Source organism: Paenibacillus sp. FW104-T2 (assembly GCF_058789975.1).
On the sequence record NZ_JBYTCE010000014.1, the window covers coordinates 115,343 to 173,013 of the forward strand.

Consider the following 57,671-nt stretch of genomic DNA (forward strand, 5'->3'; position numbering starts at 1 on the left):
TTTCGAAAATATTATCGTAACTGCCGTCATAGGCAAAGGTCAGGTTTGATACGTTTATCATTGACATAAGGGATCATCCTTTTCATTTATATTCCGATGCTAAATAAATGAGGTTATGATCATGACATGATTCCCTTATTGTATCCACTCTCGGATGAATCCAAGCAAAAAAGAAACTCAAAGCCAGGTAAAACGATGCGTGGATAGATAAAGCTCCGAATTCCGATTCATGTTTTGGTGAACCATGCCAATGTTCATATCCAGTGACAGGTTCACATAAACATCTACAACCTCTAATTCAGTCATAACTCTATCCCCCTTTAAAATCGTATGGTTTCAACTTTCAGATACAGAAAACTTAACATGGATGGGATTCGTGGGTCAAGGATGATGGTACGGCGCTCCCAGAAGGATCCTTGCGCATCAAAGGGAGCCAGTTCTTATCCGGGTCTGGACAAGCCCTCGCTCCCTTTAGAATGGATTGCTATTCGATAACACGGCAATCCGCCATGACTTCTGGTTTATAACGAATACTGTCTGTCTCTGTAATTTTGCGAATGACTCTGCAGGGGACACCTGCTGCGAAGGAGTCTGCTGGAATGTCCTGGGTCACTACACTTCCGGCACCGATAACACAACGGTCTCCGATGGTAACTCCGCCGCATACGGTTACATTAGCAGATAGCCATACATCGTTTCCGATCGTTACGGGTTTGGCGTAACATAAAGTCTTCGGGTCACCGTTCTGATCTAGCATTTGCCGGCGTTCAGAAGCGATAAACGGGTGAATGGGAGTAACAATAGTTACATTAGGACCAAAACTGGTATAGTCTCCAATGGTAACCTTGGCATCGTCCTGAATGGTTAGATTGTAGTTCGCAAAGAAATGATGACCGATCTCTGTGTGAACACCATAATGAAAGAATACAGGCCCTTGAATGAAGCAGGATTCCCCTTTGCGACCAAGAATCTGTGTCAGAATCGCTTCACGTTCCTCTGCCTGATCCTCGAACATCTGGCTGTATTGATGGCTTAAGTTGTGCGAACGAAGTTTAATGGCTTTTAGTTCCGGGTGGCTGGGACTGAATAAAATCCCGTTCAATATTCGTTCTTCCTCCGTCATGTGATCAACTCCCATTCAATTCACGTTTTTTTGAAGGTCCATACAGTCTTGGATTGTCAGGAGAACACCGTTCTCCTCGTTGGATTTTGTAATAAAACGCGCTGCTTTTTTGGTGTTTTCACAAGCATTGCTGACCGCAAAGCTGTATTTGGCAATACTCATAAGCTCTACATCATTCTCTCCGTCCCCAAAGGACATCGTTTCTTCATAAGTGACGCCGAGCAGCTCCTGCAATTTTTTAACCGTCTCTCCTTTATGCGTATGCAGGGCCGTGATATCAAGCCACTTGGGTTCTGAATCCACAATATAGATTTGGCCGCCAAGTGTCTTCTCTACATGTTTCCTTAGGGCACTACTCCGTTCATTGATATCGTATACTGTTATTTTGATAAAGCGGCTGTCGATCTCCTGGAAAGAGTCAATCTTCTTAACCTGTTCGTATGAGCTTTTAACCACGTTGTACATCTCCTCTTGGATGGAAGAATGAACATATGCTGCATCGCTTGCACATACAATGAGGGTCAGGTCTGGGGCAAAACGTTGTATCGATTCAATGCTTTGTAAAGCAAGTTCTCGTTCAATGCTGAATTCTTTTACGATCGCCCCATCTTTCTTAATTCTTGCTGCACTATCTCCAAGTACCCATATCCCCTTGCCATGTTCTCCAAATAATTTTTCTACCCGTTCACACTGTTTTCCTGTGCATGCCACAAAGGTCATTCCTTGTTTCTGCATTTTTAAATGCACTTTATTGAATAATTCAATATCGAACAATCCCTTGTTGTTCAGGAATGTTCCATCTAAGTCAGTTACTACAAGTTTAATCATTTAGCAATCCCCTCTTTGTTTAAGGCTAATTCATAATACTTTTCATACCATCTTTATAATGTATGTTTATAAAGAGGACAGAAAAATAAGATAATCATGTTCTCACGGTAATCGGTATGCAATTAAACTACATAACAAGCGTATTCCATGTAACTGGTTTCATGTCAACGCTCTTTATTTAGGATTGTACTCCTTTACTCAAACCAATCATCGACGGAGCGCATCGGTTTCACTTCCATAGACTGTTTCGACAATGCTAAACACGCATAGGCTGCCGCCCAGATGATAACAGCTAAAATAACATATGCCATGTTCTCACCTCCCAACATTCTGAGATCTTAGAAGTATGCGATTCACGGTTTCCGCGCTAAATAACATCAATATGAGCAGCACAAGCACTACAACCGGAAATGAATCTGTACTGGTCTTCGCTGCAAGAAACCCAAATAGCGGAGGAAGCAGAGTTGTACCGCTATAAGCGACAGCCATCTGGTATCCCATTAACTTGACGGAGTTTTCTCTCCCGAAGCGAGCCGGCGTTTCATGCAAAAGTCCAGGATAGATTGGCGCTAGACCAAGCCCGATTAAAATAAAGCCTGCTACCAAAAACGATGAAGAAAGCGGAAGCAGTAAAAGGAGTCCTCCGAGGATCGTAGTCCATTGCCCATAGCGAATTAAAAACCGGTTATGCACTCTTAACGAGATAAAACCTGTAATGAACCTGCCCAACGTAATACCTCCGTAATAAATGGAAATCCAGCCCGCTGCCATCTCTGCTGAGATGTTTTTCGTTCCAACCAAGTAACTGGCTCCCCATAATCCGACTGTGGTTTCAACCCCGCAATATAACAGAAAAGCGAGCAATGAGGGCTTAACGCCTCTTAATTTCAAGACGTTCCCCGGAATCCGTATTTCCGATTTTGTCTCGCTATCGGTCATAGTTGTTGGTGCCGTCTCACGCAGTGCAGCCACTCTTTTCCATAACGGTAGCGTGATAAGCAGTACGATAACCAGTACAAGCTGGATGACACCAACTGCAGCATAACCGCCTCTCCAAAAGTTCTGATACGCTATATAACCAGCCATGATGATTGGGCCCATGGTAGCACCAACGCCCCAGAAGCAATGCAGCCAGTTCATATGATGCGCTTGGTAATTTGCAGCGACATAATGATTCAACGCTGCATCCACGGCTCCTGCGCCCAGGCCAAGTGGAATGGCCAAGATCATAAACCATATCATTGAAGGTGCCATGGAAAATCCAATCAACGAAATTGCGGTTAGCAAACAGCTGAACAACGTAATGTTACCTGTGCCCATTTTCTGAATCATTTTCCCACTTGCCAGACTGGAGACGATGGTGCCTGCGGCAATAATCATGGAAATGAGACCTGCTGAGCCTACGGAGGAACCTATTTCCGGCCATATGACCGGCCATGCAGATCCAAGTAGTGAATCCGGAAGTCCCAGACTTATAAAAGCCAGATAGATTACGGTGAGAAACCAGGTTGCCATCTTTGTAACTCCTCTCTTGATGTAGTTGATCATCCTGATTAATAAATATACTTTATAAAGTGTTTAAGTTAAATATGCGGGATATGGTGTTCCTTTGTCAATACTCATCCTATGAGCAAAATCAGATATAATTATCACTTTGAGCTAAATCAGGAAAACTGTAACACTTAGTCGAAACTTTACGGAATGTTCCATAGGTAAACTAAACAAGTCGAGTATATTATCCAAATATCCATGCACCTCAGCCCAAAGTTTGAGATCTCATAAGCATGAAAAAAGCAGTCCAGGATGAAATATCATCACTAGACTGCTTCGAATAACTGAAGACAGGAATGAAGCTGCTTGGCTTAAGCCCCTTCTTCCTCAACCAACATTTCAAGCTTAATTACATTTACCCGTGAAATCCGCTTATGCTCCGTCTCCTGAATGACGAATACATATCCTCCATATTCAACCGATTGACCGACTTCAGGCGGAATGGTCTCCACTCTGGAGTACAGCCAGCCACCAATCGTGTCATAGTCGCTCCGATCCATATCCAGTTCAAATCGCTCACTGACTTCTTCAATCAGCATCATGCCATCAATGGAGTATTCCATCTCATCCACTTTTTCAATGGCAGGACGCTCCTGATCGAACTCATCCTGAATCTCGCCCACGATCTCTTCCATAATATCCTCCAGCGTTACCATTCCGGAAGTTCCGCCGTATTCATCAATCAGAATGGCAATCTGTGTCTTGCTGCGCTGCATACGCTTCAGTAGATCACTGATTGGCGTCGAATCTGGAACAGCAAGAATTGGTCGGATTACAGAAATGGTATCTGTGAGCTGGGACCGCATCAGATCTTTAATATGAATAAAGCCGATAATGTGGTCCTTGTCACCGTTGTAAACCGGATAGCGGGTTCGCATGCTTTCACTGGCGATTTCCAGATTTTCTAGCATGGACTGATTGGCGTTCAGACAGATCATTTCCGTCCGCGGAATCATAATTTCACGGGCAGTTGTTGCCGTAAAATCAAATATATTATCAACAAGCGCCAATTCAGTATTGTCAATTAAACCGCTCTTATTGCTTTCTTTCATCAGAATGCGTATTTCATCTTCACTATGTGCCGAGTCATGCTCCGAAGCAGGTGCCATTCGAAACAATCTCAGCAGGCTGTTCGCCATACCATTCAAAGCCCAGATAAAGGGATACATCAATTTGTAAAAGAACGTAAGCAGTACCGCAGACCATAACGTGACCGTCTCCGATTTGCGGATTGCCATCGTCTTGGGAGCAAGTTCCCCGAGTACAATATGCAAAATCGTAATAATTACAAATGCAATCACAATCGAAATTCCGTGTACATATACCGGGCCGAGTCCAAACGCGGTAAACATGGGCTCAAGCAAGTGTGCAATGGCAGGCTCTCCGAGCCAGCCGAGTCCCAGTGAAGCCAGCGTTATGCCCAATTGGCATGCAGACAGATAGGCATCCAGGTTACGTACAATATTAGAAGCATAGATGGCTCTTTTGTTGCCTGCTTCCACCAAAGCCTCAATTCGGCTGCCGCGAACTTTTACCATCGCGAATTCTGCAGAGACAAAAAAACCGTTCATCAAAACAAGCAAAGCAATTAAAAATAAATTTAATATACTCGGTAAGGGGTCACTCAAATTGTCATCCTATTCGCCGTCATTCTTCGGCAAATAGGTCCACCTCCTTCGAAAATGTAGGATATTAGCCATTCTGCCGCTCATTTGCAGGTTCAACTTCCCAATGCTTCCACCTCCTTCTGGATTGTGTCGAATAAAAGGATATGCTTCTTTTATTATATAACTCTAAACTACACAGTCAATCCGTGTCCTATGACAACGAAATGATGCTAACCAGCAAATTACTTTACAAAGGTAGCGAATACGCCGTCTTATTTACATTTGCTAACTAAGTATATTGAACAGATGCCAAACGGTTTTATTGTTTATATCTTGTGCTCGGTGGGTGTCACAATTGAATTCCAAATCAAATGTAAAACGTAAAAAGAGTATTCCCGTTGATATCCAAATTCAGGAATACTCTTTGATGGTAATTCGAGTTAAGGGACATAATTTTATGTGCTTATTTTGACAGGGAAACGGGACTCCGTATCCCATCGCCACTGCGGTTCTTCGCCTTGTGCGTTCCACAAACCTCCAATCCACATTTCGTCTCTTCGTAATTCCGCATAGTCTGCTTCTTCAGCGAGTACCTGGATGCCGAGCTCAGTCAGAGACAAGACTGCATTACGGAAATGTTCATCGTGCCGGGTGAAATCAGGGAACGTATCTGCTCCGCTAATCTGTAGTAGGGCATAGGGCTCCAAGGTCATTCTTCTCAGATGTGCCCAATATTCCAAGTCTCCTATCCCCAACACATGCAGCCGTTCACTCACATGTTTAAATAATGGAAATGGATGATCAATCCCTTGACTCACAGCTTCCAGAGTCGCTTGTTCAATTGCACCCAGACCATTCGACTGTGAAGGCAGGCGGGTCAAGTGAGCTTCAAATGCAGCATGCGCAAATGGGAGAACCGTACTGTTTTGTTTTAAATAATCCATGTGATCCTGAATATCGGAAGAGGTGTACGCTAGCCAGAACTGACTTCCCGCCTTAATCTCCTCCGTCCCCATGACATGCCACGTACCAGACAAACGTCCGATCTGTCCGGGGGTAAGCTGGCCCAGTCCCCGAAAGTTCTCTATTTCCGGATAAGCATCAATACATAATAGATTCAGCTTGGTATCCCCAAGCGATTGATCATTAAAAACATGCAGCAGATAAGATAACATCGCTTGATCATAGAGATCATATTCAAACCAGAGTACAATCTCCTTGTACTGATGAAACGCATGCAGCTTTCGCTCCAGTTCCGCAATTTGCAGATATTCTGTCTGGGGAATCCCTAATTGCTGTTCCAGATAGGCAGCGCGCTTGCTTCTCTCCAACTCGTTCCCCATATCTTGGACGACAGGACCAAAGGTGTAAAGTTCCCGCCAGACCATAACCTCTCCTTCGATCCCGCTTTGCCGCAAACGATCTGCAGCATGATCCCCATTGGTAATATGCAGCATGCCTTTGCCCCCTTCATAAAGTTCATTAAATACGGTTATAACGTCCGCCACAGGTAATCTACGCCTCAGCTTCGCCCTGGCATCGAACAGCCTTTTCTTCAATGCCGGAACAGATACGCTAAGGAAATCGGAAATTTCCTTAAGCGAATATCCCTGAAAATAGAACATGTCCACGACATGCTGCATGGATAACGGCAGACTGGATATGGAATCGCGAAGAATCCGATACCGTTCCTTTTGCAAAACAAGCTGTTCAGGGTTGTCCCTCTCTTCGCTCGAATCGATGTTGTACATTAACTCCTGTTCAGGGGAAGTGCTGTGCTGCTTGCGCCTTAACCAACGGTAGCACTGCCGTTCAACAATCACTTTGAACCATCCTGGAAAGGCTTCGGCTGTCTCCAGCTTCGACAGATTAGCAAATGCTTCTGTGAACGCCTCCTGTACAATATCTTCAGCCCAGAAAGCATCCTCCAGTTTGTTATAAGCTACAGCAAGCGCCATTCCGCGGAACTGTTTCATTAATTGCTCATAAGCCTCAGGCTCGCCCCGGATGGCTCCCTCAATCCACTCGTTCAATGATGTAAACTCCTCTCTGCGAGCGTCTTGCTCAGCCTGTATATGTATAAGTGCCATGATTGCGAGTAAAGGTTACTATAATCTCCATTATAACGAAAAAAGACTGTCCCACTTGTGGATTTAATTCCACATGCGGGACAGCCTGGTTAAACATTTTGTATGGAGACCCCCCTGTTACAACGAATTAGAATCTGCTTGGAGCTTGAGGAAAGTTTCCGATAACGCCTGGATATTGGTACAACAATGGCTCATCAAACGTAGCATAATCGAAGTTAACCATTAACAGCATAATACGTCTTCCTGTTTTTGGATCGCTGATAATGATATGGTCCCGTCCAGCAGCTTCAATGACTCCTTGAAAAATGCGGGCATTCCATTCCTTGTTACCTTCATATGTCATGTAGAACGTTCCAAATTTACCGAGGTTCAGGCGCAGGATATTTTCGATGTATGATTGTTCAAACTGCGGGGCAGTTGTCGTTACAACTCCACCTGTTGGTGTCATTGGACTGCCGCTGGATACAAGCGGTGGTACGCTTGTAGAGCTTGGAGAAACCATGCTTGGTGAAACCATACTTGGTGAAACCATGCCTGGTGTTGGTGACATCGAAGGCGCGCCGTTACCGATTTTATAGGATGTTCCTTGAACTTGCGAGTTGGCTTGTTGACCCATTGCCTGTGTTGTTGGTTGATATGGTTGATTAATCATTGTAATTCCTCCTAAAATTTAATAAACTTCCGGACAATCTTCACCTGTCGGACTGAAAAAACAGTGCGCTTTGAAACGGCCCGTATTTTGCTGGTTATACCACGTTGCAGGACAGTCGCCTACAGGTCTGAAAAACCACAGGGCATTGCTGGCTGGCCAAATCCGTTCTCCATTGATTACACGTTGTGCCAAACGAATCTCGGATTGTCTTGCCCGCTGATAGAAGTAGCCTTTTTGCGTCGATTCGAACCCACCGGGATTTTGAAATACCATGCGGTTAATATCACGAATATCCCCAAAATCCAGACAGTCAACCAGTACCCGGTTCACACCCACATTACCTACAAGCAGCATGCCCTGTACGCCGTCACCTTCAGCCTCTGCCCTCATAAGCCTTGCCAGCAGCCTGACGTCTTCTGAGTTGGCTTTAATAACAGCCATAGTCTGTTTCCTCCCTTGCTTCAGCTCTCTTCATCACCGTACATCGTATTGTGCAGGAGCCTATTCGGTGACACGAATCCAACTTTTTTCCACAAAAAAATCCCGGAACCTCACCCCATGTGAAGTCCCGAGAACAAACATTTCCTATATAACCAGCCCAATTTAAGGCTTGGCATTAATCCAGTAATCGTACGCATGTACCATGTTACCTTGGTAGGCTTCATAAGCCTTCAGCAGTTCAGGCAGCTTCGCAAGCTGCTGTTCCATCTCGGCAGCACCTTTTTCGTAAAATGAGATATGTGCGCCTTCGTGATTCTCTTTCATTTCTACCGAAATCAGCAGCGGTTTACCTAAACGGTCGGCGATTTCCATCTCCTGACTGACCACTGCCGCAATGCCATTGGACCCTTCAGCGTTGTTACGGAAAGCCATGAGAGAGACATGATCCAATGTGCGGATCATAAATTCACTAACAGACATGTCCTGTCCTGGCAAAGGGGAGCTATCCAGCCACACGGCCAGATCGGCACTGGTCTCCAAACTGCTGTCCTTCTTCGTTTCTTCCTGGAAAAAGGAGATATTGGAAGCCCATTCTGTCAAAAGTGCATCGCGGTCGGAATTCCATTCCGGCAGAGTGTAGGGCTCGATATCCAGATGAATGCCTTTGAATCGTTCTTCGGGTTCAACTTCGGCATTATAATTTTTCACATAATTGATCAGTCGCTCGATCCGTGGTCTGTTCTCGGATCTACCCCAGATGGGATGGCCGCCCATGGCGTGAATTTCAATCCCTTGTGCCTGGGCTCGTTTAACAAAACTGCGGTAACTTGAATAAGGCTGGTCCAGATCAAGCCGGACATATAGGAAGTTAATATGCTGTGCTGCGGCGAATTCAAGAATATGCTGACCGCCATCATCCGTTACCTGCGAGGCCTCCCAGATGTACGTTCCGCGAATCTCAGGCTGTAAGGTTGGCTGCTCTGGGGCAATCCCTCCATCCGGTTCAAGCTGTCCCCAATACACGATATCATGTACGGCAGAACCGGCATATGAAGCATGATTACGTAAGGATTCCGCAACCTCTGCTAGGACACTCTCCAGCTGCGCTGCTCCCTTTCCGGCAAAAGTCGTAAATTCCTCACCAGGCATCGGCTTCGTATTCACCCCAACGGTGACTGAAGCACCGCTGGCATCAGCCCAATTCATTTCCTGTTCAATGAGTTGAATAATACCGTTATTCCCTTGTGCGTTATCGCGGTAAGCTAGTAAAGTAACATGATTAAACTGTTCCATGAACCAGCGTGATAACGGCAGGTTATCTGTATCATCTGTTGTTTTTGTACCCGCGATCGTATAAGAATCCAGCCAAAATGGCAGATCCACATTAATGTCGATGGCACCATTCGCTTCGACCTGTTCAAGCAACAATGTCATATTCGCTACCCATGACTGAACCAAAGACTCTGAATCGTCTTTCCATGCAGGCAAAACGTAAGGTTTGACATCCAGATGGATGGCATCAAATCGTTCTTCTGCAGCAGCTCCCTGATTATAGTCAGAAACCCACGCAGCCAAACGGAGCATTGGTGCCTCACGGTCACGAACAGCCCAGGACGGGTCCCCTCCTAGTGCTTCAACAGCAATACCCGCTTTACTGGCTTTGGATATGAATGTGCGATATACCTCATCGGATATATTCATATCCACGTTGACATAGAGTCTGTTGATCTTATGTTTAGCTGCGTTAGCCAGCAGCTCGTCTCCTCCATCATCTTGGACAGACTTGGCCTGCCATACCCAGGCTGCCCGTATGTCGCCCGTGTCTGCCTTCACAGGCGAAGCCATTCCTGTCATTATGATCCCTCCAATCAGCAGTAATAGGCCAAAGATCTTCCGGGATGAATTCCCGAACATATACTCCCTCCATTCTTGTTCTGTTGTAAAATCACATTCATTATAGCAACCGATTTCTGAATTTCAAATAAGCCCAAGTGCTTAACTTGGGCTTACGGATGCTAGAGGATTCAATTTGTACAACAGACCGAGGGAATCCCGGTTCTAGTCCTCATATATCATTTTTCGAGTCATGCCCCCATCAATCATCAGATTGGTCCCAGTGACAAAGGTATTGCTTGGATCCGACAAATATAAACATGCGCGGGAGATATCCGAAGGGACGCCTACGCGTCCTGCAGGATGCTGTTCATGATCTTCCGGCTTCAATTCGTCCACATTGCCTGTCTCAATCCATCCCGGACTGATACAATTGACCCGAATACCGTCCTTGCCAAGTGAGACCGCCATCGCATGTGTCAGGGCTACAATGGCTCCTTTGGACGCTGCATAGGCCTCTGTCTCAGGTTCAGACATAAACGCACGTGTCGATGCCATATTGACGATAGCGCCTCCATGTTCATTTTGTTTCATATGTTTGGCCGCTTCACGACTCGCGAGAAAGCAGCTTCTTACATTCGTATTAAGCACATCGTCCCATTCCTCCAAGGTCAGCTCGTAGGGAGACTTCCACCTGGCTACGCCTGCATTGTTCACCAGGATGTTGATTTGTTTAAATTCTTCGATGGTTGTGCGAATCAAATTCGTAATATCCTGCTCCTTGCGAACATCGCACTGAACGAAGATGGCTTCACCGCCTTCATTGCGAATCGAAGCAGCAGCTGCGGCTCCTTCCGCCTCCTGATAATCGGCAAGTACAACTTTGGCACCAGCAACCGCGTAAGCTTCGGCTACGCTGCGTCCGATCCCCTGAGCTGCTCCCGTAACAACAACGACTTGATCTGTAAATGACATCTTGAACTCCTCCTCTATTAAGACGCTTCTGTCATCACATACGAATATGTCGAATCAAGAAACCTTATCGTTATAAAGACCCTCTCCTTATATAAAAACACGATACCACCTTTAAGAAACGCTTGTCCAAGAAAATTAACATTAAAAAAAGCTTACGCCACTATGGCGCAAGCCAGCCGGATTATCCGCGTACACGTTCTGAATACAGGCGGTTGTAGCGCTCGAAGCCTATATACCGTGTTCCCTTGAAAGAAAGACGGCCTTCATCTCCTTCGGAGCACAATCCGTACTCTTCTCCGTTCACCTTGAACTCGAGCCGATCTCCGCTCTCTACTTCAAAGGTAATGTAATACAGCGTACGGGCTGAACTGCCTGGTTCAGCTTGCGACTGACTGATCTGCATCCTTCTGCCTGTTATTCGCGAAGGTACGGTAAGCAGAGGCTCGGCGTTGTTGCGCCCCCATCTCCATACTTCTTTCCCCACAGACAGAAGAACAATACCTATAATCAGAACAAATACGACTGGAAAGACGGTTCCGAAAAAGTCAAACATCCAGGATGATTCAATGCCCATGTCTCTCCCCTCCGTTCTTACACCTAGGACAGCCAGAGTCTTGACCCGTCTCCTGTACATGTATATGCGCGAGTAATATGGAACTTGTTATCAGGAGTTCAAATTGTAAGGAACGGGCAGAAAATGTCCCGTGCGAATGACCTCCTCCATGTTGCACCTTGAAGTTCAAGATTAGTTGCAAAAAAAAGCCCCTAATCAGGGGCTTACATTCACTACACCAGCATTCTATCTGTTACCATGCTCTATCTTGCATTGTTTGTTATGCATACATCAGGTTCATGAAACCGCGAGTTGCTTCTGCTCCCTCCGCTTGTTCGGGTTCTTTTGGCTGTGCGTATTGTGCCATGCAGGCCTTCACTTCTTCTTCGGTTGTGCAACGGTTGGCATCATCGCAATTGTAGCATAAGTGAAGCATGTATCTCGTTAGTTCGTCCGCCTGCGTGAATTGAGTTTGTTCATTGGTTCTCATCTTCATCACTCCCATCTCTTCTTGAATTCAATATAACATCATTTAAACTAAGTTATTGTGATTTATTTCACATAGTAGTTAAAAAGAAAAGAAACACGATGGTTTCTCTTCTAAATAACGCCTATATTTAGCTTACCTACAGCACTTTCCACTGCATACCACCATCCACAGTCTGCAGGAGCAAGGATCTCTTGGTATCCGTATTCTCTACCAGAATCCAGCCCAGTTTCGAGGAAACCATCTGCAGCTTCACGATCTCCGGATAATCCTCCAGAATACCGTCCAGGACTTTACTGCCCGGAAGTGCCTTCCAGCTTTTTCCCGAATCCTTGGTCTGGTATGTTGTGCCCGACTGAACTACCCAACCTTCTGATGCATTCAGGAAAGCAGGAGTCAGGTTGCGATTGATTCCCTTCTGCTTATTCAGGCCGAAGGTCGATAAAGTCCAGCTCTTACCTCCGTCATCTGTGAAGTATCCGTTGAACTTGGTATAATCTCCGCTGGAACAGGTTAAAGGCATCCAGGCCCCCTTCGCTTCCCGACCAAAAAACTGAGGTGAACCAATGTTAAAATTGCCACACCCATTGAAGTCGTTCCGGTCAAAAAATGTCGGTCCGGTCTTCCAATTCTCTCCGCCATCTGTTGTGACATACAGCTTCGGAGTTCCAAATTCAAGGGCTGTCAAGAAGCCGTGTTTCGGATCAGAAAAAGTCAAGCCCGTTGTATATCCACGTGTCGGAATCTCGGCCGAAGCCGGCTGATCGTCCTCATCACTGGATGACATCTCCTTCCAGGTGATCCCCCCATCCTCAGTAACATACAGCTTTTTATCCTGCTTCCCGATGGAGGTATCCACCGTAGTCAGAATCCAGCCTTTCTCCGGGGATACAAAGGATATGGCAGTGACTTTGTCCGTCTGGGACAAGGAAGACAAGCTCCAGCTTACTCCCCCATTATTGGTGCGCAAGACCATCGTATCAGTTCCACCCAACCCTTCACGAACGATCCATCCATGGGTACGATCCACAAAATAAATGCTTTGCCCATACTGCGGGTTGGCCGGAAATTGCACGTTCTCCGAAGGAGAAATATTCGTCCAGGTTACGCCCTGATCCTGAGTGTAGTATAAACGCAGTGCGTTTCTCGTAACCCCCCACGCCAATCCTCCGTTGTCATTAAGCAGCTGGAAGTCGGTCAGACGTGTCTGGATCTGGTATTCCGCCGTATCTGTAGTCGCTTGCGTACTGTTATCAGGTGGAACAACCGTTAATGTCTGTCCGGTATTTCCGATCTCTTCCTGCTCTTGGGGCGGTTCTGCCACCGGAGTCTGACCTGTGTCGGTGCAGGCAGCCAGTAGGGCAGCTATTCCTATAGACAGCAATGCTGTCTGCGCGATTTTGGTCCATTGCAAACGCAAGTGGAGTTCACCTCTCTCATCCAATAGCAGGCGCGCATGCCTGTCCGATCGGTATACATTTTACGATTCATTCGAATCCACTTCTCCCATTCTACCACAAACCATGTCGAAAAGGCTCATCTTGGGTAACAGGGTGTCAAAAAGGAACCTGTATCAAGTACTCGTTCCATAGTTGGATGCCCATGCCATACTTTCGACTCAATCTTCCTAAAACAGACAACGAAAGTGAAATATTTTATAGACATCGCTTTCTTTTCAAACATTTATACCTTAATATGGATGGAAGTCTACCCATAAAGGAGAGGATATGAACATGGTAAACAGTGCTTTGCTTAAGCCGAGTCGCGTTGTCATTATTGGCATGGGCGCGGTGGGAACAACAACGGGATATACGCTGATGTTAAGACAGCGCTCATCCGAGTTGGTATTTGTGGATGTGAATCATGATAAGGCTACAGGTGAAATGCTGGATATGAACCACGGGCTTCCATTTACCGGAGGCGTCAAAGTATGGGCTGGTGACTACTCGGACTGCAAAGACGCGGACATCATTATCATTACAGCCGGGGCCTCCCAGAAGCCTGGTGAAACCCGCATTGATCTACTGAAGAAAAATGCCAGCATATTCAAAGATATCATTGAACGTATTACCGAAGTGAACTCTCATGGTATTTTACTCATAGCCACCAATCCTGTAGACATATTATCTTATACGTCCTGGAAACAGAGCGGCTGGCCTGCTTCAAGGGTGATTGGCTCCGGTACCTTGCTCGACAGCGCCCGCTTCCGCTACCTGATTGGTAAAAACAAAGGCATTGATCCCCGCAGTATTCATGCACACATCATTGGGGAACATGGTGATTCCGAAGTACCTGTATGGAGTCTAGCCAACGTGGCGGGAACAGATCTGGATCTCGACGAGGAAACGCAGCAGGATATCTTTGATCGCACCAAAAATGCGGCTTATGAGATTATTAATGCCAAAGGAGCCACTTCCTATGCAATCGCACTTGCTTTGGATCGTATTGTAGCAGCCATTTTGGGCAATGAAGGATCGGTCCTAAACGTATCTACATTGCTGGAGGACTACAATGGCGTTTCCGATGTTTATCTCGGAGTTCCATGTGTGGTGGATCGCAACGGAGTACGTGAAATATTACCGCTTCCACTGAATGAGACAGAGAAAGTCGCTTTCCAGGCTTCAGCAAACAAATTAAAGGAACAGATTGCAGGATTGGAATAATGTCATTATTTTAATATAACCAAAGGACCATCTGGATCGCATATCATGCTGATTCGGATGGTTCTTTCGTATGAAATCTATAATCGGTGGGCACATGATATGATTTAATATCATTTTGTTTACATAACATTAATTTCGTTAACTAAAAAGATGTATTTGACTTTAAACACCCCGAACGAATACTGCGATTCATCGAATTGTTGATATTGCACTGTGCTCGAAAATAAAAAAACCTGCCCTCATGGACAGGTCTGGATTGATACACGTTACTTTTCACTTGCAAACTCCGGAAGTTTGACGTCCAGCAGAGCCATTGCCTCTTCCTTCTCCCGGCTGGTAACGTGCGTATAAACGGTTGTGGTTTGAATCGATGCGTGACCGAGCAATTCCTGAACCGTACGCAGGTCGGCGCCGCGCCGCAGCATCATGGTTGCGAATGAGTGTCTCAGCTTATGGCTAGAATAGTGGAAACGCTGATGAGTCGGAGACTCCAGTTGAAAACGTTCGAAGGTTTCCGTCGATATGAGCTGAATACTGCGAATGGATAATCGCTTCCCTTTTTGCGAAACAAACAAAGCTTCTTCCTTCGCCCGCCATGGAGATAATCTCTCTTCTACAGCTAAGGTTAACAGCTCAGCAACCATCTCCGGAACAGGGAGTGTACGCCATTTACGGCCTTTACCGAAGACGTCCAGCGTGCGCCGCTCCGCATTATAGTCTTTACAGTTGAGCGCATGGACTTCACCAACCCGCAATCCCATATAACCCATTAACAGAAAGATCGCAAGATTACGTGTACGGTACTTTCCTTCTACCGATTGCAGGAATCGTTCCAGACCGCTCTCATCCAGAAAGACGGGGGCCCGATTTTTCTCGGTTTTGGATTTTTTGATTCCTGACGCAGGATTATTCGTTAACACTTCCAATTCAATTAGCGACTTGAAGAAGCAATTTACCGCGGCATGTTTGCGATTTCTTGTCGCATCACTAACTCCACGTTCGCGGGCACGTGACAGAAATGATAAGACATGCAGCTTTTTCACCTGCTCCAGCGACTTTCCTTGAATAGAAAGTAGAAATTCGGCGACGTCACCTGTATATGATTTTACAGTGTGTCCCGTGTAACCGGCGTCTTTCATCCATATGTGAAAAGCTTCAAGCTCATCAGCATATTGCTCCTGAATTTCTTCGCTTATCATCGGTATTCGTCACCACGATTCATTCTAGTGTATAAGTAAGGCGAGCCATTTCGCTCACTTCATGTTCTTGAAATAAACTCAGTTTCATTTAATCAACAATGACGACATCAATAAGTGGGCTAATCTCCTTCGGACGACCTTCGCTGCGTGTTAGCACAAAGGATGGCAGCGGATTTTCATACAAACCGTTAACCGATTCGCAGATCTGTACATACAGGTCCATATGCAAAGTCTCCCCTTCTCCTGATACATCGATCACGGGCCAATCCTTTGTGGCACATGCTGGCCAGTTGGCCAGTTCATGAGCAGGTACGATGCTTAACTGCTGTACAGCTGGTGCAATCCGGTAAACCCCGCTGAACTCAGGCTCCTCACCAAGCTTGTCCACTGCAAGTATGGAAGCCGATTGCTTGTCGGGTGCGGAGTAGATTGAGTAACACCACGGAGATACGCCCCACGCCATAGCCATCAGTCCTTCTTCCAATAAAGTGTCCGAAAGGTCACCCTCACCGAATTGTTCAATCAAGTTATGATCACCAGAACCAATCAGCTCTTCCACTCGTTCTGACATGCGCGGCAGATCCGCCAATATAAATCCACCACTGCCATACCCGTCAAATACATGATGATCTCTGCTCCATGTAGATGAAACGGCAGATGAATGCGGAATTGCTTCTGCTGGAAACAAATTCAATAATACCGTAATGACCTGAGCGTATTTTACCAAAGCCTTTTGTTCAGGTTCCAGAGGACCTTCGGCAATCCGGGGCGTTTTCAGGTGCAATGAAATCCGAAGCTCGTAATCACCCTCTGCAAAATCGGTCCATCCCCACGGTATAGGTTGCTCGATCCCTTCTATGGAATCTAAGAAAATCGTGCTTTCAGATTTCAAAGAAACAGGATATTGAACGAAACCCAGCTCCTGACCATATATGATCGCAGCGTCATCCCGGTGAATCGGCGCATCAAGCTGCTGTGCAATAACGGATACTTTGCGTCCATCTTTCAGCTTGCGATCCGGGTCCATTTCCAGCTGCGAGGCATTTTTTCCCTCAGGATGTGAGATATTCACTTTTGCCTCTGCAAGTACGACAGAGTCTGCTAGTGCAAACCCGAAATTCGGATTCAGATGAAGCTGATTCGTATGTATTGATGTGTTCATGATACATCCCCTCTCCTATGTCTGATGGCATGTCACATCCCTCAATATATGTCATATTTGAACTGACCGCAACCCTGAGCTGGGTATAGTCGAGTATGGACATGCACTTTAATAGATACCCGAATATAGGTCTTAAGCCAACTTTCTTTTTCTTTTTCTTTTTTCCCTTTGCTTTATAACAGAAAACCCCATTTTGCTCTAGTGTAAGCTAGGCAGTATGGGGTAGTGAGTGCACCAGGAATATCTAGTGATACATAGCCATGATATTTTATTATTTATTTCCCTTTGACTTCACCGGCTGTTGATCAATGGCTATTGATCCTCTCCGCAGAGGATTCAGGTGACTGTAGTGACGTCCATACATGAAATAAATGATCAAACCGATAATCAGCCAAGCGAAAAACGTGATCCATGTCAGAGCAGCTAGACGGGTCATCAGATATACACAACCAATTGCACTCAGTATCGGAATCCATGGAACAAAAGGCACCTTGAAGCCTCGTTTGAGATCAGGGTTGTTTTTTCGCAGAACGATAATGCCCAGACTTACGACTGCGAATGCAAACAATGTACCGATGTTGGTAAGCTCAGCCAGATGACCGAGTGAGATGAACCCCGAGAATAACGCAATGATGATGCCTGCCACCCATGTACCTGTCGCCGGCGTTTGACTTTTACCACTGATTTTGGAGAATACCGGGGAGAGCAATCCGTCACGTGACATGGAATACAATAGACGGGTCTGCCCATACATCATAACAAGCAGAACGGTTGTTATCCCGGTGATTGCACCAAGAGCCACAATCCAGGACAGCCCATGCAGATTAACGAATTCAAACGCAAAAGCAACCGGATCACTAACATTCAGCATGTGGAAAGGCACGATGCCTGTCAAAATCAAGGATACAACGATATACAGCACAGTGCAGATTGCCAAGGAAGCAATAATGCCTATAGGCAAGTCGCGCTGAGGTCGTTTGACTTCCTCCGCTGCCGTGGAAACCGCATCAAATCCAATATAGGCAAAAAAGACTGTCGCCGCACCAGCGGTTACCCCTGAAATGCCAAACGGCAAAAACGGCTGCCAATTAGAAGGCTGTACATAAAACACACCCACTCCGATAAAAATCAGCACGACAATAATCTTGATCGCTACCATAATGCCATTGGCACGGGCAGCCTCCTTGACTCCACGGGTGAGCAGGAAGGTGATTAGTAACGTGATGGCTGCTGCGGTAACATCGAAATAGGTCCCCTTTTCAGGATTGTATGCACTGCTGAGTGCATGCGGCAGCTGTAATCCGAAGCCTGACAGCAGCGACTGAAAATAACCGGACCACCCGCTGGCCACGGCCGCGCTGGCGAATCCATACTCCAGAATCAGATCCCAGCCTAGAATCCAAGCAATGACTTCACCAAAAGCAGTGTAACTATACGTGTATGCACTCCCTGAAGCAGGTACGCTGGATGCGAATTCGGAATAGCATAGTGCAGCGAATGCACAGATGATGCCTGCAAGCAAAAAAGAGAGCACCAATCCAGGACCAGCATAATTTGCCGCTGCGACTCCTGTTAATACAAAAATCCCTGTACCGATAATTGCTCCTACTCCAAGCGTTGTTAAGTCCAAAGGACCTAGCGCCCTTTTTAACGCACTGTTTTCTTCTCCGAAGGCAATTGGCTTTTTCCGAAGCAGCGAAGATCGTTTCTGATTCTCTGACATAGACATGTTCCTCTCATTACAAACGTAGACTGAAGTATACCTTCCTAGCTGCTTCATCTCGATCTGTTCTATAAAAAAGTCGTTTGTTCTATATTACCGATCACCTACAAAAATCTAGCGTATTCTACACGTTGTCGCGTTGCTATGCTAAATTTATTTTTTTCATCACTTTACTATTTTGTTCTTTTGAGTCGAATAATATCATGAACTGTTGGATAGGTCGTTAAATGAAAATCGATTTAAAACAAAACTGCGTATAATTTATATTATGCGCAGTTTTTTGAGTGCTTTTATAAAGGCATACACCACTTTAACTCGTTGTTATAAGCATTTACATAAATAAAGAATTTTTTCGTCTTTTTCTGCTGTCACTTCGCGCCAAAATTCGTCTGAAGGCTACGTCTCCACCCCTACTCTCGTCGATAGTCGACTTCCTTTGTTTAGATATAGAAAAAAGCCGCTACATTTAGCGGCTCCTTTCAATGCAATTTATTCTTGTGTCAGACAGGTGTCTCTCGACCAATGATTTCGGCCAAAGATTTATACGAGCTTTACTCCCAGCTCAAATCCTGTCCATTGGTTTCAATCACATTTTTATACCCGTAGAAACTGTTCTTGTTATTTGGCAACAACCCTTGCTTTAACCACGATTGGTTTTGAAACCTTTAAGAAAACACAATCCGATCCGCATCAGACATCTGATACTGGGTTAATAAATATTCCTTACTTTCCATCGCTTTGTTTCGAATGTCGTCCAGGTTCACATGCAGCAGCTTACCATTTTGCTTCACAAGTTTTCCTGCAACAAAGACCGTGTCCACATTGGATGGATTGGCGAATTGAACAACAGCACCGATCGGATCGTGAACGGGGAACAAATTCAGATCGGTTGTGCGAATCATAATCAAATCGGCTTCTTTTCCCGGTGTGACTGAACCTGTTTTCCGCTCCAGCCCTAAAGCCTGTGCACCGGCCGAAGTTGCAAACCGCAGTACCTGACTCGATTGTAAACTCAGCTCTCCAGGCATTTCGCCTTGCGCAAGCAATAACTCGTTCGTTCTGGAACGCTCAGCTTGCAACGCAAATTTCATCTGTGAAAACATGTCTCCACCTGTCGAAGTCACCACATCCACGCCAAGCGTTGGCGTACCACCATGTTCCAGAAAATATCCTGTAGCAGGATAGCCATGTCCCATCATCATTTCTACTTCAGGCGTAACTGACAAAGAGGCTCCAGTGTCTGCCAGCATTTTGAATTCGTCCATGCCCATCGTATTGCCGTGAACGACATTAATACGCGGGGTAAGCAGCCCTGCCTCGTACATTCGGCTAATGGAACGGTCTGCAGATCCCCAGCTGCCAAACCCGACATGCATTGAACAAATTGCATCCAGTTCTTCTGCGAGCTGAATGTCCTGCACCGTTGTATCCCAGTGGCTAAACTCTGGGCCGCGAATAGCTAGTCCATACGTGACCAATTGGTCACTAGAGGAGAAATAACGCTCCTTCACCCCTCTGATATTCTCCGGGTATGAAAGGGTACTTTCCCGATTCCAATAGGCGGTTTCCCCTGGAACACCGTGAGCAAAGACAGCCCGGATCCCTGCATCCTGCAGCCCACGAATAAGTCCATCGGTATGATCAGATGAATATGGCATGCTCCAATCAAGTACCGTCGTCACACCCGCGTTAAGCGCTTCCAAAGAACCCAGAAGATTGGCAATGTAGCTGTCCTGTGGTCGAAGCTTGCTTCCCATGGCACCATAGTACAGATTTTGCAGATACACGGGCAGCGACCAGTTCGTTCCAGCCGTTTTCACAAGAGATTCCCACATATGCCGGTGTGTATCCACCAGTCCAGGCATGACAATCATGTCTGATGCGTCGATCACCACAACATCTGCATCGGACACCACGATATTCGGTTGAACGGCTGCAATCAAAGAGTCCTGAATAAGTACATCTGCCCTGTTAAACTGACCAATACGAGCATCCATCGATAATACACAACCGTTTTTCAATAGATAACCTGTCCCCATGAGACACCTCTCCAATCGTAATGGTTTGTAAAATGATCTGATCCGCATTGCTTGTCCTTACATATGATTTGTGACTATATTTTCGCTAGTATATAACCATTATATACCGATTGTTAATATTTATCAATTCTGAACACCAAACGACTATCAATAGTGATGACTGTTCTTACATCGTTAAACTTCATTTTTATCTCCGTTGGATTCCAGCTTACGTTTCGCTCGAAAACGTCTCACCTTCATTAGATTGCCGCACATTTTATCATCGCAATATTTCTGTGTCCTACTGCGAGTATCGTCATAGAAGATCCAGCGGCAGTCCGGATTGTCACAGCATCGAATTCTCTTTCCATCGCCCTCCACCAGTGTAATTGCAAAGTCAGCAGCGACTTCTGCCATCACCTGAAACCAATGCGCATGGATGGGAACCAGCTTAACATCCAGTCTTTGATCCTCTGCAATTAGTTGTCTGATTACCCCACCACACCGCATAGAGTCATTTAACCATGCTTGATCCTTCTCCGTTAGGGGCGTTCCCGCTGACAAACGGATAGCCAGAGACTGTAACTTATCTCTAAAGATTCTCATAGCGGATTCCTCTTCAGTCGATGCCGAAACTTGTGCTTCTAATTGCCAACGATTCAAGAAATCCTGCTGCCAGCCTGCTTTTCCCAGTCTGTCTTCAGATCGATCCCCGCCGCGCCAATCATGATAGTCGCTATTTACAAAATCTGTCCATAATCTATCCATCTATACCTCCGGCATTGTAACCATCTAAATTCATAAAAGATGGTTACTTTCGTTTGAATTGTGTTATATTAATTGTAACCATTTCAAACCATATTAGCTAGTTACAAGCATGAAGACGCAAGTCATGAGATGAGTTCCACAAGAGAGGAATGAATTTTAAAAATGACGTCTGTTACAACTGCATTAGATGTGTTGGTTATTCAGAAAGAAGATACTTGGGATCAATGTAACTGGATCGTCCCTTTGTCGAAGGCGATTGAAGGGCTGACCGCAGAGCAAGCAGCTTGGATCCCTCCTTCAGGAGGACTAAGCATATGGCAGCTGGTCAATCATATGTATTATTACAACGAGCGGATTTTAGAGCGTCTTCAAGATCGGGCTCCTTCTACACCTGCTGCTGAATCGAATGAAGCTACGTTTGGCAAACCCGGTGACCCCTTGGACCAGGTTGGCTGGAGCCAACTTGTAGAGCGAACCACTAAGCTTGCAGAGCAGTTGCACAATAACCTGGTTAAGTTGCAGGATTCCAGACTTGAAGAAGCCTATTTGGATTCCGAACAGAACTGGGCTCAAACGCTTGCCCGCTGGGTTCTTCACGACGCATATCACGCGGGTCAGATTGTACTTCTTCGCAGGCAGCAAGGAAGCTGGAACATCATTTTCTAAAAAAATGCTTGAACTGCTAGCGCTTACAGGAATAAGATGAACTTATTAATGTTACAACTTGTACTATAACCTATAAATTGAATAGGATCTTCGGGGTAGGGTGCAATTCCCAACCGGCGGTGATGTTCCAATAGGAACCAGCCCGCGACTCGCTGTTGACTGCTTAGGACAACAGCGACTGACTTGGTGTGACTCCAAGGCCGACGGTACAGTCCGGATGAGAGAAGATCAACACATGACATACCGCCTATGGGAAGGTTTCTTTCCTGACGATATGTTCATGGATGAGCCCCCGTTTATTTGGTGTATGCCAAAACGGGGGCTTTTGTCGATTTTGCCAACTGAAGATTCCGTGTTCTGACGAAGGAGTCCTGAATATGGAAAAGACACAGCATGCATCAACCGTTTATCGCAAGGAACGAAGCAATACCGGATTTTGGCTCGTTGTTCTCGGTGCTGCCCTATGGGGCGTAGATCCATTGTTCCGCATCATTTTGCTGCAAACCATGACCTCCACTCAAATTGTACTGGTGGAACATATTATCGTGAGCTTGGTCGCTATACCCGTCTTATGGAAATTCCGCGCCGACCTGAAACATCTGCGAGCCCGTCACTGGATCGCCGTTATCTTTATCTCATGGGGTGGCTCTGCACTGGCAACGGTATTATTCACGCTCGCACTGACACACAATGATCCGAATACCGTTTTATTGCTGCAAAAAATGCAGCCCATCTTCGCGATTGTTTTAGCTAAGATCTTACTGAAGGAAACACTGCCGCGCCGCTTCGGCTGGTTATTTGTTGTTGCTCTTATCGGAACTTATCTGCTTACATTTGGATTTACTCTTCCGCTTGGAAACTGGAACAATTGGATTCATGCGGGCAGCCTGTTGTCACTTGGCGCTGCTGCCTTATGGGGCGGCTCTACGGTGATGGGCCGACTGATGCTGGGGCAAACCCGTTATGAAACGGTCACCTCCCTTCGCTTTGTCGTAGCTCTGCCCTTGCTGATCTTCATGACCTGGAACGAAGGCGCAGCGTGGACCTTACCATCCGGTGCAGGAGAACAGGCAGCTGTTGCGCTCAACATTCTGGGGCAGGCGCTACTGCCAGGCTTACTGAGTCTATTGTTATACTATAAAGGTCTCTCGACCACCAAAGCTTCCGTAGCCACACTGGCTGAGCTGAGCTTCCCAATGGCGGGTGTGCTTGTGAACTGGATTGCATTCCGAACGCTCATCACATGGGAACAGCTGCTTGGATTCATTCTCATCTGGATTGCTTTGTTCGCTATATCCAAACAGCAGGAACGATCTACCACAGCTGCTGACGCAGCTCCTAAGCTTCGGACAGAGTAAGAAAGATCTTATTTATATCTTAAAGGCACTGCACATCCTTCTGGATCGGCAGTGCCTTTTGTCTTTTTATAATTCCAGTGGTACGATGACATATGGACAGGTATTTATACTATTTCATATTTTCGGAGAGGAACGATCGTCATGTCTTCATTTTCATATACGTCCTATGATGCCATAGGTCTGGCTGAACTGGTTCGCTCACGGGAGGTTTCCCCCGTTGAATTGCTGGAAGCGGCCTACGCTCGCCTAGAAGAAGTTAACCCGCAGCTTAATGCGGTCATTCGTACATATGAAACACGCGCACGTGAGGAAGCCGGCTATGTTCGTCCTGGTGAGCAGCCTTTTGCAGGCGTTCCATTGCTCCTCAAAGACATCTCGCAATCGCTGGAGGGGGAAATTCTGACTTCCGGTTCCCGCCTTCTCAAGGATCATCGAGCTTTGCGCAACTCTAACTTTGTATCCAAACTCAGGGATGCAGGCTTCGTTATCATTGGACACACGAACACACCGGAATTTGGCCTCAAAAATATTACTGAGCCACGTCTTCATGGTCCGAGTCGTAATCCATGGAATAAGAATCATTCACCCGGAGGTTCAAGCGGCGGTGCAGCTGCAGCTGTTGCTTCGGGTATCGTACCCATGGCCGGAGCCAGTGATGGCGGGGGTTCGATCCGGATTCCAGCCTCCTTCAGCGGACTATTCGGACTAAAACCTACTCGGGGACGGACTCCTGTTGGACCAGGTGTAGGCCGTCAATGGCAAGGTGCATCGATCGACTTCGCGCTATCCCGGACTGTGCGAGACAGCGCCGCCTTACTGGATACCCTGCAGGTCATTCAGCCAGAAGCCGCGTTTCATGCCCCGCTCTTTCCGGGCAGTTACTTGGCCGATATGAACTACCCGCACCAACGCAAACTAAAGATCGCTTATACCACGGATTCACCTGTAGGCACCCCGGTTAGTGAGGATGCGAAGGAAGCAGTGTACAAGCTGGTTCGGTGGCTGGAGGAACAAGGTCATCACGTGGAGGAAAAATTGAGTCCGGTCAACGGTGTTCGATTGATGGAGAACTATTATATGATGAACAGCGGTGAAATGGCGGCGATGATCGCCTCCATGGAGCATGCTATGGGCCGATCTTTGACTTCCGGCGATATGGAGATTGAATCCTGGGTGCTGGCTGAGGCAGGCAAAAAGGTATCGGCTGCAGAATTCGTTCACAGTCTTGCCGAATGGGACGTGGCTGCCGCACAGATGTCTACGCTCTTCGAGCGATACGACTTCTATATCACACCGGTTAATGCCTTTCCTGCACCAAAGGTTGGAGAGCTAACTCCTCATGAGGAGCAGATTCAGCATCTGATGCAGATTAGCGAATTGGATAAGGTGCATCAGCAGCAATTGATTTATGAAATGTTTGAACCAAGTCTCACCTACACTCCTTTCACCCAACTCGCCAACCTGACAGGCCAGCCTGCAATGAGTGTTCCGCTGCACCTCACAGCGGATGGCTTGCCGATGGGCGTGCAAGTGATGGCAACCAAAGGGCGTGAAGACTGGCTGCTCCATCTGGCTGGCCAATTGGAAGCTTCCGGACTGTGGATCGGAATGAACGGAAACCCGCTTTTCCCTTTCTAAGTTAAAGAAAAAGGACAACAATCTAACTCCGTGACCAATTGAGTAATCAAGAGTCACGGAGTTAGTTGTGTGTTCGACTTTATGGTGACAATAACGTTGCGTTATGCAGGTGTGTTCAATTTTCAGATCCGAATTACGCACACCTAGTTAAGGTATCCATTTTCGCACCCAGTTTGTTTACATAATATTTACTATGTAACTTAATGAGAATTTCTTAAATTTTAATGTTCACATCCGTCAAAAGGTACGTCTCGTTCAATGAGCTTAATGACATTATCAATTGCGTTTAGTTGTTCCTCTGAAAGTAGATTTTCATCTCCATCCCAATCACCTAACCACCAGAAGAACGAGCAAATATTGCGGTATTCCATAAACATAGGAATGGACTTGATTCATCGGTAGCGAGAGCATGAATATGCTGTGTAAGTACCAAGCCTCTTGAGTGAGGATTCTCGATATCATATTTCCCTGTGCAGCAAGCCTTACCCGAAACATGTATACCTACTAATCAGGACATTATTTATAGTGGTTATTACCGCGCACTAGCAAGTTATTAATAGATTACTCTACTGCCCCGGTGGCAGCGATCCGAAGATCAACTTTGACATCAAACTGGGCACGGGATAGCTCTTGTCCCCAATTGTCCTGCACTTCCTTGTACAACGGGTACTGATATGCCCGGGCATAGAATCCGAAACCAACAGGGTCTATTTCATAGTGTTGGCATTTTTCAATGAGCTTCTCAATCGCAACTTCCATTCCCTCGCTCAATTTTTTTTCCATGTCATTGAAATTATCCTGGAGTTCAAACTCAAGAAACTTTTCCGTGATGGCAATAATTGATTTTACTTTTACCTTATATCGAAATTTCCCGTTCTCATGAGAAGATTTAATCTTTACTGAGGTGCCTCCTAGAGTAAAACTTACTTTATCTATATTATACGGAACCGTTTGTTGTAGTTTATCCACAGGAAAAGTGAGATTGATACCGGGTCCCGCCTCCTTTTTCAAAATCTGAAGAAGTGAAGTCTCCTGATAGGTAAGTGAAGTTCGGTACTGGGCTTGCTGTGAAAGGAGAGTCGTTCCTTTAAGCATGATCTTGTTATTCTCAATCTTAATTTCCGAGATAGCAGGGGTCATCGCCCGGTCATACAATTGTCGATGAAGCTCTTGCGCAGTTGTTGAGACCGTAGTCGAAATTTTGCTTCCTGATTCGACAATCGCTTTTAAAAAGATGAGTATTGGTGGCTGATCCTTCGATTGGAAGTTAAAAATATCCGAAACTGGACCATCAACTGCGATGATCCTGTCGGTAATTGTATTCCGGGGATCACGGAAGGTAACATCCAATACTTTAAACCAATCCTTGTATTTAAGTAATTCTTTCCCTACCACAATGACCTGAAAATTCCGTCCTCCTACCGAACCTGGAAATTGAGCATCCTGCTGATTCTTGGACGATCTTAATCCCTCAGCTAACCCTTCCGCTTCACGGCTTTTCTTTTGAATGTCTTTGCTGAATACAGGCGCGGAGACATAATAATGGAGCTTTTGGTCTTCGACATCCAAGCCCAATGCCAATGGAACGGTAGCATCTTCCAAGTTGGTTTTTCCACTTCCGCACCCTGTAATTGCACACAACCATATGCAAACTGCAATAGAAACACCCGTTTTTTTTATCCATTTCATGTTTGTTTCCCTCCCTTCCATTTGTTAAAAATAACGACATACAAAAGAATGGCTGCAGGTAATACGAATTCCATCACAAATCCGATGAGATTGAGTGAATTGTTAATTTGTGTAGCTGCCATAAAACTGGGACGATAGATGAAAAAGCTGATTGCCATGAGAATACACCATGCAGCAAGGTGAATATTGTCCTTACCTTTTCCCAGTAATGTGGCAGAGCATCTGGAAACAATGTGCATGGAGGGAATCCATATACATGAGAAGATAAACATATAAAATGCAATAAACAACACTTCGACCCGTTCGATAAATTGAAATTCAATAGACTTCAAAATACTGATCACCGGATCATTGTATTCTCCGATCTCATCAGGACTAAAATAAACAAAGCAAATAATGGTGATCCCCAAATATGCCAGGCAAGTAAGGGAATTGGAGATTAGCATAGCCGTCATAGCCTTTTCCTTTTTCACTAAATGAGGGTACAGAAATAAAACCAGTCCAATGCCCAGCAAGGGATAGATCATGATTTTTATGGAAGTAAATATGGGAAGCCAACCCTCTTTAAATAGTGGAAGCAAATAAAGCCAATGAGCACGATCCAGCGTTGACACATAAACCAGGGGAATCCATATGGAGAGCATCGAAACAATTTCGGTGTACCGCCCGATCACCTGAAATCCATGCTGCGCAATCTGATAGGTGGGAATCAGAAGCAGCAAGGCCAGAATATAAATTAATGTCGTCGGCAGCAACCAGAGTTTAATGACCAGCGTAGCAACCGCGTAACCATCATATGCGAGCAGCAAAAAATAAATCATAAATAGAAAAGTAACCAGTTTTGCCGCCCATCGGCCCATATAACGCTGAACTAATTCAAGTATTGTACTGTCTGGATTATGGGTCATTAATTTCACCATTGCCATAGAGGCTAACATCGCGAGCCCCCATCCTAAAAAGACGGTCATCCAACCATCCGTTCCAGCATGTCTTGCAAGCTCTTTTGGAAGAGCCAGGAAGGCAACACTGATCTGGAAAGTAGAGATGATAAGGATGAATTGCAGCGTCGTTATCGGGCGATATGTCTTCATGTACTACTTCTTCTCCTTCCATTCCCTGCTATTTCCTTGTCGTCTTGTCTGGCGTGACCGCGTACTGATCGGGCGCGTGTTCATCATCCATAACGGCAACCGGAGTAAGGTATCCTTCCAATCTACAGGTCTGAATGGAGCAATAGGCGTACTATAAGAAGTGTTAAGCGAGTTTATCGTTATTAATCTGCCGATTATAGTCATCATGCCGACTACCAGTCCAATGAACCCGAACCAAGTGGCGAAAACCATCACCATAAAACGCATTAATCGTACCGCAGCAGCCATATCCTGATTCGGAATAATAAATGAGGATATGGCTGTAAAGGCGACTACGATAACCATGACATTGCTGATCAATCCAGCCTGTACAACCGCTTGACCAATGACAATACCCCCGACAATGCCCACCGTCTGACCAATTGGAGCCGGAAGTCGAACCCCTGCTTCCCTTAGCATTTCAAGAGTCAGTTCCATGATGATCGCTTCCACGAAAGGAGGAAACGGAACCTGGCCCCTTGATTCACCAAGCGTCAACAACAGCTTCATGGGTATAATTTCATAATGAAATGAAATAACGGATATGAAAAAGCCCGGCAGAAAGATGGCGATAAAAAAAGCAAAAATTCGTAATGTTCTAAGAAATGAGGAGATGGACCATCGGGAACTGTAATCATCAACCGTTTGAAAAAAGGACATAAACGTAACTGGAGCTACCACTACACTCGGCGAACCATCAACGACAACGACACACCGACCTTGCAGTATTTGTGAAGCAGCAGTATCCGGTCTTTCTGTCATGATGATCTGGGGAAGCAAAGCTAGCGGTTGGTCTTCAATAAACTCAACTAATTCGCCCGTGTTAATAATGGCGTCTACATCAATGGATTGAATGCGTCCTTCAAGAACTTTTACGACCTCAGGATCAACCACATCCTCCAAATAAAGCAGGGATACGGCCGTTTGTCCTCGTCTCCCAACGATATACCGTTTAAGCTTCAATTCTTTATCCGCGATATAACGTCGAATCATGGCTATATTTTGAGAACCGTTCTCTATAAATCCTTGATGCGCCCCTTTCAGTGAAGGTTCTTGCTGTGGGTCCTCAATTGCACGTTGAGGAATACCTTTGGTATCCAGTACATAGGCTTCACTTCGCCCTTCAATAAAAAGCACACTATAGCCGATCATAATGGAACGTTTGAGATCCTCCCATTTAGAATAAGGCTTTACATACCCGACTGTTGTGATGAAGTCTTCCGAGGGGTTCCCGGACTCTAGCTGAAGTGGAGCAAGGACATCATGATTAAGTATCGTTTTGTCAGTCATTTCGTCCATGTATATGATGGCAGCCTGTTCACCGGTTTGTTTAATGTACAGCTTCCGAATGATCAAGTCGGGAGTATTCGTAAAGATTTCTTGAATTCTGGCGGTGGATTCGTTCAATTTTGGTGTGATGTTATCATCTTTCGAGATTGTGCCAGATGGAGCGTTCATTTTTTCACTTTACTCCCTTCTTCAAGCAGCATTTCCTTATTATGACGATTATTCTCGTGTATATGCATTTTGCTTTGGAAAGACACACTCCAAACTTGAAACAAAAAAGCCACTAAACATAGCGACTTGTAATTGTGTACATTATTTCCTGGTCTGGCCGCTTCACCCGATGATTTAATTCAAGCATATTAATTTGCCTTGAGATGTCGGAAATCACTTTAATGATCTGTCCAATCTCCTGCGAGATCTGGACCAGATGATTAAAGCCATCCGACACATGGTTGACGGACTGATGGATGGTGCCTCATAGGAGACCAACTTCAGATTCAATTCCAATGTAGATACTAACTACAGTTACCAATTAGACAAAAAATAAGAAACAGGGACACGTCATTACACGCGTCCCTGTCTCTCTCGTTATACGGAAATATCTAATATACGATTATCTTGTAAAATTACAATTTCCAGTAAACTTGGTTTAATTACTGATGCCCTGCCTTCACCTTCAAATTATAGGCAGGAGTACACAACATTGCGCAAACGTCTCTGAATGTAAGGCTCTTGGCTATTAAGCAGATGCTGCGCATACATGACGGTGAGCCCGGAGTCGGGATCAATAATCGCCATGCATCCGGCAGCCCCGCTCCAGCCAAATTCGCCATGAGGGCTTAGTGAACCGCTCTCCGACTTGGATATATGCGTACGGACACCGAGTCCAAAACCATATCCGGCCATATGATCCCAAGAGTAATCAGGGCGAGTCATCTCATTCAGATGATCTGTCCGCATTAATTCCACGGATACCTGCGACAAAATTCGAACACCTTCAGGACTGGTACCACGACCAGTGAGTGCGTTCAGGAACAATGCATAATCGCGTACGGTAGATAACAGTCCTGCACCCCCGCTCTCCAATTCCGAACCAACACGGAACCCGTTACCGTCCATTCGAATGGCTTTTTCGAGTTCATCATTGTATGCGTATTGCGGAATCAGACGTGACTGCTGCTCGTCGTTCAGATCAAAAGCTGTGTCGTTCATGCCTAGTGGTCCGGTGACTTCTTCCTGCAGATATGTCCCGAAACGTCTGCCGCTTACCACCTCAATTAATGCTCCCAGCACATCGTGACACATGCTATAGTTCCAATGCGTGCCTGGCTCAAACAGAAGCGGTTCCTTCGCGAGCGCTTTCGCAAACTCGCGAGTTGGCAGTTTTCCATCGGTGCTCTGCACGGCTTCCTTGATAGATGGCGCACCAACGTCATACGAGAAGCCCGCGGTCATAGTAAACAAATCTCGCACGGTAATTGCTCGTGTGGCTTTCTCCAATCTGACCTCACCATTCGGCATGATTTTCTTCACATTCATCTCTGCAAACTCCGGCAGATAGTCGGACACTGGATCACTGAGCAGCATATGCCCTCTTTCTACAAGTTGAAGTGCTGCAACGCAGGTCATGATTTTGGTCATGGAATAGAGATTGAAGATAGCCCCATCGGTAATTGGGGTGTTCTCCTCCAGATTAGCGTAACCATTACGATAGTGGAAAACAGTATCATTTTGATGGATGACCATCACCTCAGCCCATGGAATTCTCCAGGATGTGATGCGATCAATAAATGAAGCAAGCGGTTTAAAGTCCATGTTTATCCGTCCTTCTATGTAGAATCTTTTATCATTGCACACTGTGAACCATGGTCACGCCACGAATCACATATTACTACTATACGACCATTTGTAAGCGTTGACTACCATCCGAAATAACTTGTTCCACAAAAACAAAAAAAGCCGCTAAACTAGCGGCTTGAAGGTAACATGCATATCTCTAACTACAACTAACTTAGTCTTAAACTCAATCTCATGCTGCAATTCTGAAGTTGGAGCTACAACGACAATATTTCAATATACCCTTCTGTTCCATGCACACGAATTCGCTGCCCGTCTTTTATACGATTCGTTGCATTCTCCACGCCAACCACCGCTGGCAAGCCGTACTCACGTGCAATAACGGCTCCATGGGTCATCAGTCCACCTACTTCGGTGACTAGCCCTTTGATGGACACAAATAGTGGTGTCCAGCTAGGGTCTGTAAAAGCAGTAACGAGAATATCTCCATCTTCCAGCTCAGCTTCCTCCATGTCCAGAATCACACGTGCACGCCCTTCGATAACACCGGAAGAGACAGCGAGACCCACTAATGCTTCGGCTGGGAGGTTATCTCTTTTATACTTACCTGTAATGATTTCGCCATCTGACGTGATCACACGTGGAGGAGTCAATTTTTCATATAGTTTATATTCGTCTTTTCGCCTGCGGATCATCTGATTATCCACTTTACGGTTACTCACCACTTCACGAAGTTCTTCAAAAGTAAGATCATATATATCTTCTTTTTCCTGCAAAACCCCCGCTTGAACTAGTCGCTCAGCTTCCTTGAGCAAAGCTTGCTTATAAATGAAGTAACGATGAACCATGCCGTATTTGGGGTACTCTCTGTACCCACTCAAATTACGAATGATGTCGATCTTTTCTTTTGTTTCTAGTGCTTTCTGCTCTCCATCAGGCAGCCGCTTCAATCGCCTTAATAATTCCTCTTCTTTTCTCAAAGCCTCCTGTCGCCCTTGCTCAAACTTGCGGCTCCCTTCATTCGGTTTAAAGTTTTTGATATTACCCAGAATCAGGGGAACAAGTGTCAAAGGTTTTTCAATCCAGCGAGTTCGGGTTAGATCAATCTCTCCGGCACAGCGCATTCCATATCGCTCTAGATACGCAATGATCGCTTCTTGTACTTCCTGGCCACCAGTGAATTGAACAAGCTCATCCAGGAATTGATCCTCTTGTACATGTTGTAAGTATTGAACGACCTCAGGAAAAGGACGAATCACATCTGCGACGTCCAATAACGCGAGCCCCATTTCGGAAGTGATATTGTTTGGAACAGACTGGGAGATTGCATCTGCTGCGTTTTTTTCACCTAACCATTCATTCATTTTGTCATTTAGCCAGAACGAAGCGTTCATACCCGTTGTTATTACAGCTGAACTTCGCGGGTCAAATAATATCTTCCTAAGTTCCTGGATATCTTCCTGAATAAAATCAATCAAGTCAGATCCTGATTTTGTTTGAATCTTTTGTTTCAATTCTTCTATAGATGCTTCATTGTTCTTGATCAAATCCGCAACGATGGACGGATCTTGTTCATCGACTGGTGTTTGAGTGCCTGCTGGAGGCAAACCTCTATTACCTTTATCGGAATTCTCTACGGGATTGTCGTTCGGTATTGATTTCACAAAATCTCCTCGCTCAATTACCGTCATTAAAGCGTCTTTGATAAGCGGATCGGATTTGCCAAGGGCATTCACTATATTTTCTCGGCTAACAGGTGAGGCTAGCATAGGCGTTACATCCACGAACAACCTCCCGCCCGCTACACGCATGGGTGCAGGTGTCGTCATGAGATAAAATGACAGTCCCAGTGGTTTGATGGGATCGGTCATCATTTGTTGATGGGCAACAGAAACATACACATGATTTTCTTGATCATTCACTTCAGGGATCGGAAATAACGTTGTAATTGGTCGGCTCTGGACAATGTAGAACGTGCCATCGGACAAGCACCACTCAATATCCTGCGGGCAACCAAAGTAAGCTTCAATCTGTCTTCCTATCCGAGCTAACTCCAAAATGTGAAGATCCGTGAGTGTTTGAGCTTTTTGCTGATCAGAATGAATTGTCCGCGTCTCAGTCCCGCCTTCTTTTTGAGCATAGATTGCGAGTTTTTTAGTTGCAATTCTTTTCTCGACAATTTCTTCTTCTCGTACCTTATAACAATCCGCAGATACCAAGCCAGAAACCAGTGCTTCTCCCAAACCATAGCTGGCATCGATCGATAAGAGTTTTCGGCTGGACGTCATGGGATCGGCAGTAAATAGAATTCCTGAAGCCGTTGGGAAAATCATCTTCTGAATAATAACAGCCAAGTATACCTGGCTATGATCGAATCCGTTCTGCATACGGTAGATTACAGCACGATCCGTGAAAAGGGACGCCCAACATTTGCGAATATGCTCCAGTATGGCTACCTTGCCGATGATGTTCAAATAAGTATCCTGCTGACCTGCAAAAGAAGCATGTGGCAAATCCTCGGCAGTTGCACTGGAACGCACCGCATATGCATGTTCATCTCCATACTGGCTGAGGTAGCGGCTTACTGCCTCGACAACCTCGTAAGGAATTTCTGAATTCATAATGGTCTGCCGAATCTCTCTGCTGATTTCACCAATTTGATCCCGTTCTTCTACATGAAGCATCGTTAGTCGACTGAGCAAAGCGTGGTATGTTCTGTTCTGTTCCATGGCTTGCTGGAATCCCAACGTTGTAACGCAGAATCCGTCTGGAACTTGAATCCCTTCGCTCTTGGATAATTCTCCTAGATTCAAACCCTTCCCACCCACAAGCCAAAGCTGTGTCTTTTCGATCTCCTGGAAACTGAGAACCATAGAACTCATTCAACATCTCTCCTAATCATCAAATTGAGAAAAAAATCCTTTGACAAGATTTTAGCGGCATGCTAAAATAAAAATATAAGATAGACTTTCTATGCTCATATACATAAAGTTACTCGTGAACTGATCATACAATCGTGTTAATTGATATGCAATAATTAAAAAAGGACCTGACTAAATGTCTGGTCCTTTTTTGGGTATTTCGTTCAATTTATCCAGGTGTAATGGGTTATAACGATTAGATCCCTTGCCCTTGTCTTACTTATCTTTTTTTAGAACGATGACTTTATACTTGAACAACAGTGTCACGCCCACATTCATCACTACGTGAACAATTACAGGAACCATTAAATTATTGGTTGACCCATACAATGAGCCAAATAAAAGGCTTGGTATCACTATATTGAGCAGCATGATGGGCGTTTTAAAATAGGAAAAGTGAAAAGCTACAAACAAGGCTGATGAAGCAATAATTGCGACCCACTTCTCATCAAATACGACATATAACAAATTCTGGATGATTCCCCTAAACAGCAGCTCTTCAAAGAGACCTGCCAAACTCATAAAAATAAAAATGTAACAAAGGGGCTGATTGGCATACTCCTTATTGGACTCGTGAATATACTTCTCAGGTACCAGATACGTCATCAAAACACCAAATAAGATCAGGCCAAGCGAGCATCCTAGGACAAGAAGGATCATAAGCAAAGGTTTCTCAAAAGCTAACAGACGCTGCATGGAGACCATATCCATATGAACGAATACAAATAGTGCCGCAGAGCACATGAACAACAAGGATACATAACCTATAGCTACATCTTTCAGTCGAGGTACTGCCGGTTTATTATATACTTGTAATTGTTCCGGCTTCTTCATTTCCTTCCCCACTCTGACCCTTTTACATTTGACCCATTTGTCTTACGATCCGCGGATAACATTAATTCGTCTATGAATGAACGAAGTGTACTGGTTAGGAAGGAATCTTTCCGGTGAATGAATACAGTTGAGACCTCATTATACGTTTGAGAAACAGGATATGCGTGCACTTTGCCTTCCTCAATCAGGTGACTTACAGAAGATTTGGGAGCAATTGTGATCCCGATCCCTGCGGTAACACTTCCGATTATCGTTTCAAATGTGCCAAACTGCATTATCTTTCTAGGAACAATGCCTTCTTCCCTTAACCAGCCTTCTAACCTCTCACGATAGCTGCACCCTTTGTTAAATAACAATAGCGGTGTGTTCGTGACATCTTCAATTGTAAATGAACTGCTCTTGGTAACAAGAATGAGTTCCTCCCGAAAAATCTCACTCGCCTCAATCAAAGGATGATTGATCGGTCCGGTAACAAAAGCCCCATCCAATTTAAAATTCATCACATCCTGAAGCAATTGTTCACTCACACCTACATTCAAGGAGAAATCCACATTGGGGTACTTCTCAACATAGTTGGATAGTATACCAGGCAAGCTGATCATCGTTTCTACGATTCCAATGTTAAGAATACCTGAAGGGGCATCCGCGCTCTGAAAAGTACGTTTCATCTCATCAAACTTGGCCAATATTTCTTCCGCGTATATCAGCAGCCGTTTACCTTCCGCGTTTAGAATCATTCCTCGTTTATGCCTGGTGAACAACATGGTCTTTAATTCTTTTTCAAGCTGTTTGATTCTTGCGGTTACATTGGACTGAACATAACTTAACTCAACAGCAGCCTGGCTCACGCTTCCCCGCTCCGCAACAGTTTTAAAAATCCTCAAGTCATTTAATTCCAATTTGCTCGTTCCCCCATGTATATGATCATGCAGTTAACCATCTATCTTATCTATCTCGTTCACCTATCATTTTAAATGATGATAAGTACGATTTTCAATCATTTTACTCTCCACTTTTTATATCATATGATTCAGTGGATTAAATTGGACACCAATGTTGATGGAGTTGTCAAAATGAACAGAAAGAACGTTAGTCTGGGCACTGGTCTGTGCCTGATTGCCAGCATGTCTTGGGGTGCCATGTTCCCCGTAGCGCACAGCGCATTACAATTCATGGATCCACTGTATTTTTCGTTTTTCCGCTATTTCTTCGTGACGGTTGTACTTGTGATATTACTTGTCTTCAAGGAAGGAAAATCCGCATTCCGGTTGGAGGGAAAAGGAGGAATACTCCTTTTTTATGGAACGATGGGCTTCACGCTGTATAACTTCATGATTTTTTCCGGACAGGACTTGATGGGCGATTCAGGTACAATTATTGCCTCTATTATGGAAGCACTTATGCCCATGATTACCATTGTCATCCTATGGTTCAGAACAAAAATCAAACCCGCACGATTCATGATGATCAGTATCCTGATTGCTCTAACAGGTGCTTTACTCGTCATTACCAATGGGAGTCTTACCTTTTTTGCAATGGCCGCTGAACACCTTGTCCCTGTTCTCTTTATATTTATTGGAGCGGTAGGTTGGGTTCTGTATTCACTGGGAGGAAGTCAGTTCGGTGAATGGTCTGTTCTGCGATATTCTGCATTAACTTGCTTGCTGGGGACGGTTGTTTCCTTCTTTATTGTTGCGTTAGGTTCCTTGTTCGGTTTACTGCAGACGCCTGATTGGCATACGCTGTCTTCTGTTAAGTATCAAATGACGTTCATGGTTATTTTTCCTGGTCTCATAGCTTTGCTGAGCTGGAATGCAGGAATCAAAATGCTCTCCACCGTAAACGGGATCCTATTTATGAGTGTGGTTCCGGTAACGACCTTTGTACTCATGGCCTTACAAGGCTACAAAATCAGTATGAATGAATTCTACGGTGCACTACTTGTTATTTTGCCTTGATTCAGAACAATTACTATCAGCGAAAATCCTTAAGGAGCCTGGACCTAGCTGAAAATGGAGCACTAAAGAAAGCCTTATAAAAGACAATATCAAACCTACCCTCCCCACCTAAGCGGCTTGATTCGGTTATTCAGTGAACAATTCGGAAATAATTCTCTCATACCGCTTATAGGAAGGAAGAACTTCATGAATTTTAACTCTCAATCAGAGAAAGACGCTTATTTAAAAGAACTGGGTGCCTTATTTATCCCTTTGGACGAGATGGAGAATCTGGACCGAATGGTTGATGCGATCGGGGATGCAGATATTGTGCTCCTTGGGGAATCAAGTCATGGGACAGCCGACTTCTATCGATACAGGGCTGAACTTTCGAAAAAGCTGATTACAAGTAAGGGATTTAACATCATCGGTGTTGAAGGAGATTGGCCCGCTGCTTATCGGTTGAATCGGTATATAAAAGGAGCACCGGGTGTCGATTCTTCGGCAGCAGACGCACTGGGTGATTTTACTCGCTGGCCGACTTGGATGTGGGCGAATACAGAAATTCGTGATTTTGCAGAATGGCTGAAAGAACATAATGCAGCGAATCGGGATGGACACAGTGAACGTTCGAAGGTCGGATTTTACGGGATCGATATGTACTCCTTATGGGAATCGATGGAGGCCATTATTGGGTATTTGGAGAAAACCAAATCTCCTCAATTGGAACAGGCCCGCCGCACCTATGCCTGCTTCGATCCATACAACAAGGATCATCAGAGTTATGGTATTGCAGCAGGGTTACTCTCCGAGAGCTGTGAGAATGAAGTGGTTGAACTGTTGAAGCAGATGCAGCAACGGCGCATGGCGCACCCGGGTAGTGAAGAAGAATTGAACGCAGAGGTCAACATGCTGGTAACTTCCAGCTCAGAAGCCTATTATCGAACGATGGTCCGCGGTGGCCCGGATTCCTGGAATGTACGCGACAGGCATATGGTGGAATCACTGAAGCGTATCATGTCCTATTACGGGTCCTCTGCCAAGGCCATTGTCTGGGAGCATAATACACACATTGGAGATGCGCGAGCAACAGACATGCTGGAAGATGGGATGGTGAATGTTGGTCAGCTGCTGCGTGAGGATGCACAACATCAGGTGTTTGCCGTTGGCTTCGGAACCTATAAAGGAGAAGTCCTTGCAGGAAGAGCCTGGGGAGATCCTGTTGAGAAAATGGTCGTTCCACCCGGGCAGCCGGGAAGCTGGGAGGATTACATGCATCAGGCAGGAGGTGGCCGTAATGGTATGGTCATGCTCTCCGAAGCGTCCTCGTTACTGCATAAAGTCATTGGTCACCGCGCCATCGGTGTGGTATATGATCCGAAGCTTGAACGCTACGGCAATTATGTACCTTCCAGCATGGCGGACCGTTATGATGCGTTTGTCCATATTGATCAATCAACCGCCCTTCAGCCACTCCCGATCCATAAGGCAGTTGCAACGGAGGCGCTTTTTTCGTCGTAACTCTGCTTGGATAAAGATCACATCTCAAAATAATATAAAAAGCGGCAGTCTCTGAATGCATTGATTCAATGATAGAGACTGCCGCAATGCTATTGAATTCTACTCGGGACCGTAAACCTCAAACTCCCAGATCGAATATCCGTATATGGTTGCCCGAACGGTTCCATACATTCGAACATACCGTGCTTGAACTTCGTCAAAGGTTATGGTCTCTATACCACCCTGACCTGTTGTGGTACTGTATACATCTCGCCAATTCCCCTCTTGACTCGGATCTTCGGTAACCTGTATTCGATAACTCTTGCCATAAGCAGTTTCCCAATACAACCTCACTTCATCTATCGTTTTAATCTCGCCTAAATCCACATATACCCAACCTGGGTCCACTCCCCGTTTTGAACCAAAGCGTGTAGTGAAATTCCCATCATTTACGTATGGGGCGGTATCTTCAACTCCATCACGAGATGAAGCCACTGCGGGACGATGAAGCGCCAAGTTGGTTCTGGGCAGTGGTTCCTCATCTTGAACTGGCCTGATTGTAATATCATCGTAATGTTCCTTGCTCAAAAAGTTCATCTCGTGAAGTGTAGTCGCCGGCTGGCTTGCTCCAGGCATATATATATTTTCAAAGGTCACATCCGTGATCTTGGCACCTTCCATGCCTTTCATTTTCGCAAAACTTTCGCCAGCGTCACGTACCGTAATATCCTTAATCTTGATATCACTGATGGGCCCAACACCGTTATTGCCAGCATTCACCGTAAATAGAGTCATCCAGGCACTATTGTCTTCGTTCTTCCCGCTAATGTCTTCCACATCCATGGATTCAAAGCGAACATCCCTCACCGTACCGGTGCCGTACTTATGATGGATGGCAAACCCGACTGCTGCTTTATAAACAACGCCATTGCGGAATACGATATTGGACTGATTCTGCATAACGCCTTGACCAACCTTATATCCATAGCACAACGTCCAAGCAATCGTGTCCTCGAATAGCACATTGCGAACAGGCTCAGGATTACCCGGCCATGGCACTCTTCCGGAAGCGATATCCGTATCCGATTTCCATGATTTTGTAGAGAAGGGATCATCAAGCGAGATACCAATGGCATTCTGTACAATGACATCTTGAGATTCACAAATATCGATACCATCGTTCTCCCCCATACCCAAACTGTTAAAGAGTTTTAAATTTCGGAAGACAAGATCATCTGAACGCACCGTAACCACGGCCCAGCCCGCTGACTCTCGGACGACAATGCCTTCCATCTCAAAATGGGTCGTATCGATCGGAACAACCAGGTTATTAATCATTCCTTTTCCGTTGGTACTTTTGTCATCATGCAGCGCTTGCCCATTGCCATCAATCGTACCTCGTCCATATATTTTAATGTTCTCGGATTGGAAGGCAGTAGAGATCCACCAGGTTACCGGTCGTCCCATCGAATCCTTGAACCAGTGCTCCGTATAATCTGAAGTTTTGCCCGTACCTACCAGGGTGGCTCCAGGTGCCATATAGATCGCCGTATTACTTTTTAAGACCAGGTTGCCAATCAAATAAGTTCCTGCAGGTACATAAACTATCCCTTGAGCCCCTCCGCCTTTTAAAGTTCCGTAATGGCTGGCATCTTCTATAGCCTGTTGAATGGCCTGGGTCCTTGCTGAAACTCCAGTGGCTGACGAACCTGAGGATGCCACATGATACGGCGCGGCTCCGATATTAAAGATCCCCTCCCCACTTGAAGCAGGCACATCCGTTTCGAGTGGATCTGCAGCGATGACCATGCGGGTCTTGCGATTATTCATCATTACGATAAGGTATTCGTCAGATTGAGTCGTGAAAGTGATGGTTCTCCCCTCGATCTTGTCCGCTTGGATTCCGAGTTTCTTCGGACTTATCGAATACTCATGCACCTTGTCCGTGTTCAGGATCGTTAATTCGTAAGTGACGGGGCCATCTGACATCGAAAAATGCGCATAGTCATAATCGCTGAACCCCTTCACAACAGGAACAGGCACTCCGTTTGCCTTAAGCGTGTAATTCACGGAACGTGCATACCGGACTGATGGCTCGTAGGTTGTAATTGTCGCTGAACTCCCCTGAAGATGCTGTTCTTCACTCTCCAATGCGTTAACGTGAGAATTCGAATAGGGTGTCAGCAGTAAAGCAAAAACTATAGTAAGAATAATGGTTGCACGAAAATGCGTTCTAACCCATGCCATTTCATATCGCCTCCAGTCATTTCATCACCTTAGAAAGCGCATACAATAATTCTTCAGCAAAATTATCCTTAGTTCTAATCATCCAGGAATACGAACCAATCTGGGAGTGGCAGAGAGTCCAAAGGGTACAAACGCATAACGCTCCTGGTAAATAGAAGTGTTCGGATCCAGATCCTTATCCGTCCATCCCGGCTTATCCTTAAAGCTGTCTGGGCCTACTTTGATTGGCTCCCCTTTAATATGATGATGTGGCCCGAGCAAGTTCCTGCAGCTTCCGGTCAGTTCGAGTTCGATGTGATTTTCTCCTGGTCTAAGAAATTCTGTGATATTGGAGACATACGGCTCCCATAAGAAAACACGAATCTCTACACCATTTATCCTTAACCTGGTGACTGTAGCATTTGGTTGTGAACCAAAATCCCAAAGCCAGGAATCTCCATCATCGAATTGTATTTGGATCGTCTGCGTAACTCTGATGCTTCCTGCGAAGAACGGTAAACCCTGACTTACCAAATCGTCTTCGAGCGAGCATATTTGCTGAGAATTGGCGAGTGTAAATGGTCCCTCCGTACATCTCACTCCATGTTCATGACCCACATAACCAGATTGGGAAATGACAGCAAAATCACCGATAATATATATGCTTTCAAGTTCCGTATCCAGTGTAAGCTTATTCGCTTCCGATTCAAATTGGTTTGCCCGAGCCATCGCCGCATACGTTTCAGGTTTATTCCAGAAGTACAGGCTGAACCTGATCTTGTTATGTCCTTTAACAAGGCATCCCCCGATATTTATCTTTTGGAAAGAGATATCCCTCCACCAACCATAGCTGGTTGATTCAACAACATCTATTTCATTCACAACAATTTGCAGTTTCTCCGGGTTTTCCACGACTAAATACATCTCTTGTCCGTCAGCAGGTTCGAATGAAAGGTTAATGCTGAATTCCAACTCGATATGAACGGAGGAACCGATCTGCAGCAGCTTTTCCTGAATAAAAATAAGGGGCATTTCCGAAGACCATTCCCCATTCTTCACGCGATACCTACAGGTATCCAGCGTGATGCTATTCACATCGATTTGCTCGATTTTCCACTGGTTATCCAGATGATAAATATAACTATTGCTTAGGTCCGTTTGAAGCAGATTTATTGGATCGGAGTGACTTTTCACATCATGCTGTGTAAGCAGGAACATATAGGACTGAACAGGATAGAGCGTCAATGCAACCCGCGTACCGCTATCAACCGTTCTTTGGTTCACTGATTTGAGGTCACCGCTTTCCAAATCAATAAGACAAAGTGTCCCCTTTTGATGAATGGTTAGTTCAATATCCGAATATGACTCGTCACCTGAATTCACCAAATAGTATAGGTAAGATTCGTCAAGCTTAAGTTTCTGGATGTTAACCATATCGGATGCAATAGGTTTTCCCCACCTGTCATGTATTGAGATGGACGGCGCAACCTGACCGGATATCATCTCGGCTATGGATAAACGGGTATTGGCGGGTTTTAGGGCAGTATGGATCAAACGATTGATATCTTCATTCTGTTCTCCATCAATCAACCGTGGGTAGGGTTCAAGTGCAATTAACATCCCCCCCTGGAGGATAAACTGATGAAGCAAATGGACTGTCCTGCTGCTTAATGTTACGCATGAAGGTATGACTACAACCGAGTAGCGGGCTTCCCCTACAACGAACTGTCCGCCATCAACATTTCCATGTCGCTCCAACATCCCTTCACTTCCGTAATCATGTTCAATGAACGATTGACACAACCAGCGAGACAGCTGCGCAAACGATTGATGATACGGCTCTATCCCTGCTGGATCTGAACCCTGTTGTTCTACCCAGGCGGTGCTGATGGGATGCAGCAGCAATACCTCCGCTTGCCTGGAGCCTTCGACCAGAAGCATCGATAACCGGGCAAAGTAATCGTTAAAGCGATGATAGTGTTCCCACCAAGGCTGCTGATAGAAGAGAGAAGGCGGATAATCCCGCTTTCGCAGACCTCTTAGCGAATATGCCTGTAGGTGCTGGCACATGAGATTCATTCCATGAACAAATTGCCACTCGCCGATTCGTTTCAGATCCCGAAAGCTGATATTCCACCCCGTACAGCCGTAACTTTCAGTGATGGCCTGTTTTTGGCCGAGTTGACGTACAACAGAGCTGACCTGCTTGGGAACCAGCGGATCTTCGCCAACAGATCGGCCCAGCCAGTCACACCCTGGAATATGCAAATACTCATAAAAGCAAAGAGGGTCGCCTACCGAGGTAACTTGACTCATAAGCGTTTGTTCGTCTACGACGTGACCAACAGACATCCACCCTCTCTCACCGCACCACGTACCCACCTGCTTCGCATAGGCTTCTGTGAACATCGTGGTAACGCAAGACCAATAATCATATCTCATTTTGCGACAGTTATCCGTATCCAGAATCAGTCCTGGAAGAGCTTCAAGAATCGAATAACCGTAACGGCTCTCGAAGACATCCGCTAGCTCCAGTGACCACGGAAGATCACCTCGACCAAACTGCGGTTCATCCGTGAATATGCCTTTGATTGCAGAAGTGTATTTTGGCCCCAGCCTTAGCCAGTAAGCATCGTAAATCATCTCAATAAATGTGCTCACCACATGCTTGCTTAGCGTATCAATATAATACGGATTGACCTCGTAATACACGCGGAAGTCAGGTCTGCGTGGATCATCTTGATCAAGGAGATGCAGCCGATCTTCAATCTGAATATAGCTGGCAATCGTCACTTTTTCTTCTTGATTAAAGGGTGCCCACTCATATGACAGACGCTTTTGCTGATAGGAATGACCGAGGGCAGGCAGCTTTCCGTCTGCGTAACCGCTGGGCCAGCCATTTTCATCATACAGCCACACCTCCATCCCAAGTTCTTGGCACTTCTCGATACAGAATTGGTTTAAATCCATCCACGCCTCACCCATGTATGGTACCGTTAATCCTCCTCGGGCGTGAATAAAAAAACCCCCAATACCTGCCTCATGCATTTCTTCGATCTGCCTTAATAGCTCGTGCTTATTTAGATCGTCATTCCATGACCAGAATGGTTTTGTTCGATAACGAGCAGGCGGATCCTTTAGCAGGTTCCATACTGTCATAGTTTATCCACCTCGTTTTAATCGTTTAGGCATAGCTTGATCAGATCATCGATATGTGCCGTGGCCAAACATTCCACCGTATCCGCCGAGCCGTAATAGATTTTCACTTCACCATCAGATTCAAGGATCATCCCGCCAGGAAAGATTACGTTATTCCTGAACCCTCCCTCGATCTCGTAACTTACTTCTGGCGCTATTAAGGGTTCCTTGGCCCTGCCAATGATTTTCTTCGGATTATTCAGGTCAAGCAGCATCAAGCCAGCCGTATATCTCTTCTTCCAGGATGATTCCCATCCATTCTTCCCCCTTGCTGGATCAATATCTACGGCATGGAATGTGGTAAGCCACCCATGCTTTGTCTTGATTGGTGGAGCGGCAGGGCCGATCTTGTCATTGGCAAAAGTAACGTCTTCAACAGCCAGCAGTAAGTCGGAATTGCCCCAATATTTCAAATCCGGAGATTCGGATATCCACATATCAAACCGGTCCATTCCTCCTCGGCTGTACACGGTGAATGGCCGTTCAAGTCTCACGTAGTTTCCACCGATTTTCTCGGGAAATAATACCATGTTGCGCAAATCCGGCGTGGATAGACTCAAAATTTCAAAGTTCTCGAAGTCGTCCGTAACAGCAACTCCACCGCGAATACCATGCTTCGTATCCACGGCGAAACACATATAACAACGACCGTCTAGCACCGTAAGTCTAGGGTCATATGCCCGAATGATCTCTTGATCGTACAGCTTAAAACAAGGTTTAGGCCGTACTTCCCAATGGATACCGTCTGTACTGAAAGCGACTCCAAGGTCGGTGGTATGATGTGGTTCAAGTGTCATCTGTTCGGTGGAGCCGTAATCGTTCCGAAACACCATCACATACGTCCCGTTGAATTTGGTTACGCCTGCATTAAATACAAGAGCAGTCGGGTATGGAACCCGGGATGCATCCAGAATCGGATTTTCCGGATAACGTTTAATGACAGAACTTGAGGTCAAATCTCCGATATGAATTGAATTCATGGCATATGCCTCCTGGTTGGATCGATTCCTGCTAGCCCTTCAAGGAACCGGCGGTCATTTGCATAAAAGATTTGTTAGCAAAAATATACGCGATTAGAATCGGCAGAATAGAGAGGCACGCCCCAGCCATCATGAAATGTGTCTGTGAAGCGGCGGCGACCCCGTATTTCAGATTGGCCAAACCGACGGTCAACGTCTGCAATTCAGGTTTGCTAAGCGTAAACACAAACGGGAGCAGATACTCGTTCCACGCCCCTCGGAAGGCAAACAACGCGCAGACACCAAGCCCTGGCGTAAGCAAGGGAATGATGATTCTCCAAAATGTCCTTCCCGGTGAGCAGCCGTCGATTCGAGCCGCTTCGTCCAACTCCCTGGGGATCCCGTTCATAAAACTTAGCAGGATAAAAAAGGCTGAAGCATGGGCGCTGATCAGAATCAGAATGACTCCCCACAGTGAGTCATGTAGATGAAGCTTAACCATAAGGTCAAATTGAGGTCGAAGCACGACAGCTCCAATGGCCACAAACATCGTAAATGCCTGAAGGCTGACGTAGATCTTTTTACCGATAAAATCCATGCGGTTCACGACATACGCTGCCATGGAAGCCACGAGCAATGTCCCAAGAGTCGAGGCACTGGCAACGAAGAGGCTATTCAGCGTATAGGTTGAAAAATTCGCCTGTTTCCATGCTTCAAGATAGTTGGAAAACTGCCAATCAGCCGGCAGAAATGTGGCCCCGGCCGTCAGCTCGGCATTGGTTTTGAAAGAACCGAGAAAGGTGATTGCCACAGGGAACAGGGTCAGGAATGCAACGACAATCAGAAACGTCCATAGTGCGGTATTCCAGGCGATTTTCATGAACGTTCCTCCTTAATCGTTCTGACTCATTCTACGAGAGCCGTAGAAATAAAGTATTGTAATCACGCCGACAATCAAGGCCGTAACAAAGGCGGCGGCGCTCCCATACCCAAACTCCTGAATTTGCGTCGCCGCGGCCCCGCCAGCCGGCGGGAAAAATAATTTGTACACGTAGAGGAACATGACATTCGTTTTCCCGATCGGACCTCCATCGGTCATGACCATGATGTTTTCATAACCTTTGAGTGCATTAATGATGGCGAGCATGATAATCATCTGCATGACAGGACCGAGCATTGGAATAGTGATGTATCTGAACTGCTGGAATTTGTTAGCTCCATCCAGTGCAGAGCTCTCGTACACATCTTGAGGAATGTTTTGGAGACCCGCCAGAAATAAAAGCATGTAATTTCCAACCGCTCCCCATACCGCCACTAGAATAACGGTCAGCATCGCATAATCCACGCCGAGCCAGTCGATGGCATTTTGAATAAAAAGATACTTCATTAGAAATTGATTCAGAATGCCATTATACGAGTTGAAGATTGTAAAAAAGACGACTGCCATGACCGCCGTACTTATAATCGTCGGCATGAAGAAAATGGCTCTAAGCAGATTCTTTCCTTTAATATTCCAGTTCAGAATCACTGCCAGGATCAAGGCAAGCGGAATCGATAGCAGAAGTTTGCCTCCGGCATAAATAAACGTATTGGTAACGGACTCCCAGAACTGCTGATCTCCCATAATGCGTTTGAAGTTGGCCAAACCTACAAATCGCTCCGTGCCAAATCCTTTGTAGTCATAGAACATATATCTCAGAGCCCATGCCATCGGGTAAATGCCTAAAACCATGGTCAGAATAAAGCTAGGCAAAAGAAAACTGTATGAGAAGGCAGCATTCTTCGCTTTATTCATTTCCTCTCAACTCCCTGTATTTCTTCGCTTTTTTTAAAGGTAAGGATGGTATAAGTACCATCCCCGGTCTGCTTCTACTTCGCATATTGCCCCGCAAGATCAAGCGGATTAAAATCTGCTATTGGTTCCGCCTTCACATCCCCGCTTGCGATGGCAGCATCCAATGCGGCGTTATAACGAGTGTTCAAATCGCTAATGATGGAATCCAGATCGCCACCACTCAGCATATAACTGAAAAACGCATCATCCGACTTCATGCCTTGAACTGCTACAGACGGATATACTGGCCAGACACCGTCGTATTGGTTTGGAAGGAATCCGTCAATCCCTTTCACTTCCGGCTTGGCGGCGACCGCACTAACGGAAGGAACCATGGATATGCCAAATCCTTTTTCCTGGTACTGTTTCAGGATGGATTCGTCGTACATGTACGTGAGAAATTTCCATGCAGCTTCTTTATGTTCAGACTGAGAGCTAATGGCCAACCACTGCCCACCCAAGAAACCAGATGCGCCATTGAATTGTCCATTAATGGATGGTACTGGTGCTGCGGCCCAGTCAATCTTCGCCGGGAATTGCGATTGGTAAACTCCTGCCTCTGCGGAAAAGGATAAATACATGCCAATTTTACCTTCTGCGAATTGTGCGCGCAGTGGATCAATATCCAGCGACTCAACACCCGGCAGCATGCTGCCATCATCTTTGATTTTTTTGAAAGCCTCTATAATGGGCTTAAAACTACTAAAATCGTAGCGTGCGGTCTTAAAATCATATCCAAACCCTCCGTACCCGCTAACCTCTGCGATTACTCGCGCGGAGCGCCCAAATGCACTCGAAGGACTCTTGAAATTCTGAGCGAATCCATAGGCTCCGCTGGCCTTCCCCACTTCGGTTATTTTCTTAGCTGTTTCGACCAGCTCCTCCAAAGTGGTGGGTGGTTGCTTAATGCCTGCTTTGTCAAAAAGTTCTTTGTTATAGATCAATCGCATCGTCGTACCATAGTTAGGCAGGCTATAGCGTTTACCTTCAAAGCTGTTCAAGTCCTCCATGACCGGGAACTTCTCCTTCATCTCGTCCGTCAAAAACTCATCAATGGGGGCAAGAAATCCTTTTTTATAGAACGTCTGGATGGTATTTTCCTTCACACGGATAATATCCGGCGGCTCTGAGGTCTGGTAGGACATATCCAGTGCCTGATCGAAATCGTCTCCCTTGATGACCAGCTCAACCTCGATGTTGTCTTTGTTCGTTTGGTTGAATGTATTAATCGTTTCTTTGACATACTCGGAATCATGGCGATCTCCCGTCCAGTATGTGATTTTTGTCTTGGCATCCGCTTCTGTTCCCGATCCTTGTTCCGAAGGCTTGGGGCTGCTGCAAGCTGCCAAACTCCCTGTAAGCACCAAAAACATCGCCGAGATGAGAAATTTTTTGCTTATTTTCATCTACCTAACCTCCTCATCATATCTGCAATCTCGTTCTTTCTCCTTTAGTATAGGGGGTGTACTTCACTTACATAATGCGGGTAACCACACATCAAGGGCAGGTTTCTTCATCAATGTGCCATCATTCAAAAAAATAAGCCCTGCATCCAAATATCATTCGGAAACAAGGCTTAATCTATAATGAGCAACTCTAGACCAGATCGGCAGGCGTACTGATTTTCCCAGTACTATATAGCTTGAACTCGGACGGAGTCATATTAGTATGCTTCTTAAACATTTCACTGAAATAACGGCGATGCTCGTAACCAAGGCTTTGAGCGATCTCCTGAACCTGATAATCGTCGATCAGCATCTCTTTGGCCCTCTCCATCCGCTGGTGAACAACGAATTGTTGAAAGGATATATTCAGTACTTTTTTGAATAGATTCGAAAAATATCCGGGGCTGATATTAAACTCCTTGGCACAAACATCAAGGGATAAGTTCGTATGCAGATGTGTACATATATATTCTTTTGCCTGATAGATCAGTTTCGTGGATTCGTCGGATCGTTCATGTTCAATCCATGAACAAGCTTCATTGCATATTCCCTTTACCGTCTCCCTCATCAATTGAAATGAAACATGACCTGAACGCCTTACTGCATTCCATTGATCTTCAAGCTTTTTTACCCGAACCGGTGGAAAGTGCTCCGACATCACCCTACAGATTTTGGAGGATAGCTCATAGCATATGTTTTCGACTTGCTGTGGTTTCGGGAGGGGATCCCGCTGTAATAGATCATTAAAAATCTGCTCCAATATGAGCCGGCACTTTTCCCGGTGCCCGGAACGCAAGGAGAATAGCAATTCCTGTTCCGTCGAAACCGTATAATTCAAGAGCGTTTTCTCATCCTCCGAGGTGCTTATATAACTATTCATACCATGGGTATAGAATTGATACTCCAGTACATTTAAGGCCTTTTGGTACGAATCAGGCAGTTCATCAATCGTATCCACACAGGTTCCAACCCCAATGGAAATCGTTGAATGCGTGAATTGGTACATGTTTGTTCGGCACGCTTCCGATATCCGTTCAGCCAGCTCGATGTCCCTGCAATTGATAAGACATACAAAACGGTTTAATGCCTCGCCAAAAACGACACCACGAGTGAAACCTCGAATCGTTTCCTCCAGAACATTTCGCAGACTGAAGCGAATGAGCTCCACTTCCCGCGCAGGCTGCTGTTTATATTTGTCCATGAAACGATCCAATTCCACGATAAAGAGATTGAAGTCCCTAGAATCAAGCTGAATGCCGAGAGTTTGCCATCGGAGATAGGCAGTCGTTGCATTAGTTCGATGATGAATCAGGAGAGACAGGTGCTCTTGTTGCAGAGCGGGCAGGCTTTGCATCATATTTTGCTTCAGTTCCAACACTTTGCTATGTTCCTGCCATTCCTCCAAATAAGCCTTCTTCGCCTTTAATACGATTTGGACAATCTCGTCGATCGAGAATGGCTTCTTCACGAAGTCAAATGCACCTAAACGAATGGCCTGTCTCGTAAATGAAAAATCCGTATATGCACTTAGGATAACGATCTTGGTGGAAGGAGACTTTTCGAGGATTTCTTGAGTCATGGCTAGACCATCCTTTTTGGGCATACGGATATCGGTTAGCACAATTTCGGGCCTCTTTTCCTGCACAAGGCGAATACCTTCCTCACCATCCAGTGCTGTACCAACCACCTCAATGTGATGCTCCTCCCAAGAGGGCTTTCGTGCGATCATATCGACCACGCTTCGAATGTCATCGATGATGCAGAGCTTTATCATTTGCTGTTCAAGGATCATGCTTCTACCTCCCCTTCTAGAATGGGCATCCATATTTCCGTTCTTGATCCTTTTCCAGGAAGACTGGTCAGTTTAATTCCGGCTTTTTCTCCATAAAAAAGGTTGAGTCGGTTCACAATGTTGTTCAGGGCATACCCTTTGTTGGTGATACGAGGTTCCCGCATCCGCCTGTCTACTTGCTCAACATCCATCCCTGTTCCGTTATCCTCTATGATTAGATGTAATAAGCGATCCTGGAGAGTGACATGCATTTGAATCCGGCCACCTGAGCTTATATCCTTAAAGCCATGTTGAATGCTGTTTTCAACAATGGGTTGCAGCAAAATTTTCGGCAAGAGTGACGTTAATAGCGAATCGTGAGTCACCGTAACTTCAAAATCGAACATCCCCTCGTAGCATTTTTGCTGAAGGAGGCAGTATTGTTTCACATGAAGCAGTTCTTCCTCAAGTGTATTCCAGTCTTTCCCACCGCTTAAACCTAACTGGAACATTTGGGACAAGGACATAATCATCTCGCTGACCTCATCATTTTCACCTAATATGGATTTGCAATATATGGTGTTAAGGGTGTTGTATAAAAAGTGAGGTTCCATCTGCGCGGTAAACGCTCGCATCTCTGCCTTCCTTTTCCCGGATTCACTGAGTCTGACATCATCGATGAGACGATTGATCTCATCCAGCATTCGGTTAAATTGGTAACCCACTTGAGCTACTTCATCAGTAGAACGGCTATTGAAGCGGACATTTAAGCGATTATCTTCTACCTCCTTCATGAGGCGCTGCAGCTTATAGAGTGGGTTTAACAGGAGTGCAGTCAATCGGGTGGATAAAAACCAGGTAAGAAGTAAAAAGAAAAGCATAATGAAAAAGGTGGTTCGCTTGACATTATTCATTTGCTCAAGCAGTTTATCCTTTTGCTGAATACCGAACAAACTCCAGTCATCCATAATGGAAGAACGGGTATAGTTCACCAGATAATCGGTATTGTCGAATGCATGAAAAAAGGAACCTTGTACGTCTTCAGATAAATTCATCAAAAGCATGCTGTCCTTCATCAGATTATGGCTGGAGGACCAAGCAGTCCGAATTACTTCCTCACCTTTTGCATCAATGACAAAATAGTCACTGTCATCATTCAAGGAATGTTTGTTCACCGTACCAATCAATCCGCTCTCGTTCACGTTTACGACGATAAACACATTCGTATTGGAATTGTTATCTAGTGTTCCCTTCGTCACAAAGGATAGTGCGCGACTGTTTCCGGTAAAAAACTTGTCAATGTGCCCCTTAATCCATATCCCCCCGTAGTTTTCCTTTACATCGTAATACATGCTGGACTCATAGAAGGATTGGTTTTGCGTACGCCGCTGCGCTATTGGGTAAAAGTCTCCGATAGGTGTAGCAATGAGGATGCTGTCGATTAAAGGTTCATTAAAGGAGACTTGTGAGAATACATACTGAAGTTCGGACAAGTGAACATAATAGTTCGATATATCGTTGCTCTGTACATCCAGCATCATGTCCTTAAAGGCGTAACTGAACATAAGAGAACGGACCGAATCGGAGATTCCCGACAGCTTATCGTCCAAGATCTGGTTCGTTTTGTTTACCGTCTCTTGGCTGGATTCAAATGCGTTCTTTTGAATTTCTTTGGAAGCAATCCAATATGTCGTCATGCCAACTGAACCTATTGCAAGCGTTATCATAATTATGAAGGCGAATCGAACTCTTTGTTTAAATGAGATGCCGTGAAGCCACCGACTGAACGTTCCGGGTTCGAATTGAATTCGTTTAATCAAACTTCATCAACCTCTCCTGATCTACAAGACTTACCTTTCACCTTAAACTAATCGTTGCGAAAATATTGTACAATAGAATGCCATTTTAGCAACAGGTAAGTTTCCTCCAGAGCAACTTGGCCCCATGAACCTGCCATACAGCTAAAAACCTCCCAACTTAGGATTTTTTTTGTTTGTACATGGTCAATCATTCGAACCATTACCTCAAAATTAAAAAAAGTCGCAGAAATCGCGACTTGGTCATCCTACTCTGCTTAACTATGACGAAAAAATCTCTAATAACATAAAATGCGTGTTTCCTGTCTCTTGAAAAAACGTTGTGACAGCATATTGCCATCATCAATCATCATTTGTAGCTTTCTTCAAGCAGACAACAGCTTTTCCGTTTACCCGGCCTTCTCCCAGGTCACGAAGGGCCTGAGATGTTTCACTTAAAGTATATTCCCGACCAATACGAGGAGTAACCTGGCCTGATTCAACAAGCTCCTTCCAGATCATCTGGTCTCCATGGTTCGGTTTATGGATAAGAAGGCTTAATTTCTTCTTTTCCAGCCAAGAAACGAATGGACTCCCTACTAAGTTCAGCAAAATGTGCGGCATCAGTCCCCCGATCATGACATAGGTGCCTCCCTTCACTAACGCCCGCTTTAGTGCGAACGCAGAACGGTTGCCGACGACATCAAGAATCAGATTATAGCTTGGTCCGCTTGCCGCGAAGTCTTCTTTGGTATAATCCAGCACATGATCGGCACCTATTTCAAGCAGCATATCCAGTTTCTCACCACGATCAACCGCGGTCACTTCTGCTCCCTGCAATTTGGCATATTGAATGGCAAACGTCCCAACTCCGCCCCCTGCACCATTAATCAGAACATGTTCTCCCTTTTGCAGATTCCCCTGATTTCTCAGTCCTTGCAGAGCCAGAACGGCTGCCTGTGGAATGGATGCTGCTTGTACATGTGTGATCCCCGCTGGCTTGGGAGTCAGCGCCTCCTCATTCGCACACACATACTCCGCGAATCCGCCCCAGCCGCAGCCGGACAGATCTCCGAAAACTTCGTCACCTGGTTTGAATCGTTTGGCACCCGATCCCACCGAGATCACTCTCCCTGCGATGTCTGCACCGAGAATTCGGTAACGCGGGTGACGAAAGGCACCTATCCGGTTAACAAACGGTTTCCCGCGAAGGAGATCCCAATCCCAGGAATTAACCGAAGTCGCATGGACTTCAATTAATACTTCGTTGTTCTTGGGTTCCGGAATGTCTACCTTTTCTACTCGCAGGACCTCTGGCGTTCCGTAGGTATCATAGACCACCGCATTCATTACTGTCGCGTTCAACTTTTCGGATATTCCGGTGTCAGTTAACCTCATTCCACACATGGGCATTCTCCATTCAATAGAGATATCTTAGGCCTTCAAACAACTGATACGCTCAGAAAAATTTGTAGTTTCATTTTGAGGATGAAGGAGCCGATTTTATTTATAGAATAGAATTGAACCGTTTAGAACAGCTATTCCAGCCAGCTTGACTAGAACGAGCAAAATGAAGTAATTGGCTTTTTGAAATTTATGAAATCAATAATCGGGATACCATCGTTTCTGATCAATTCTTGACCGAAATTCAGGTGAGAGTCACATCCGAATAAAATTATGTTGAAGAAACAAATAAGCCGATCCAATAATGGATCGGCTTATTTGCGGGTTTCATCCGTTAAGCACGCTTGTTCTCAACAGATTTCATGCGGTTTTGATCGTCATCCTGCCGGTCATGACTGAATTCTTGCCCGGCTTCTACTTCGCCTTGACCTGAAACGCTTCGGGCAAAATTGGTGAACTGCCTTTTATGCTCATCCAGCTCGTGTTTTTGTTTAAGAAGTTCTTGTGGATCCTGATTCGTCATCTGCTAACCCTCCTACAAAATCAAAATGATCTCCACATTATGAGTTTTGCTGATGCTTGGATTCATCCTGAATTTCTTCACGGAATCCGGAAATGCTATGTTTGCGGCGCTCATTCTTTTCCTCAATCTGACTTTTTTCCCGAGCTGGAATTTCATCTCCGAATTCTTCGAGATAGTCCTCCGCTTCCCGGTAATTTTCAATCGTGTTTTGAACCGCATTTTGCAAATGCTGCACGTTGTCTTCACGGTTATCCGGTTTGCTCATACATGTCACCTCCCCAAAAATGGAATCCGTGCTGTTTAGTCGCACTACAGAAGTGTTCCATAAGAGAGCGAAGCTTATGCATGAAATTCAGTCTCGTTTCCTTCGATAATGCAATGGCGAATGGCCTGTGACCGCTTTGAATACCCGACCGAAATGGGTCACACTCCCGAATCCTACCTTCCTCGCAATCAAATTGACCTTGAGATTTGAGCTCTCAAGCTGCTTTTTTGCCTCCTTGATTCGCACACTATTAACGTATTCGACAAAAGCGAATCCTGTCGCTTCTTTGAACGATCGACTTAAATAAAAAGGACTGATATAGAACTGATCTGCCAGCAAATGAAGCGACAGTTCCTCCATGTAATGGTCATTAATATAACGGACAATCTCTGAAATACGTTCATGCATGGGACTTGGAGATACCAGCTGTTCCGCGTCATGCTGCCTGTATTGTCTACAGCAAATGATAAGCAGCTGCACGGCAAGTGTCTGGGCATACAATTCGAAGCCGCTTCTGCGCTCCTTCATCTCCTGCATAATGGCTCTTGTGTGCATTTCAATCAGCTCTCTACTGCGCAGGGAACCTTTCAAAATCAAATAATCCCGCTGAAGTAGAGGTTGAAGCACTTCTTCATGGGCACCGTCCACCGAAAAATACTGTGCATGCATATTAATAATAAGCCGCTCATGCTTTGGCCGTTCCGCATTGGTCGTGCGATGCAGAACGTTGGGAGCAATAATAACCACGTCGCCTTCCGCGATGGTAATGGTCCGGTCCTGGATGAAAAATTCCCGCTGCCCCGACATCAACACATAGATTTCATACGTGCTGTGAAAATGGCTTACCGGCATATGATGGCTTAATGCTTTTCGGTGGGATACCAGAAATGTACTCTCCGAATTTTCAAAGTAAAGATTCCCCATTAAAGTCATGCTCCCTTCCGTTCCGTCCTTGATGTTTATATTATATCGCAAGAAATAAGAAGAAATAGGCAATTTCCGCAAATCATGTACATAATCTGTTGGTAAAATGGGAGTACAACCAACCAAGGAGGAAGGAACCATGCAAACCACTTCATCTACCATGACGCCAATTCAATGGGCGTTAAAAGCCTGTGAAGCAATTATGGATACATTCGAGCCGGAGCATCTTCCGCCAGACCGATTCCATTATCATCAGGGTGTCTTTTTATCCGGGATGGAGAAATGTTGGCGACAAACCGGAGAACAAAAGCTCTATGATTACATGAAAGGCTGGGTCGATAGTCAGATTCTGGAGGATGGCAGCATCAAAAAGTATAAGTCTGACGAACTGGACGATATCCAGCCCGGTGTTCTTCTCTTCACTCTCTACGAGCAGACGGGAGATGAACGGTACAAAAAGGCGCTTCACACCTTAGTTCCTCTGCTAAAATCCTGGCCAACAAATGCATCAGGCGGATTCTGGCATAAGGGACATTATCCGAACCAAATGTGGTTGGACGGCTTATATATGGCTGGACCTATCGCGGTGCAATTCGCCAAAACATTTGGTGAGAGCGATTACATCGATATGATGGCCTATCAGGCGCTGCTTATGGAAAAGCATACAAAAGACCCTGTCACTGGCCTGCTCTACCACGGATGGGATGAGACAAAAGAAGCCAAATGGGCTGACCCTGTTACGGGTCTTGCTCCGGAATTCTGGGGCCGGGCCATTGGCTGGTATCCGGTAGCACTACTTGAAATGTTCGAATACATGCCTGAGGATCATCCGGACAAAGATAAACTCGTAACGATCGTACAGGATCTGCTGATCGCTCTGACAAATTACCAGGATCCTGCCACCGGATTATGGTATCAAGTCATCGACAAAGGTGATCATCCGGATAACTGGCATGAGAATTCCTGTACGGCACTCTTTGCACATGCCATTGCCAAAGCCGTTCGATTCGGCTATCTGGACCCAAAATATTTGCAGTATGCATGGAAAGGTTACCAAGGCGTTATTGATACATTACACTTTGACGAGAACGGGAAGGTTATCATCGGTAATATCTGTATTGGCACAGGAATTGGCGACTATGATCACTATATTGCTCGGCCAACCAGTGAAAACGATCTGCACGGGGCAGGTGCCTTCATACTCATGTGCGTCGAGATGAATTTAGCAGCAAAATAGGCTAATACGCAAAGAAGACAGGGACAACAGTCTCTGTCTTCTTTATTTTCTTTTTTGTCTGAAGAAGGTGAACCATGACGATATTAAGCGGTCCTTCCTGTGCGTTTCCAAAATGCTCTGGACGTTGCTTTCCAAATGCCTTTATTGAGGCTGCACAAACCTTATTTCCATTTGAAGCGAATCGGAAGCCTTTGATTGACGTTTGAAAATACAAAATATAAAGAGCATTGAAAAAGGCCGCTATATTTAGCGACCTTTTGTTGTACCTATGTTTATGTCTTTCCATCATGCTTAAGTATCAGTGAATATCTTTCTTTTTGAAGCTGCCGCCCTTCACTTCTGCCACATCATACACAACTACAAAAGCGTTCGGGTCAATTTCATGAATGATCTCTTTAATTTTGCTCTCTTCCATACGGTTGATTACACAAGTGATTTCTTTGAACTGTTCATTGGAGTATCCGCCATATGCATCCGTATAGGTTGCTCCACGACCTAATCGGTCACGAATGGTTTCGACCATGATTTCGGGTTGATTGGTGATGATTTTAAACGTTTTGGAACCGCTCAAGCCTTCTTCAACGATATGAATAACTTTGGAAGCAATGAAATAAGCTAGCCCCGACAAGATGGCGCCTTGCAGACCAAACACAGATGAAACGACGATAAATACAAACATGTTTAGGAACAAGATTAGATCACTGGTACCAAAAGGAACCTTTCGTGAAAGCAGTACAGCGAGCATATCTATTCCGTCCAATGCCCCGCCATTACGAAGTGCCAGACCCATACCGAAACCGATGATAATCCCGCCGACAACGGTAACCAGCAAGGTGTCCCCTTCAATAATGGTAGGTACATGGTGCATCAGACTGGTACTTACTGCGAGTGAAGCAATACCGATAATGGAATAGAGAGCGAAGCTTTTACCGATTTGCTTATATCCGAGCCACACAAAAGGAATGTTGATTATACCGATCAGCATCCCCAGTGGCAATCCAAACAATTGTGAACCAACGATACTCAGTCCCGTCACACCACCGTCCGAGACATTGTTGGGAATCAGAATGGCTTCAAGGCCATATGCCGTAATAAAAGCCCCGATGATGATCAATATAACTTTTGAAAAAATTCTTGCCTTATTCGATTTTGGTTTCTTTCTTTGATGCATTCAATTTCCTCCTTGGATAAGAACTCATAAAATATAGTGTATATTAATAATCACCAACTTGACAAATTTTTCGCATTCATTATGACTGTTAGTATTGCTTTTTTTCGTTCTTGTTACCCGTTGTATCCCCTGACAAACCTTAAAAGTACGGTCATGAAATTTTAAAAAAAAAAACAAAAAAGCCGCTATATTAGCGACTTAAGGTGTGACGTATTTTATACCCACAAACACGCAATTACTTGTCATTAAGCCCTTTCCCATCAAGGATATGCGGGATGTACTTTTCAACTCTCGACTCTCGGGTCTTGGATTGTCTGGGTGAAGAAAAATGCATAATATATGCTCTCTGGCGTCCTGGTGTCAGTCCTTCGAAAGCTGCTTTCAGATCGGGTATTTCAACAAATTTGTTGGCTAATTCCTCAGGCAGGGTATACTCGTCATGCTTTTTAAGTTCAACTTGCAGACCCGCTTTCTCAATCTGAACGGCT

General features: G+C 45.3%; 47 protein-coding genes and 1 riboswitch (2 of these 48 running past the window's edge). Of the genes, 7 read left to right on the forward strand and 40 right to left on the reverse strand.

The features are described from left to right. The 14 genes from AC3WQ3_RS18380 to AC3WQ3_RS18445 all read right to left on the reverse strand — a co-directional run. A protein-coding gene (locus AC3WQ3_RS18380) for an Lsa family ABC-F type ribosomal protection protein (RefSeq protein ID WP_336780131.1) crosses the window boundary here: on the reverse strand, positions 1 to 67 show its beginning. 1,412 nt of this gene lie to the left of the window's left edge; only the first 67 of its 1,479 coding nucleotides appear in the window; it begins with the start codon at positions 65 to 67; its stop codon lies off the left edge, out of view. A 110-nt stretch (positions 68 to 177) separates the two neighbouring features. Next, positions 178 to 306 (reverse strand): hypothetical protein, encoded by a 129-nt coding sequence (locus AC3WQ3_RS18385; protein WP_336780130.1) that lies wholly within the window; start codon positions 304 to 306, stop codon positions 178 to 180. A gap of 178 nt (positions 307 to 484) precedes the next feature. Next, positions 485 to 1,123: a sugar O-acetyltransferase gene (locus AC3WQ3_RS18390; protein WP_336780129.1), complete on the reverse strand. Its 639-nt coding sequence runs from the start codon at positions 1,121 to 1,123 to the stop codon at positions 485 to 487. Positions 1,124 to 1,138: 15 nt separating this feature from the next. Next, positions 1,139 to 1,951 (reverse strand): HAD-IIB family hydrolase, encoded by an 813-nt coding sequence (locus AC3WQ3_RS18395; protein WP_336780128.1) that lies wholly within the window; start codon positions 1,949 to 1,951, stop codon positions 1,139 to 1,141. Between the two features lie 315 nt (positions 1,952 to 2,266). Further along, on the reverse strand, positions 2,267 to 3,466 hold the full coding sequence (locus tag AC3WQ3_RS18400) for an MFS transporter (RefSeq protein ID WP_336780127.1): 1,200 nt from the start codon (positions 3,464 to 3,466) through the stop codon (positions 2,267 to 2,269). Between the two features lie 347 nt (positions 3,467 to 3,813). Further along, positions 3,814 to 5,130: a hemolysin family protein gene (locus AC3WQ3_RS18405; RefSeq protein WP_095287117.1), complete on the reverse strand. Its 1,317-nt coding sequence runs from the start codon at positions 5,128 to 5,130 to the stop codon at positions 3,814 to 3,816. Between the two features lie 434 nt (positions 5,131 to 5,564). Next, positions 5,565 to 7,199 (reverse strand): sigma-70 family RNA polymerase sigma factor, encoded by a 1,635-nt coding sequence (locus AC3WQ3_RS18410; RefSeq protein ID WP_492473063.1) that lies wholly within the window; start codon positions 7,197 to 7,199, stop codon positions 5,565 to 5,567. A 127-nt stretch (positions 7,200 to 7,326) separates the two neighbouring features. Then, a complete protein-coding gene (gene gerQ / locus AC3WQ3_RS18415) occupies positions 7,327 to 7,851 on the reverse strand; it encodes a spore coat protein GerQ (RefSeq protein ID WP_095358034.1) in 525 nt (174 codons plus the stop codon). Between the two features lie 18 nt (positions 7,852 to 7,869). Then, positions 7,870 to 8,292: a cell wall hydrolase gene (locus AC3WQ3_RS18420; protein ID WP_095358035.1), complete on the reverse strand. Its 423-nt coding sequence runs from the start codon at positions 8,290 to 8,292 to the stop codon at positions 7,870 to 7,872. Positions 8,293 to 8,454: 162 nt separating this feature from the next. Next, complete coding sequence (locus tag AC3WQ3_RS18425; protein ID WP_492473064.1) at positions 8,455 to 10,146, reverse strand: hypothetical protein; 1,692 nt, start codon at positions 10,144 to 10,146, stop codon at positions 8,455 to 8,457. Positions 10,147 to 10,350: 204 nt separating this feature from the next. Beyond that, positions 10,351 to 11,100, reverse strand: coding sequence for an SDR family NAD(P)-dependent oxidoreductase (locus AC3WQ3_RS18430; protein WP_110822147.1), 750 nt, complete (start codon positions 11,098 to 11,100; stop codon positions 10,351 to 10,353). A gap of 181 nt (positions 11,101 to 11,281) precedes the next feature. After that, the gene (locus AC3WQ3_RS18435; RefSeq protein ID WP_095287123.1) at positions 11,282 to 11,674 is read right to left on the reverse strand and encodes a DUF2500 domain-containing protein; all 393 of its coding nucleotides are present in this window, start codon (positions 11,672 to 11,674) and stop codon (positions 11,282 to 11,284) included. A 259-nt stretch (positions 11,675 to 11,933) separates the two neighbouring features. Continuing rightward, the gene (locus AC3WQ3_RS18440) at positions 11,934 to 12,143 is read right to left on the reverse strand and encodes a hypothetical protein (protein ID WP_492473065.1); all 210 of its coding nucleotides are present in this window, start codon (positions 12,141 to 12,143) and stop codon (positions 11,934 to 11,936) included. 136 nt (positions 12,144 to 12,279) lie between these two features. Next, entirely contained in the window at positions 12,280 to 13,560 is a 1,281-nt protein-coding gene (locus tag AC3WQ3_RS18445) for a VPS10 domain-containing protein (protein ID WP_154894347.1), read from the reverse strand. A 313-nt stretch (positions 13,561 to 13,873) separates the two neighbouring features. Here AC3WQ3_RS18445 and AC3WQ3_RS18450 point away from each other — a divergent pair, with 313 nt between their 5' ends. Further along, a complete protein-coding gene (locus tag AC3WQ3_RS18450; protein WP_127535696.1) occupies positions 13,874 to 14,803 on the forward strand; it encodes an L-lactate dehydrogenase in 930 nt (309 codons plus the stop codon). Positions 14,804 to 15,069: 266 nt separating this feature from the next. Here the strand turns inward: AC3WQ3_RS18450 and AC3WQ3_RS18455 are convergent, their stop codons facing one another. The 5 genes from AC3WQ3_RS18455 to AC3WQ3_RS18475 all read right to left on the reverse strand — a co-directional run bounded on the left by AC3WQ3_RS18455 (position 15,070) and on the right by AC3WQ3_RS18475 (position 21,673). After that, the gene (locus tag AC3WQ3_RS18455) at positions 15,070 to 16,002 is read right to left on the reverse strand and encodes a tyrosine-type recombinase/integrase (RefSeq protein ID WP_492473066.1); all 933 of its coding nucleotides are present in this window, start codon (positions 16,000 to 16,002) and stop codon (positions 15,070 to 15,072) included. A gap of 88 nt (positions 16,003 to 16,090) precedes the next feature. Then, positions 16,091 to 17,164: a hypothetical protein gene (locus AC3WQ3_RS18460; RefSeq protein ID WP_492473068.1), complete on the reverse strand. Its 1,074-nt coding sequence runs from the start codon at positions 17,162 to 17,164 to the stop codon at positions 16,091 to 16,093. A 271-nt stretch (positions 17,165 to 17,435) separates the two neighbouring features. Then, positions 17,436 to 18,887, reverse strand: coding sequence for a branched-chain amino acid transporter BcaP (gene bcaP, locus AC3WQ3_RS18465; RefSeq protein WP_336780118.1), 1,452 nt, complete (start codon positions 18,885 to 18,887; stop codon positions 17,436 to 17,438). Positions 18,888 to 19,552: 665 nt separating this feature from the next. Next, positions 19,553 to 20,926 carry an amidohydrolase family protein gene (locus AC3WQ3_RS18470; protein WP_492473069.1) on the reverse strand — a complete coding sequence of 458 codons (1,374 nt, stop codon included), beginning with the start codon at positions 20,924 to 20,926 and terminating at the stop codon, positions 19,553 to 19,555. A gap of 174 nt (positions 20,927 to 21,100) precedes the next feature. After that, complete coding sequence (locus tag AC3WQ3_RS18475; RefSeq protein WP_336780116.1) at positions 21,101 to 21,673, reverse strand: CGNR zinc finger domain-containing protein; 573 nt, start codon at positions 21,671 to 21,673, stop codon at positions 21,101 to 21,103. A gap of 162 nt (positions 21,674 to 21,835) precedes the next feature. Between AC3WQ3_RS18475 and AC3WQ3_RS18480 the strand changes: the two genes are divergently transcribed. From AC3WQ3_RS18480 to AC3WQ3_RS18490, 3 genes are all read left to right on the forward strand, one after another. Continuing rightward, positions 21,836 to 22,339, forward strand: a complete 504-nt coding sequence (locus AC3WQ3_RS18480; protein ID WP_492473070.1) for a DinB family protein — start codon at positions 21,836 to 21,838, stop codon at positions 22,337 to 22,339. 82 nt (positions 22,340 to 22,421) lie between these two features. Then, positions 22,422 to 22,572, forward strand: a riboswitch (FMN riboswitch). A 144-nt stretch (positions 22,573 to 22,716) separates the two neighbouring features. Further along, positions 22,717 to 23,697, forward strand: a complete 981-nt coding sequence (locus AC3WQ3_RS18485; protein WP_154893098.1) for an EamA family transporter — start codon at positions 22,717 to 22,719, stop codon at positions 23,695 to 23,697. Between the two features lie 141 nt (positions 23,698 to 23,838). Continuing rightward, complete coding sequence (locus AC3WQ3_RS18490) at positions 23,839 to 25,335, forward strand: amidase (protein WP_492473071.1); 1,497 nt, start codon at positions 23,839 to 23,841, stop codon at positions 25,333 to 25,335. A gap of 561 nt (positions 25,336 to 25,896) precedes the next feature. On the opposite strand, the gene AC3WQ3_RS18495 is transcribed toward AC3WQ3_RS18490, so the two are convergent. The 7 genes from AC3WQ3_RS18495 to AC3WQ3_RS18525 form a co-directional block, all read right to left on the reverse strand. Beyond that, positions 25,897 to 27,024, reverse strand: coding sequence for a Ger(x)C family spore germination protein (locus AC3WQ3_RS18495; protein ID WP_336780113.1), 1,128 nt, complete (start codon positions 27,022 to 27,024; stop codon positions 25,897 to 25,899). Continuing rightward, entirely contained in the window at positions 27,021 to 28,115 is a 1,095-nt protein-coding gene (locus AC3WQ3_RS18500; RefSeq protein ID WP_492473073.1) for a GerAB/ArcD/ProY family transporter, read from the reverse strand. The genes AC3WQ3_RS18495 and AC3WQ3_RS18500 overlap by 4 nt, the downstream gene beginning before the upstream one ends. A gap of 3 nt (positions 28,116 to 28,118) precedes the next feature. Next, positions 28,119 to 29,612, reverse strand: coding sequence for a spore germination protein (locus tag AC3WQ3_RS18505; protein ID WP_492473074.1), 1,494 nt, complete (start codon positions 29,610 to 29,612; stop codon positions 28,119 to 28,121). 510 nt (positions 29,613 to 30,122) lie between these two features. Continuing rightward, positions 30,123 to 31,256 (reverse strand): serine hydrolase domain-containing protein, encoded by a 1,134-nt coding sequence (locus AC3WQ3_RS18510; protein WP_336780110.1) that lies wholly within the window; start codon positions 31,254 to 31,256, stop codon positions 30,123 to 30,125. Between the two features lie 239 nt (positions 31,257 to 31,495). Further along, positions 31,496 to 34,120: a phosphoenolpyruvate synthase gene (gene ppsA, locus AC3WQ3_RS18515; RefSeq protein ID WP_492473075.1), complete on the reverse strand. Its 2,625-nt coding sequence runs from the start codon at positions 34,118 to 34,120 to the stop codon at positions 31,496 to 31,498. Positions 34,121 to 34,375: 255 nt separating this feature from the next. Next, entirely contained in the window at positions 34,376 to 34,993 is a 618-nt protein-coding gene (locus tag AC3WQ3_RS18520) for a CPBP family intramembrane glutamic endopeptidase (protein ID WP_492473076.1), read from the reverse strand. Further along, positions 34,990 to 35,892, reverse strand: a complete 903-nt coding sequence (locus tag AC3WQ3_RS18525; RefSeq protein WP_367074100.1) for a LysR family transcriptional regulator — start codon at positions 35,890 to 35,892, stop codon at positions 34,990 to 34,992. The genes AC3WQ3_RS18520 and AC3WQ3_RS18525 overlap by 4 nt, the downstream gene beginning before the upstream one ends. A gap of 174 nt (positions 35,893 to 36,066) precedes the next feature. On the opposite strand from AC3WQ3_RS18525, the gene AC3WQ3_RS18530 reads away from it, so the two are divergent. After that, entirely contained in the window at positions 36,067 to 36,951 is an 885-nt protein-coding gene (locus AC3WQ3_RS18530) for a DMT family transporter (RefSeq protein ID WP_492473077.1), read from the forward strand. 186 nt (positions 36,952 to 37,137) lie between these two features. Continuing rightward, entirely contained in the window at positions 37,138 to 38,451 is a 1,314-nt protein-coding gene (locus AC3WQ3_RS18535; RefSeq protein WP_492473078.1) for an erythromycin esterase family protein, read from the forward strand. A gap of 99 nt (positions 38,452 to 38,550) precedes the next feature. Here the strand turns inward: AC3WQ3_RS18535 and AC3WQ3_RS18540 are convergent, their stop codons facing one another. The 12 genes from AC3WQ3_RS18540 to AC3WQ3_RS18595 form a co-directional block, all read right to left on the reverse strand. Continuing rightward, positions 38,551 to 40,677 (reverse strand): galactose-binding domain-containing protein, encoded by a 2,127-nt coding sequence (locus AC3WQ3_RS18540; protein ID WP_492473079.1) that lies wholly within the window; start codon positions 40,675 to 40,677, stop codon positions 38,551 to 38,553. Between the two features lie 78 nt (positions 40,678 to 40,755). Continuing rightward, positions 40,756 to 43,815, reverse strand: a complete 3,060-nt coding sequence (locus tag AC3WQ3_RS18545; RefSeq protein ID WP_492473080.1) for a glycosyl hydrolase — start codon at positions 43,813 to 43,815, stop codon at positions 40,756 to 40,758. Positions 43,816 to 43,832: 17 nt separating this feature from the next. Further along, positions 43,833 to 44,834 (reverse strand): glycoside hydrolase family 130 protein, encoded by a 1,002-nt coding sequence (locus tag AC3WQ3_RS18550; RefSeq protein ID WP_095358065.1) that lies wholly within the window; start codon positions 44,832 to 44,834, stop codon positions 43,833 to 43,835. 31 nt (positions 44,835 to 44,865) lie between these two features. Beyond that, a complete protein-coding gene (locus tag AC3WQ3_RS18555) occupies positions 44,866 to 45,693 on the reverse strand; it encodes a carbohydrate ABC transporter permease (RefSeq protein WP_095358066.1) in 828 nt (275 codons plus the stop codon). 12 nt (positions 45,694 to 45,705) lie between these two features. Beyond that, positions 45,706 to 46,608, reverse strand: a complete 903-nt coding sequence (locus AC3WQ3_RS18560; protein WP_492473081.1) for a carbohydrate ABC transporter permease — start codon at positions 46,606 to 46,608, stop codon at positions 45,706 to 45,708. Between the two features lie 74 nt (positions 46,609 to 46,682). Further along, entirely contained in the window at positions 46,683 to 48,053 is a 1,371-nt protein-coding gene (locus AC3WQ3_RS18565) for an ABC transporter substrate-binding protein (protein ID WP_492473083.1), read from the reverse strand. Positions 48,054 to 48,243: 190 nt separating this feature from the next. Next, positions 48,244 to 49,884 (reverse strand): response regulator, encoded by a 1,641-nt coding sequence (locus tag AC3WQ3_RS18570; protein ID WP_492473084.1) that lies wholly within the window; start codon positions 49,882 to 49,884, stop codon positions 48,244 to 48,246. Then, entirely contained in the window at positions 49,881 to 51,560 is a 1,680-nt protein-coding gene (locus AC3WQ3_RS18575) for a sensor histidine kinase (protein WP_492473085.1), read from the reverse strand. The genes AC3WQ3_RS18570 and AC3WQ3_RS18575 overlap by 4 nt, the downstream gene beginning before the upstream one ends. Before the next feature lie 462 nt (positions 51,561 to 52,022). Beyond that, positions 52,023 to 53,024 carry an NAD(P)-dependent alcohol dehydrogenase gene (locus AC3WQ3_RS18580; RefSeq protein WP_492473087.1) on the reverse strand — a complete coding sequence of 334 codons (1,002 nt, stop codon included), beginning with the start codon at positions 53,022 to 53,024 and terminating at the stop codon, positions 52,023 to 52,025. A gap of 373 nt (positions 53,025 to 53,397) precedes the next feature. Beyond that, on the reverse strand, positions 53,398 to 53,586 hold the full coding sequence (locus AC3WQ3_RS18585; RefSeq protein ID WP_110822176.1) for a hypothetical protein: 189 nt from the start codon (positions 53,584 to 53,586) through the stop codon (positions 53,398 to 53,400). A gap of 37 nt (positions 53,587 to 53,623) precedes the next feature. Then, positions 53,624 to 53,851: a small acid-soluble spore protein Tlp gene (gene tlp / locus AC3WQ3_RS18590; RefSeq protein WP_492473088.1), complete on the reverse strand. Its 228-nt coding sequence runs from the start codon at positions 53,849 to 53,851 to the stop codon at positions 53,624 to 53,626. A gap of 87 nt (positions 53,852 to 53,938) precedes the next feature. Next, complete coding sequence (locus AC3WQ3_RS18595; protein ID WP_336780095.1) at positions 53,939 to 54,775, reverse strand: helix-turn-helix domain-containing protein; 837 nt, start codon at positions 54,773 to 54,775, stop codon at positions 53,939 to 53,941. A 139-nt stretch (positions 54,776 to 54,914) separates the two neighbouring features. On the opposite strand from AC3WQ3_RS18595, the gene AC3WQ3_RS18600 reads away from it, so the two are divergent. Next, positions 54,915 to 56,012, forward strand: coding sequence for a glycoside hydrolase family 88/105 protein (locus AC3WQ3_RS18600; protein WP_492473089.1), 1,098 nt, complete (start codon positions 54,915 to 54,917; stop codon positions 56,010 to 56,012). A gap of 298 nt (positions 56,013 to 56,310) precedes the next feature. Here the strand turns inward: AC3WQ3_RS18600 and AC3WQ3_RS18605 are convergent, their stop codons facing one another. Together AC3WQ3_RS18605 and AC3WQ3_RS18610 are read right to left on the reverse strand one after the other, a co-directional pair. After that, positions 56,311 to 57,183 carry a YitT family protein gene (locus AC3WQ3_RS18605; RefSeq protein ID WP_127535726.1) on the reverse strand — a complete coding sequence of 291 codons (873 nt, stop codon included), beginning with the start codon at positions 57,181 to 57,183 and terminating at the stop codon, positions 56,311 to 56,313. A 235-nt stretch (positions 57,184 to 57,418) separates the two neighbouring features. Next, a protein-coding gene (locus AC3WQ3_RS18610) for a YdeI/OmpD-associated family protein (RefSeq protein ID WP_492473090.1) crosses the window boundary here: on the reverse strand, positions 57,419 to 57,671 show its end. It continues 344 nt past the right edge of the window; 253 of the gene's 597 nt are visible here — the last part of the coding sequence; its start codon lies beyond the right edge, outside the window; the stop codon is at positions 57,419 to 57,421.

Bases quoted from the DNA above. Each gene is read 5' to 3' on its own strand.
- AC3WQ3_RS18385 (WP_336780130.1), bottom strand. From the start codon at position 306: ATGACTGAATTAGAGGTTGTAGATGTTTATGTGAACCTGTCACTGGAT.
- AC3WQ3_RS18390 (WP_336780129.1), bottom strand. From the start codon at position 1,123: ATGACGGAGGAAGAACGAATATTGAACGGGATTTTATTCAGTCCCAGC.
- AC3WQ3_RS18395 (WP_336780128.1), bottom strand. From the start codon at position 1,951: ATGATTAAACTTGTAGTAACTGACTTAGATGGAACATTCCTGAACAAC.
- AC3WQ3_RS18400 (WP_336780127.1), bottom strand. From the start codon at position 3,466: ATGGCAACCTGGTTTCTCACCGTAATCTATCTGGCTTTTATAAGTCTG.
- AC3WQ3_RS18410 (WP_492473063.1), bottom strand. From the start codon at position 7,199: ATGGCACTTATACATATACAGGCTGAGCAAGACGCTCGCAGAGAGGAG.
- gerQ (WP_095358034.1), bottom strand. From the start codon at position 7,851: ATGATTAATCAACCATATCAACCAACAACACAGGCAATGGGTCAACAA.
- AC3WQ3_RS18420 (WP_095358035.1), bottom strand. From the start codon at position 8,292: ATGGCTGTTATTAAAGCCAACTCAGAAGACGTCAGGCTGCTGGCAAGG.
- AC3WQ3_RS18425 (WP_492473064.1), bottom strand. From the start codon at position 10,146: ATGACAGGAATGGCTTCGCCTGTGAAGGCAGACACGGGCGACATACGG.
- AC3WQ3_RS18430 (WP_110822147.1), bottom strand. From the start codon at position 11,100: ATGTCATTTACAGATCAAGTCGTTGTTGTTACGGGAGCAGCTCAGGGG.
- AC3WQ3_RS18435 (WP_095287123.1), bottom strand. From the start codon at position 11,674: ATGGGCATTGAATCATCCTGGATGTTTGACTTTTTCGGAACCGTCTTT.
- AC3WQ3_RS18440 (WP_492473065.1), bottom strand. From the start codon at position 12,143: ATGAGAACCAATGAACAAACTCAATTCACGCAGGCGGACGAACTAACG.
- AC3WQ3_RS18450 (WP_127535696.1), top strand. From the start codon at position 13,874: ATGGTAAACAGTGCTTTGCTTAAGCCGAGTCGCGTTGTCATTATTGGC.
- AC3WQ3_RS18455 (WP_492473066.1), bottom strand. From the start codon at position 16,002: ATGATAAGCGAAGAAATTCAGGAGCAATATGCTGATGAGCTTGAAGCT.
- AC3WQ3_RS18460 (WP_492473068.1), bottom strand. From the start codon at position 17,164: ATGAACACATCAATACATACGAATCAGCTTCATCTGAATCCGAATTTC.
- bcaP (WP_336780118.1), bottom strand. From the start codon at position 18,887: ATGTCAGAGAATCAGAAACGATCTTCGCTGCTTCGGAAAAAGCCAATT.
- AC3WQ3_RS18470 (WP_492473069.1), bottom strand. From the start codon at position 20,926: ATGGGGACAGGTTATCTATTGAAAAACGGTTGTGTATTATCGATGGAT.
- AC3WQ3_RS18475 (WP_336780116.1), bottom strand. From the start codon at position 21,673: ATGGATAGATTATGGACAGATTTTGTAAATAGCGACTATCATGATTGG.
- AC3WQ3_RS18480 (WP_492473070.1), top strand. From the start codon at position 21,836: ATGACGTCTGTTACAACTGCATTAGATGTGTTGGTTATTCAGAAAGAA.
- AC3WQ3_RS18485 (WP_154893098.1), top strand. From the start codon at position 22,717: ATGGAAAAGACACAGCATGCATCAACCGTTTATCGCAAGGAACGAAGC.
- AC3WQ3_RS18490 (WP_492473071.1), top strand. From the start codon at position 23,839: ATGTCTTCATTTTCATATACGTCCTATGATGCCATAGGTCTGGCTGAA.
- AC3WQ3_RS18495 (WP_336780113.1), bottom strand. From the start codon at position 27,024: ATGAAATGGATAAAAAAAACGGGTGTTTCTATTGCAGTTTGCATATGG.
- AC3WQ3_RS18500 (WP_492473073.1), bottom strand. From the start codon at position 28,115: ATGAAGACATATCGCCCGATAACGACGCTGCAATTCATCCTTATCATC.
- AC3WQ3_RS18505 (WP_492473074.1), bottom strand. From the start codon at position 29,612: ATGAACGCTCCATCTGGCACAATCTCGAAAGATGATAACATCACACCA.
- AC3WQ3_RS18510 (WP_336780110.1), bottom strand. From the start codon at position 31,256: ATGGACTTTAAACCGCTTGCTTCATTTATTGATCGCATCACATCCTGG.
- ppsA (WP_492473075.1), bottom strand. From the start codon at position 34,120: ATGAGTTCTATGGTTCTCAGTTTCCAGGAGATCGAAAAGACACAGCTT.
- AC3WQ3_RS18520 (WP_492473076.1), bottom strand. From the start codon at position 34,993: ATGAAGAAGCCGGAACAATTACAAGTATATAATAAACCGGCAGTACCT.
- AC3WQ3_RS18530 (WP_492473077.1), top strand. From the start codon at position 36,067: ATGAACAGAAAGAACGTTAGTCTGGGCACTGGTCTGTGCCTGATTGCC.
- AC3WQ3_RS18535 (WP_492473078.1), top strand. From the start codon at position 37,138: ATGAATTTTAACTCTCAATCAGAGAAAGACGCTTATTTAAAAGAACTG.
- AC3WQ3_RS18540 (WP_492473079.1), bottom strand. From the start codon at position 40,677: ATGGCATGGGTTAGAACGCATTTTCGTGCAACCATTATTCTTACTATA.
- AC3WQ3_RS18545 (WP_492473080.1), bottom strand. From the start codon at position 43,815: ATGACAGTATGGAACCTGCTAAAGGATCCGCCTGCTCGTTATCGAACA.
- AC3WQ3_RS18550 (WP_095358065.1), bottom strand. From the start codon at position 44,834: ATGAATTCAATTCATATCGGAGATTTGACCTCAAGTTCTGTCATTAAA.
- AC3WQ3_RS18555 (WP_095358066.1), bottom strand. From the start codon at position 45,693: ATGAAAATCGCCTGGAATACCGCACTATGGACGTTTCTGATTGTCGTT.
- AC3WQ3_RS18560 (WP_492473081.1), bottom strand. From the start codon at position 46,608: ATGAATAAAGCGAAGAATGCTGCCTTCTCATACAGTTTTCTTTTGCCT.
- AC3WQ3_RS18565 (WP_492473083.1), bottom strand. From the start codon at position 48,053: ATGAAAATAAGCAAAAAATTTCTCATCTCGGCGATGTTTTTGGTGCTT.
- AC3WQ3_RS18570 (WP_492473084.1), bottom strand. From the start codon at position 49,884: ATGATCCTTGAACAGCAAATGATAAAGCTCTGCATCATCGATGACATT.
- AC3WQ3_RS18575 (WP_492473085.1), bottom strand. From the start codon at position 51,560: ATGACGACATATTGGATTGCTTCCAAAGAAATTCAAAAGAACGCATTT.
- AC3WQ3_RS18585 (WP_110822176.1), bottom strand. From the start codon at position 53,586: ATGACGAATCAGGATCCACAAGAACTTCTTAAACAAAAACACGAGCTG.
- tlp (WP_492473088.1), bottom strand. From the start codon at position 53,851: ATGAGCAAACCGGATAACCGTGAAGACAACGTGCAGCATTTGCAAAAT.
- AC3WQ3_RS18595 (WP_336780095.1), bottom strand. From the start codon at position 54,775: ATGGGGAATCTTTACTTTGAAAATTCGGAGAGTACATTTCTGGTATCC.
- AC3WQ3_RS18600 (WP_492473089.1), top strand. From the start codon at position 54,915: ATGCAAACCACTTCATCTACCATGACGCCAATTCAATGGGCGTTAAAA.
- AC3WQ3_RS18605 (WP_127535726.1), bottom strand. From the start codon at position 57,183: ATGCATCAAAGAAAGAAACCAAAATCGAATAAGGCAAGAATTTTTTCA.